The following is a 56561-nucleotide window of genomic DNA, read 5'->3' on the forward strand; positions in this document are numbered from 1 at the left end:
CCGCGATGCGCGGGTCCGTCCCTTCGATCAGGTCGCGCACCGTACCTACGACGAGGTCGGTGGCCACGTAGCGGGCGACGGTGGAGACGGCGTCCTCGACAGAGAACACCACCCCCACGAGAGCAGCCTCGAACTCTTCGTCATCCTCGGCGACATCCGCCATAGCGAGGAAGACGTTGGCCCCGGGAACACCGGTGCCGCCGGTGATGTCGACGAACTGGATCTCGAGGTCCTCCGACACCGGCACGAACAACGTGCCGTCGTTGACCCGGGACTCTATCCCCTCCGCGTCAAGTGCTTCAGCGATGTCCACATAGAAACCCACGAGGGGAACCTCCTACGGTCCACTCCGACCGGGTCGCCCCGGGCACGTCGCCCGGGCACGCCATCGGAACCGACCACCATGCTAGCCGAGAGCCGGGGGCGGCCGGGAGTGCCGGGGTTACCTCAGATGACCCCGCGGTGACACCAGGTTTTCCTGTGATTTTCAGGGACGCCCCTCCGACATCGTGGTACAGGACACATGTAGTAGTGTGGTGGGTCGAGATTGACGACATCATGAAATGAGGCGAGGACCTGCTGTGAACAGCACCAATTTCGGTTCCAACGAATGGCTGGTCGACCAGATGTACCAGCAGTTCAGGGAGGACCCGCAGTCCGTGGACAAGGAATGGCGGGACTTCCTCTCCGAGTATTCCGGGAGGTTCTCCGGGAAACCCTCCGGAAGCCTCCCCGAGGGCCGGACCGGGGACTCTGACACCCCCTCGGCGCCCGCCACCACCGACACAGTTACCACCTCCTCCGCACCGTCCGGGAAGACTACCCGGACCGAACACGCCGCACCGGTCAGCAGGCCGCACCCCGCCGACCGTGCACCCGAGGCTCCCGCGCCGGCACCGCACCGGGTCCATGCAGCCGCAGCCGTGGCGACCAATGTCGCGCCCTCCGCCAACCCGATCCCGGAACGTGTCGCTCCCCCTGCCCCCGACCTCACCGTCGAACAGCCCACCCCGGGCGAGGCCGCCCTGAAGGGCGCCCAGCGGGCCATCGCCAAGAACATGGACGCCTCTCTCGACATCCCCACGGCCACCACCGTGAGGGACATGCCCGCGAAGCTGATGTTCGAGAACCGTTCCCTGATCAACAGCCACCTGCGCTCCCAGGGCCGTGGAAAGATCAGCTTCACCCACATCCTGGGGTGGGCCATGGTCAACGCGGTCAAGGCCCATCCGACGATGAACAACAACTACCAGGTCATTGACGGCAAGCCCTCGGTGGTCACCCCGGAGCACATCAACCTCGGGCTGGCGATCGACCTGGTGGCGAAGAACGGCAACAGGAATCTCGTCGTCGCCGCCATCCGCGGCTGTGAGGCCCTCACGTTCGAGCAGTTCGTCGACGCCTACGAGGACATCGTCCTCAGAGCCCGCAAGGGCAAGCTGACCATGGACGACTTCTCCGGCGTCACCATCCAGCTCACCAACCCCGGCGGGATCGGAACCAGGCATTCGGTGCCCCGGCTCACCCACGGTCAGGGCGCGATCATCGGTGTCGGAGCCATGGACTACCCCGCCGAATTCGCGGGAGCCTCCGAGGACCGTCTCGCGGATCTGGGCGTCGGCAAGCTCGTGACGATCACCTCCACCTACGATCACCGCATCATCCAGGGTGCCGAGTCCGGCGAGTTCCTGAGGGACATGAGCCGACTGCTCATCAACGACGAGTTCTGGGACGATATCTTCGCCTCCCTGCGTATCCCCTACTCCCCCGTGCGGTGGAGCCAGGACGTCCCCAATACGGGAGTCGACAAGTCGACCCGCGTGATGCAGCTGATCGAGGCCTACCGGTCGCGGGGTCACCTGCTGGCCGACATCAACCCGCTGCACTGGACCCAGCCCGGACTTCCTGTGCCCGACCACTCGGACCTGGAGATCGAGAGTCACGGTCTGACCCTGTGGGACTACGACCGCCAGTTCCACGTCGGCGGCTTCGCCGGCCGGGAGACCATGACCCTGCGTGAGGTTCTCAGTACCCTCCGCAACGCCTACACCCGGAAGGTCGGCTCGGAGTACACGCACATCCTCGACAAGGACGAGCGTCTGTGGCTCCAGGAGCACATCGAGGCGGGTCAGCAGAAGCTGTCCACCCCCGAGCAGAAGTATCTGCTGCAGAAGCTGAACTCCGCGGAGGCTTTCGAGAACTTCCTGCAGACAAAGTACATCGGACAGAAGCGGTTCTCCCTCGAGGGCGCCGAGTCACTGATCCCGCTGCTGGACGCCGCAGCCGACCAGGCAGCTGAAGAAGGTCTCGAGGAGATCGTCATCGGCATGCCCCACCGGGGACGCCTGAATGTGCTGGCGAACATCGTCGGCAAGCCCTACTCCACGATCTTCAGCGAGTTCGAGGGGAACATCGAGCCCGCCGCCGCCGGTGGTTCCGGTGACGTGAAGTACCACCTCGGTACCGAGGGCGTGTACACGCAGATGTTCGGCGAGAACGACATCAAGGTCACCCTTACGGCGAACCCGTCGCACCTCGAAGCCGTCAACCCTGTCATGGAGGGGCTCGCCAGGGCCCACCAGGATCTCTCCCCGCGAGCTTCCGAGCACCCGGTGATGCCGATCCTCATGCACGGTGACGCCGCCTTCACCGGGCTCGGTATCGTGCAGGAGACCATCAACATGGCACAGCTGCGCGGCTACTCTGTCGGCGGCACCGTGCATGTCGTGGTCAACAACCAGATCGGTTTCACCACCACCCCGGACCGTGGCCGGTCCACCCACTACGCCACAGACATCGCCAAGGGATTCGACTGCCCGGTCTTCCACGTCAACGGCGATGATCCCGAGGCCGTCGTCTGGGTCGCCCGCCTCGCCGTAGAGTACCGGCGTCGTTTCGGCAAGGACGTCTTCATCGACCTGGTCTGCTACCGTCGCCGCGGCCATAATGAGGCCGACGATCCGTCGATGACCCAGCCGGAGCTGTACAGCATCATCGAGAACCGCCCCACTGTCAGGTCCCTGTACCACGACACTCTCGTCGGCAGGGGCGACATCACCGCCGAGGACGCCAAACGGGCCGCAGACGACTTCCACGGCCAGCTGGAGTCTGTGTTCAACCAGGTCAAGGAGGGTGCCAAAGACACCGTCCCCGCCGCCCAGACCGGCATCGCCGGAGGCCAGGCACTGTCGACGGGGCTGGACACCTCGGTCACCCCGGACGTCATCGCCGAGATCGGTGACAGTTTCACTGTCGACGCCCCGGAGGGTTTCCACGTCCACCAGCGGGTCCGTCCGGTCGTCAAGCGACGTCACCAGATGTCCCGCGAGGGAAATATCGACTGGGCCTTCGCCGAACTGCTCGCCTTCGGCTCTCTCGCGCGCGAGGGCAGGCTCGTCCGCCTCGCCGGTGAGGACACCCAGCGCGGCACCTTCACCCAGCGTCACGCGATCCTCTTCGACTCCGAGACCAACCGGCCCTTCAGTCCCCTGGAGATGGTGGCCCGCAAGGCCGGCAACGGCGGTTCGTTCCGGGCGTTCAACTCACCGCTGACCGAGTACGCGGGCATGGGCTTCGAGTACGGCTACTCTGTCGGCAACCTGGACGCCGTCGTCGCCTGGGAGGCGCAGTTCGGCGATTTTGCCGACGGCGGGCAGACCATCATCGACGAGTACATCTCCTCCGGTGAAGCGAAGTGGGGTCAGCTGTCCAGCGTGATCCTGCTCCTGCCCCACGGCTACGAGGGACAGGGCCCCGACCACTCTTCAGCACGTATCGAGCGGTACCTCCAGATGGCTGCGGAGGGGTCGATGACCGTCGCCCAGCCGTCGACGCCGGCAAACTACTTCCACCTGCTGCGCCGGCATGCGCTGGGCACCATGCGGCGTCCCCTGGTCGTGTTCACCCCGAAGTCCATGCTGCGCAACAAGGCTGCGGTCTCCCCGCTGGAGGATTTCACCGAGGTCACCAAGTTCCGCTCCGTGATTGACGACCCCCGCTTCGCCGACCGGTCCGTGGACCGCTCGGGTGTCAGGACGGTCCTCATGTGCAGCGGTAAGATCTACTACGACCTCGAGAAGAAGCGGGCCGAACTCGGCCGCGACGATGTCGCAGTGGTCAGGGTCGAGATGCTCCACCCGATCCCGCACAACCGCATCAGGGAGACCGTCGTGGAGGGCTACCCGGGTGCCGAGGTGCGGTGGGTGCAGGACGAGCCCGCCAACCAGGGCCCGTGGCCTTTCCTGGCCCTCAACCTGCCGGAAAGGCTGCCCGGATTCACGATGAAGCGGGTCTCCCGCCGTGCCCAGTCCTCCACCGCCACAGGTGTGACGAAGGTCCACCACCTTGAGCAGGAGGCACTGCTCAAGGAGGCGTTCGAAGACTGACCGGTGCGGGCGGACGACCGCCGCCACCGGCTCCGGGCCCCGGACCACCTGTCACGGCAGGTGGTCCGGGGCCCTGTATTTCCCCCGCCCTGATCACCGGAAGATCGCTCCACCCGCACCGTCCCCGGGGTCGCCCGGTCGGGGCGCCCTGTCAGAACGTCCGGTCAGAACGTCCGGTCAGAACCAGACGACAAGGATGAGAACCACCAGCGCGATCCAGGGAATCAGGCCCCACCACCTGTTGCGGTCGCTGAGCAGTGCCCCCGCCGTAGCAGCAGCTCCCGCGACCGCATGGGGGATCCACAGGCCGTTCCCCGCCACGAGAAGGATGACGGCAAGTCCCCACAGGCCGCCGGCTATCAGTCGGGTCATACCTCTGGATCACCGTCCCTTTCCACGCTGTGTGCGTGCGCACGTGTACCGTCCCGCCAAGGATAGCCCGCCCAGGGCAGACGGCCGCGTTCCAGGGCGGGTCTCCACCCCGCGTACCGGTGGTTCTGGTTGACTGTTGACCATGCCCAGTCCCGAGTCCGGCCGACGTCCCTACACCCCGTTGTCCCCTCTCCGGCAGCTTCCCTCCACCGAACATCCCGGATCCGGGCGTCCTTCCCCTCCGGTGACTGCCCGGTGCACCGTGTACCGTCGTCCCGGACCGGATGTCGCCCACGGCGCGGTGGTGCCCGGAGAGCGCACGGAGATCGACCCTGACGGTGACGCCACCGGTCTTCTGGCCGAGCTCCATGACTCTCTCGGCGACGGGGACTTCTGCTGGATAGATGTCTCAGAGCCGGATGCGGTGTTCATGCACCGGCTCGCCGAGGTCTTCGGTATCCACGAGCTGATCGTCGAGGACGCCGTGTCCGCACATCAACGACCGAAGTTCGAACACTACGGTAACCAGATCCTCTTCGTGCTCCGGCCGGTGAACTACATCTCCGGGGGAACCGACCCTGATCCGACCCCGGATGTGACCACCGGTGAAATCCAGACGATCCTGGGCTCCGACTTCGTCATCACCGTCTGCCACGGCGAGACCCCTGACCCCACTGTGCGGATAGAGAAGAATCTCCGGCGCCTGTTCCTTCCGCAGACCGTGCTCTACTCCCTGGCAGATGACGTGGTCGACCACTATCTCGCCGTCAGCGACGAGCTGGAGGACGATGTCAGTGCCATGGAGACGACAGTCTTCGCACCCGGCAACGGGTTCGACATCCAGGAGGTGTACCTGCAGATGAGGGAGGTCCTGGAGGTGCGCCACGCCATCGACCCCCTGACCGTCGCCCTGCGGCTCCTCATGGACGACCAGCACGTCATCGTCGAGGAGAGCCGCGCTTACCTGCGGGACGTGCTGGACCACCAGATTCTCGCTGCGGACCGCATAGGCAACCATGCCGAGAGGCTGGGCTCCCTCGTCGACGCGGCTGCGGCGATGATCTCCCTGCAGCAGAACACTGACATGCGCCGGATCTCCGCGTGGGCCGCAGTGGCGGTGGTGCCGACCCTCATCGCCGGGATTTACGGGATGAATTTCGAGATCATGCCTGAACTTACCTGGCCTTTCGGTTACCCCCTCGTGATCTGCGTCATGATCTCCATCTGTACCGGTCTGATCGCCCTCTTCCGTCACAACCGTTGGCTGTGACCGGTGACGGGGTGCAGGCACCGTATCGCGTATTGTCTGGGGCATGAGTGCCTCGCGAGTTTTCGCCGGCCGTCTGGCCGGGATGATGCTGCTCGGAGCCGACGGCGAGTCCGTGGGCAGGGTCCGGGACGTCGTGGTGAGTATCAGGTCCAACCGGGCCCGGGCGCTGGGGCTGGTCGTCGAGGTCGCGGGTAAGCGGAGGATATTCCTGCCGATGCTCCGGATAGCCTCGATCGATCCCACAGAAGTCACGATGAACACCAGCTCAGTGAGTCTCAGGCCTTTCAAGTCCCGGTCCGGGGAGCTCACGGTGATGGACGACCTCATCGGTGCGAAGGTGCACATCGACGATCCCGAGCATGAGCACCTGGCTGGACGGGCCGTCGAGATCGCGGACGTCGAACTGGAACTAACCCGCACCCGCGAATGGGATGTCAGCCGTTTCGCGGTGATAGTCCGGGGTCGCCTCGGCAGGAGGTCCGCACCCGCGGTCGTCCCACTCACCCATGTGCACGGTCTCTCCGCCTCCGGTGCCGGCCCCCAGGATGCGGACGCCGAACTGATCGCGGAGTTCAAGGAGATGCGCAACGCCGATGTCGCGCAGGTCCTCCACGAGCTTCCCCTGGACCGTCGCGCCCGGGTCGCCGGGGAACTGTCGGATGAACGCCTCGCGGATGTGCTGGCGGAGCTTCCGGACGACGAACAGACCGAGATCCTCGACACCTTCGCCATCGAACGTGCGGCGGACATTCTCGAGGAGATGGACCCGGACGACGCCGCCGACCTGCTCGGTGAACTGCCGGACGACAAGGCCGACGTCCTGCTCGAGCTGATGGACCCTGAGGAGTCGGAACCGGTGCGCCGGCTGATGAGCTTCTCCCCGGACACGGTCGGTGCCCTGATGACCTCCGAACCGTTGATCCTCACCCCCCAGGCGACCGTGGCCGAGGCGTTGGCCCACGCCCGCAACCCGGAGGTTCCGCAGTCCCTGAGCAACCTCGTCTTCGTGGTCAGGCCGCCCCAGGCAACTCCCACAGGACGATATCTCGGATGCGTCCACCTGCAGAAACTCCTGAGGGAACCGCCGTCCGCGCTCATCGGCGGTATCCTCGACCTGGATCTGCCCGCCCTGCGCGCCGATGATTCGGTGGAGACTGCCGCCCGTTACTTCGCGACCTACAATCTTGTCTGTGGACCGGTTCTCGACGACAACCAGCACCTCCTCGGCGCTGTCGCCGTCGACGACCTTCTCGACGACCTTCTTCCCGAAGACTGGCGGGACGAGGACTGGCGGGACCACCGCTCACCGGCCTGACTTCATTCCTCCCCGGGGACCCGCAGGAACACCTGCCGCGGTGCCCCCACCACGTCTGTCTGACCACACGCACGACTACCGCACGAAGGAGGCACCGTGCCGGACAACTACGCACGCACCGACCTGGACACCCCGACCACTTCGCGTCACCGGAGGTTCTTCTCCTTCGACGGGGACGCCATCGGCGTCGGGGCGGAGAGGATCGCACGCTTCCTCGGCACCGGGAAGTACCTTCTCTGGCAGACCGTCTTCGTCATCGTGTGGGTGGCCCTGAACATCGGGGGCATGTGGTGGAACTGGGACCCCTACCCGTTCATTCTCCTCAACCTCGCCTTCTCCACACAGGCCGCCTACTCCGCCCCGCTGATCCTGCTGGCCCAGAACCGGCAGGACGACCGCGACCGCGTATCCCTCAACGAGGACCGTCGACGGGCCGCGGAGACCAAGGCGGACACCGAGTTCCTCGCCCGGGAACTCGCCGGCCTGCGTATCGCCGTCGGTGAGAACGTCACCAGGGACTATCTGCGGCATGAGCTCGACGACCTCACCGACCTCCTGCGCAGGATCGAGGACAAGCTGGAGGACCAGCGGCATGACTCCGACTCCCCGAAGGATCCCGGTGAGCCTTCCGCCCAGGGCGATCCGGCTGACCGCTGAGTCCTGCGCCTCCGGCTACCTGCCGCCTGCCGGCGGCTCCTACCACGGCGACACTCCGCTGGCGTAATATTCTGTCCTGATGTCTACTGTCACTGAATCCGCCGTCCGTACCGCACTCGAAGCGGTCGAGGACCCCGAGCTCAACCGCCCCATCACCGATCTCGGCATGGTGAAATCCGTGGAGGTTGACGGAGATGCGGTCGCGGTCGAGATCTATCTGACCATCGCAGGGTGCCCCATGAAGAGCACCCTGACCGACAGGACCCGTGCGGCGGCAGAGGGGGTCGAAGGGGTCCGTAAGGTCACGGTGACCACCGACGTCATGTCGGACGAGCAGCGTCGCGAGCTCCGCCTGAAGGTCCGTGGCGCGACCTCTGAACCGGTCATACCTTTCGCACAGCCCGATTCGACCACCCGGGTTTTTGCCGTTGCATCCGGCAAGGGTGGCGTGGGCAAGTCATCGGTGACAGTGAACCTGGCCACCTCACTGGCCTCACGGGGCCTCAATGTCGGTATCGTCGACGCGGACATCTACGGCCATTCCGTACCCCGGCTCATGGGCTCTTCCGCCCACCCCAGCCAGGTCGACGACATGATCATCCCGCCGCAGTCTTTCGGGGTGAAGCTGATTTCGATCGGTCATTTCCTCGACGGCAATTCCCCGGTGATCTGGCGGGGACCGATGCTCCACCGGGCGATCCAGCAGTTCCTCTCCGACGTGTTCTGGGGGGACCTGGATGTCCTGCTTCTTGATCTGCCTCCGGGTACCGGCGACGTGGCCATCTCTGTCGCCCAGCTGGTCCCGGACGCCGAGCTTCTCATCGTCACGACGCCCCAGGCGGCGGCGGCGGAGGTCGCGGAGCGCGCAGGTTCGATCGCCCAGCAGACCCGGCAGCGTATCGGCGGGGTGATCGAGAACATGAGCTGGCTGGAACTGCCCGACGGGACGAAGATGGATGTCTTCGGTTCCGGAGGTGGTCAGATCGTCGCGGACCATCTCTCGGAGATCACCGGTTCCCCGGTCCCGCTGATGGGCCGGATCCCGTTGGATCCGGACCTGCGCGTCGGGGGCGACGTGGGAAACCCGATCGTGGTGTCACAGCCCGGGTCTCCGGCTGCGACCGCACTCGCGGGTATCGCCGACCGGCTGGTGACCCGGAAGCAGTCGTTGGCGGGCCGACCCCTCAACCTGGGCGTCACACGCCGCTGAGAGCTTCTCCCGCCTGTTCTGCCGCTTCCGACGGTCGGTCAGAGGATATCTGCGTCGTCGACACGGCTCCAGTCGCCGACCGCCCGTTCACCTGACGGGGCTGTCGCGGCGGAGGTGTCCGGCGCGGCGTCTGTCCGGGCCGGGTCACCGGGCGTCCTGCTTACTTCTGTTCCTGCCGACGCACCGGAGGTTGCTGCGGCTGCCGCTGTCCCGGTCGCAGTTCCGGTGTGCTCCCCTGCGGATTCTGTTCCCCTGTCGGCGCTCTCCTCCGCCTGCGGGTGGCCCGTCCGACCGCGGGTGGCGGAGAATGCCCCGGTGACGCCGCGTGCCGTGTCCTGCATCTCCCGCAGGAACTCCGGATCGTCGTCCAGCAGCGCCTTGCTCACCAGACCGCGGGCACCCATCCGCCGGACGTCGTTGAGCTGGGACAGGGGTTTGCGGAGGTCCTCGAAGTCCTCCTTGAACTCGGAGTCGATCTGTTCTCTCGCCGTGGACACCGCGTTCCGGGCGGCGAGGACGATGGCTTTGACGTCGTTGATGATCCGGGGCAGTCGCTCCGGTCCGACGACGATGATCCCGACGATGATCAGGACGAGGACCTCGCCCCAACCGACACTGGAGAACAACGGGTTCCACCTGACTTCCGGGCTGCAGTTACGTGACCCCGGTGATTCTACCGCCGTCCCCGTCCGGTGTGCGACACACGCAGAGCCCGCCGGACCGTGGTGGAGAGCCGGTCGCCGAAAGTCTCCGGACGCCGGCACCCGTCCACCCCCACAGTCGACTCTCCCGGCGGCTCGTCCGGGGAGTCCCCGCAGGACGCCGGAATGCCCGTCAACCTGGCCAGCAGTGATCCCGGGGCGTGCACCTCCTGGAGGGCGCCCGCACGACGCATCCGGTCAGCGGCCTGACGTTGGGCGCGGACCTCGGAACGGCATTCACCGCAGTGGACCAGATGTGCCTTGGCACGGTCCTCCGCCACCCGGCTGAGTTCCCCGTCCACCAGCGCAGCGACGGCCTCGGTACTTAGATGACCGACGTCACGCCCGTGCCACATAGCTCAACTCCCCTGCAGAACGGTCGAGAGCCGCCCTGAGCTGTGCCCTCGCCCGGTGGATCCGGGAGCGGACGGTACCCATCTTCAGGCCGAGAGTGTCCGCGATCTCCTCGTAGCTCAGGTCCAGACCGTCACAGAGGACGACAGCGACACGGAACTCGGGGCTGAGATCGTCGAGCGCGCGTCGAAGTGCAGGATCGAGATTGTTGAACTCGTAGGCACGTTCGGGGCCCGGCTGGTCACCGGCGACTCTCTCATAGTCCTCCGGGAGCGATTCCATGCGCACCGTCGACCGGTGCCTGACCATGTCGAGGAAGAGGTTGGTGGTGATGCGGTGCAGCCACCCTTCGAAGGTTCCCGGGCGATAGCTCTTCAACGACCGGAACACCCGCATGAACGTGTCCTGGGTGAGATCCTCGGCGTCCTGCCTGTTTCCGCTGAGCCCGTAGGCGAGACGGTAGACGTCGTCGGCGTGCTCGGCGACGAGCTCAGCCCAGCTGGGCATCTCCGACTCTCCCCTGTCGAACCCGCCGGTACCCCCGACAGGAGGTTCATCAGCGGTACGGTCGGAGGACTGAACGGAACTCATGGCCACCATCCTGCATTCCCGGGATTGTCGTAGGGTCACTGTCAGCTGGACGCCACCTGTGAAATTCACTTCGTACGAAGAATCTACCGTACCCGCGGAGGCCATGTCACCCCCGCCGGCCGGCCCATCCCCTAAGCTGGTCACCGTGAATGTCAACACCGGTTCAGCCCTCGACGCCGTCCGTTCCTACATCAACGGTACGGCCCGTTCCGACGACGCTCTCACCGAGGCGCGTACGGCCGCCTCAGAGTTCGGCCTGCTGTACCCGGATGCCGCGACCGGGGAGTTCCTCACCTTCCTCGCCGCGCGTCCCGTCGCCGGTGCTCAGCCCGGCGCCGTGGTGATGTCCCCGGCATGCGGTGTCATCGGCCTGCACCTCTTCGCCGGATTCCCGGAAGGTACCGGGCATGTCACCTGCATCGACCCTGAAGTGGAGCACCAGAAGCTGGCGAAGCAGGCGTTCACCTCCGCAGGACGGCGTCCCACCTCATTCCGCTTCGTCCCCTCCTCCCCGCTCGACGGCATCGTCCGGCTGGCGACAGACTCCTATGACCTCATCATCGCCGACGTCGACCCGGAACTGTTGACCACCGCGGTGGATTCGTCACTGCCGGCACTGCGGCAGGGTGGCGTCCTCGTGCTGCTGGACGCCCTCCTCGACGGTGCACCGGGGGATCCGGCGCGCACCGACCGACAGGCAGAGGCGGCCCGGGCCGTCGAGGCCCACCTGGCAGGACTACGGGACACGGGAACCGTCGAGACCGCCCGTCTCCCCCTCGGCGCGGGCATGACGGTGGTGACCCGCCGCTGAGCCCGGTGTATCGTTCGACCGGTGCAATCCATCATCGACCTCTACCACAGCGTCACCGACGTCGAACACATCGTCTCCGCCTTCGGTCTGGTCGGCATAGCCCTGGTTCTCTTCGCCGAGACCGGACTGCTCATCGGGTTCTTCCTGCCCGGTGACTCGCTGCTCTTCGTCGCGGGACTGTTCACCGGCGGTGACGACCCGGTCTTCCCCGTCTGGAAGTTGCTGCTCGTCGCGGTGATCTTCGCCGTCCTCGGTGACCAGCTGGGATACCAGATCGGACGGTGGACCGGCCCGTCGATCCTGCGTTCCCGGGCGGCGCGGATCATCGGGGAGGAGCGCATCGACAAGGCACACGAGTTCTTCAGGTCACGTGGACCCCACGCGGTGATCCTCGCCCGGTTCGTCCCCGTCATCCGCACGATCGTCCCCGTGCTCGCAGGCATCAGCGGCATGGAACGCCGCCGGTTCATCCCCTACAACATCATCGGCGGTGTCGCCTGGGCCTGTCTGATCCCGGTCGCGGGTCACTTCCTCGGCGGAATCGACGTCATCAGGCAGCACGTGGACCTCATCATCGTGGGTCTGGTGGCTCTCTCCGTCATCCCCCTGGCCCTGGAGTGGTGGCGGGGACGCCGGGGACGCCACGGAAACCGCGGAAACCACGAGATCCACAGCACCTCCCGCTCCGTGCCGGCGGTCGCCGACGGTCCGGTGCCCCCGCCGGCTGCCTGAGCACTGGTATACAGGAGAGAGTGAACCGCTTTCGACCTGAACTCCACGTGACCGCGGAAACCGGCGTCCTCGAGGCACCGGCAGGAGCGGTCCGGCAGGGTACCTCCCTGCACGTCTTCCACCAGTTCCGCCCCACCCCCTCCTCGGGTGCCCGGTGGGCCCACCAGGTGGCCGCCGATCTGCCCTACGGCTGGGACGTCTGCGATGACGTCCTGGCCCCGACCGACGGGGAAATCGACTGTCTGGCAGGGTCCTCTGTGCCGGTAGGTGACGGGACGGTGGAGCTCTTCTTCGTCACGACAGCACCCGTGGGGGACGCCGACCGGGACGCACAGCTCGGTTCCTCCCTCGCCCACGACCGACGCGGGTCCCGCAGTTTCACCGTCCAGCGCGCCCGGATCCGCGACCTGGACGACATCTCCGACGAGATCTCCGACGATCCCAGCGTGGTCCGCCGGGAGGTCGAGCGCCTCGGGCCGGTCTCCGTCGACGATTCACGGCACCGGGTCACTGCGCTGGTGACGCCGAGCGTCATCCGTCGTGACGACATCTGGCTCATGGTAGCGCTCGACCTCACCGACGACCGTTCGGCGTCGATCGTGGTCCTCACTTCGCCTGACCGGCAGAACTGGACCGTCGAGGGTGCCCTGGAGATCGACGGGGACGCCGGGCTGCCCGACGGTCGCCCCTTCGCCCCCCGGATCGTCACGATGGAGGACGACACCGACGGACGGCGACGCGACGTACTGTTCATCACATACCCGGACGGAGAGGACCGGGGAGAGGAGGACCGGGGAGAGGTCGCCGGTTACATCGTCGGCCGGCTCGACGGCAGCAGATTCACCGTGGAGACCGGGTTCCAGGTCTTCGACCACGGACATGACTTCACCCGCCCCAGGGTGGTCCAGGGTCCGCGTCCGTTGATTCTGGGGCTGGTCGGGACATTCCCCGGCACGGGGAAGGGGACGTGGGCCAACTGCCTGTCACTGCCACGGTTCCTGACACTCACCGGCGGCCACATCTACCAGGACATTGTGGGGGTACCGTCCGCGGTACGCTCCTACACCGACAGGGCCGCCGTGTTCACGGCCCAGCTCGACGCGACCCGTGGTGCTGTGACGGTGAGTCTTCTCGACGAGGCGGACAGGGTCATGGCAACGGTGCGGCACTCCGGTGACAGGGTGGAGTTCTCCCGCACCATGGACGACGGTTCGGAGGATGTCCGGACCGCGGTGCTCACCGACGGCGACTCCGACACCCTGACCGTCCTCATCGACGGTCCGGTGTGCGAGGTTTTCGCTGACGGAGGCCTGGTGTCCTTCACCAGCGCAGTGTCCGGCAGCTCCGCTTTCTCGGGGTTCCGGGTGGACACCACCGCCGGGGCCCGTGTGCTGTCGGCGATGGAGTCGCTGGGCCGTCGACTTCAGCGGCGGCTGGCGAAGCTGGACAGTGCCGAGGAGCAGGAGAGGCTCATCGCCGAGGCTGCGCTCGCTGACCGGGACCTCGCCGCCGGTACCGGGCCGATCGTGCCCTGACCTGGTAAAACGTCAGGACCCGTTGAATCCGAGAGTCCGGGGGTCACGTCCCAGCCGGGTGACTGTCGCCCGCGCCGTGACCTCCATGACCGGTGGAAGGTCCGCGATCCGCTCCGCCAGCACCTTGGGGTGGATGTGCCTGGCCGAGGGGCTCATCCCGATCTGTGCTGCGATGGACGCCTGGTCGAGGCGCATCACGAATTCGATGCTCTCGGGGTCACCCACCGGGACGAGGTAGCCGGACGCCTGACTGATCATCCTGTCCACCTTTCCCGCCTCGACGTCGATGATTCCCAGCGGGGCGCGCAACTCGGCGAGATGTCCCGCCTCCGGGGTGAGAACAACGACCTGTCCTTCAGGGGTCAGGACCCTGGAGAACTCCGCCGCATTGCGCGGGGCGAAGATGACCGTGAGCACGTCGATGCACCCGTCGCGCAACGGCAGCCGGGACCAGGCGTCGGCGACAACCGCACCGACCCTGCGGTGACAGGAGGCGAGCCTCTTCGCCGCCGGCACGGAGACGTCCACACCGATCCCCCGTGAACCCGGCACCGAATCCAGTGTGTGCGCCAGGTAATACCCGGTCCCCGCCCCGATCTCCACGATCGCCGGTCGGTCGTCCTCGGTCACGTGTGCGTCGTCGAGGACGTCGTTGACGGTGTCGGAGACCGCCTCGACGAACGGGGCGAAGTGGCCGCCCGAGAGGAAGGATTCCCGGGCGGTGATCATGTCGGCGTCGTCACCGGTGTAACGCAGGCCGGCGCCCCCTGCCAGCGTGACATAGCCCTGGCGGGCAACATCATAGCTGTGACCGGATTCGGACACCAGGGTCCTCCACGACCCGTCCCCCGCCCTCAGCGGAGTTCCGTCGACAGGGTCGGCGAGCAGGTCGATGACATCGGACAGCACGGTGGTCGGTACTCCTCGGTAGGTGACAGCGGGACTGCACCCGGGACGGCAGGACCGTCCTCAGGCTGTCCCCGGGAAAAGGGACGGTGGTGCGGCCGGACGTCCCCGGCTGACCCCACCCTATCTACGGAACCACTCTACAAGGCTTCGGGCGGCGAAACCGGTGGCGACACGGCCACCGGAACCTCTCCCGTCCGGTGCTGAGGAGGGTCCGCCGATGTCCAGGGACGTGAACTCCGAGTCTCCGGTGAACCTGTCGAAGTACAGGGCGGCGGCCGGGGCAGCCGGACCGGCAGGCTCGGCGGTGAGGTCGGTCGACTCAGCGTCGACGGCGTCCTCCAGGTAGGAGGGCATCGGCATGGGCCACCACCGCTCCCCCACTTTCGCGCCACGCAACGTCATCCGACGCGCCCGGTCCGCGTCCCTGGTGAACAGCGCCCCTGTCCCTGTGCCCAGGGCGGTCTCCGCTGCCGCGGTCCACGCCCCCACGGCGATGATCTGTGCCGGACGGTAACGGTGGGAACCGTGGGCCAGTGCATCCGCCGCAGCGATCCGACGGGCCAGCCGTGTCCGGGCGTCCTCGTCACCGGAGGCGTTGACACTGGTGGTCAGGCCTCCGCAGTGCTCCACGATCTCCGCCGGCCGACCGGACGGGACGGGCTGCGGCGCCACCGGCAGTCCGGTGACCGGGACCAGTCCCACGATCTTACGGGGCGAACGCAGGTCGGCCAGCGCACGCAGTGCCGCCGGCACCACCGCACCCCCGACCAGCACGGCGTCCGGGCGCATGTCGGTCAGTTCCCCTTCTGCGGCGGCGGGGTCCCAGGTGAACTCCACCAGCCCGGCGTACCGGACGGGGTCCCCGCAGATCGAGAGAAGTCCCCGGAAGCCCTTGCGTTCCAGCCAGTTGATGCCCCGGACCCTGGTTCTCAGACCGGGAATACCCGCGGTGATGTCCTTGGCGGTCTGCCTCCACCACTCGACCGACACCGCACCGTCCGGCAGACTGTCGAGGTCACGCGCCAGGGCGGTGGCGCCACCGAGCGCGGCCCCGAGCGCAAGTTCCCGGGGCGCGGCGTCCGCCACCTGGTCCGGGACGCCGGTCAGGTCGATGTGGATGTCCCGGACCGTCGGGGCCGGAGACCTGTGGCGCACGGTAGGGACCCGGCCGGCAGTGACGAGGCCCTGTGCCAGGTTTCTGAGGTGACGTCGGGTGGTGGACGCCGGGACCCGGACCTGCACCAGATGCCGCTTCGCCTTCACCGGGTGGACCTCCACCATCGCCGTGATCTCGCGGATCAGCAGCTGCCCGGCTGTCCTCCAGCCGTCATCGCTGAGGCGGGAGTCCTCACCCGGCGCGAGGAAGTCCGACAGCGGGGAGGGCGCCGAGGGGACGCCGACGGTCCTGACCCCGTCCCCGTCCGCCCGTACCACCGACAGGGCAGGTGACCCCGTCGGCAGCACCTGTACCCGGCAGTCGACAACCTCCGAACCCGAGGCGGTGGCTCCGCAGGGGATCTCCGGGATCCCCCGGGGCAGGGACGGCAGCATTCTCAGGACGCCGTCCATCAGGCCCGGTCCTCTCTGTCTTCCCCGACCGCCCTGTCTTCCCCGACCGCCCTGTCCGTCTCTCCCGCAGCAATCCAGGCCTCAACCTCGGAGATGTCGTACCCCCGGCGCACCACACTGAATCGGGGGGTGCCTTCCCGGTGGCCGGCCACCGGCTCGGGCCTTCCGAAGGTCACCTGGACGAGTGCCACGAGAACCAGGCCCACGAACAGGGCGACGATGACGGTGATGAGCAGGTACACGGGCCGGATTCTACCCTACCTGTCCCTTTTCCGAGGTCCGGGTCCCGCTGTCCCCGCTCCGGGCGGCGACGACCCTTTCCACTGCCTCGGCGGGGTCGTCGGTGACGGTGATCAGGTCAGGATCCCCCGGGCTCACCAGGCCGTCGGCGACCAGCCGGGAACGGATCCAGTCCAGCAGACCGCCCCAGTACCCGGTACCGACCAGAATCACCGGGAACTGACGGACCTTCCCGGTCTGCACGAGCACCAGTGCCTCGAAGAGTTCGTCGAGGGTGCCGAATCCACCCGGCAGGCAGATGAAGGCTTGTGCGTACTTGACGAACATCGTCTTCCGGACGAAGAAGTACCGGAAGTTCAGCCCCAGGTTCACCCAGTCGTTCAGCCCCTGCTCATGGGGAAGCTCGATGCCGAGGCCGACGGAGAGGCCGCCCGCCTCCGCGCATCCCCGGTTCGCGGCCTCCATCAGTCCCGGTCCTCCCCCGGTGATCACCGCATATCCGGCCTCGTGGAGCAGCCGTCCGGTCTCACCCCCGAGGCGGTACCAGGGGTGGTCCTCGGTGATCCGGGCGGAGCCCCAGACAGTCACGGCCCGCGGAATCTCGGCGAGGGCCCCGAATCCCTCGACGAACTCCGACTGGATCCGCATCACCCGCCACGGGTCGGTGTGCAGCCAGTCGGCGTTCGGCTGTTCGTCGAGGAGACGCTGGTCGGTGGTGGAGGACGGAGCGATACGGCGTCCCTCCCCTCTCCGGAGGACAGGTCCCTGGTAGGTGAACGGAGTGTCATTGGGTCGTATAGGTGCCACTGTCAGGCCTTTCCTGTGAGATAGCGGAGAAGCTGGTCGCTGACGTCCCGGATCATCTCTACCGGGCAGTGCTCTGCCGGGGTGTGGCACAGGCCGGGGTCCCCGGGGCCGAAGTTCACCGCAGGGATGCCCAGGGCGGCGAAACGTGCCACGTCTGTCCAGCCGTACTTCGCCCGGACCCGGCCGCCGGTCGCCGCGACGAGGGCGGCAGCCGCCGGACGGTGGAGCCCCGGGAGCGCCCCCGGGGACAGGTCGTCGACCTCCAGGCTGAAGCCCGGTGCCGGGGCGTCCGGGGTGCCCACGCCCAGGACCTCGAGGGTGTGCCCGAGGGCCTCTTCTCCGGACCGGTCGGGTGCGAAACGGAAGTTCACGAACATCCATGCCTCGTCGGGGACCGTGTTCGTCGCCACACCGGACTCGAGCCTGACGATGTTGAGCCCTTCGCGGTAGACGCAGCCGTCGATGTCGACCTCCCGGGGCGTGTACGCGGCCACCCTGGAGATCACCGGTGACAGCCGGTGCGCCGCGTTCTCGCCGAGCCAGGAGCGGGCGGAGTGTGCTCTGACGCCGTGGGCGGTGACCCTGATCCGCAGTGTGCCCTGGCACCCCGCCTCGACCATCCCCCCGGAGGGTTCTCCGAGAAGGGCGACATCCCCTTCCAACCATTCCGGGTGTGCCTCGGAGAGCCGGCGGAGACCGTTGTAGCGCGAGGCCACCTCCTCACAGTCGTAGAGGACCAGTGTCATGTCGTGGGCGAGATCGGCGGAGTTCGCCAGGGTGACGAAGGCGTGGAGGTAGACGGCGTCCCCGGACTTCATGTCGACAGAGCCCAGACCGTGGATACTGTCCGCACCGTCGGCGTCCGGTCCCCGACGGGAGGGCAGGTTGTCCGCCGGGGGGACGGTGTCCGTGTGACCTGCCAGCACCACGCGGGTCGGCAGGCCCCGGTGGGTCCTGGCGACCAGGGTGTCACCGTGCCTGTCGACGGTGACACCGGGCAGCGAGAGGCCGGTGAGCGCCGATTCCAGCGCATCGGCGAGCTGTTTCTCCTCGTGGGAGACGCTGGGGATGTCGACGAGCGCGGAGGTGAGCTCCACGGGGCCGACGCTGAGATCGAGTTCTGCAGTCATTGTGGCGCCCATTCTAGGTGCGGTATGTCCCGGGTGAGGGAAGGCACGTGTGGGACAATCTGATTTCATGAGCACTTCACCTGACGTTTCCGCCACCCCGGAAGACGGCCCGCAGGCCCGTTCCGGGTCCGAACTGGGCCACGGTCTGAGAACCCGGCACCTGACGATGATGGGACTCGGCTCCGCGATCGGTGCCGGTCTGTTCCTCGGCACAGGGGTCGGGATCAAGGCCGCCGGACCCGCCGTCCTCATCTCCTACGTCATCGCCGGCATCATCGTCGTGTTCGTCATGCGAATGCTCGGTGAGCTTGCTGCGGCCCGGCCCGCGTCCGGGACGTTCGCCACCTACGCCCGCCAGGCGTTCGGCGGCTGGGCAGGGTTCTCGCTGGGGTGGCTGTACTGGTTCATGCTCATCATGGTGATGGGTGCGGAGATCACGGGCGCCGGGGCGATCATGGGAAACTGGTTCGGGGTCGAGGGCTGGGTGCCCGGCCTCGTCTGTGTGGTGCTCTTCACCGTGGTCAACCTCTTCGCCGTCCGTGGGTTCGGTGAGTTCGAGTACTGGTTCTCCTTCGTCAAGGTCGCGGTGATCATCTTCTTCCTCATCGTCGGAGTGCTCCTCATATTCGGGTGGCTGCCCGGCCATGCCGCTGTCGGAGCCGACAACTTCACCCCATTCGCCCCCGAGGGCCTGCCGGGGATTTCCGCGGGGCTGCTGGCCGTCGCCTTCGCATTCGGAGGAATTGAGATCGTCACCATAGCCGCCGCCGAATCCGACCGGCCCGCCCAGGCGATCACCGCCGCTGTCCGCGCGGTCGTCTGGCGCATCATGGTCTTCTACCTGGGTTCTGTGCTGGTGATCACCGCACTGCTCGACCGGTCGACCCTTGACGAGGCCGAAGGTGCCGCGGACTCCCCGTTCACCCGGGTTCTGGCGATGGCCGACGTGCCCGGGATCGTCGGCATCATGGAGGTGGTCATCGTCCTGGCCCTGCTCTCGGCGTTCAACGCCCAGATCTACGCCACCTCACGCCTGATGTACTCCTTCGCACAGCAGGGCAATGCTCCGGCGGTCTTCCGCCGGGTGTCGGGGCAGAAGGTGCCTGTCGCCGCTGTCGCCTGTTCCCTCGTCTTCGCCTTCATCTCGGTGGGTCTGCAGGTCTGGGGTCCGGCGGACCTCATCAACATCCTGTTCAATGCGGTCGGCGGTGCACTGCTGGTCATCTGGGTGATGATCGTCCTGTCGGAGCTGCGTCTGCGACCGGTGCTGGAGAAGGAGGGGTCCCTGAAGCTGCGCATGTGGTTCTGGCCGGTTCTGCCGGTCGTCACGCTGGTCGGGCTCCTCGGCCTGACGGTCCTGATGCTCTTCGACGAGACCGCGCGCCAGCAGGTCATCGCCGTGGCCGTGGCCTTCGGCCTGCTCTGTCTCCTGGGGGTGTACGTCTCCGCACGCCACGGCCGGTCCGAGGACGACTCCCTGCCCGACCGGGTCTGAGCACCGGCGGTCCGGCCGCACTGACTACACTGTGGTGCCATGACCACAGCTCACGGAACCGGTATCGCCACCATCACCGACGACCAGACCGTCCTCGACGTCTGGTACCCCGAGTTCGGGCTCGGGGACGCCCCCGCCGCCCCCCTCGACCTGTCGCACCTGGAGGGCGGGGACCCTGACCGTGGAGTCCGCCGTACCGTGGTCCACACGGTCATCGCCGACCTGGACGCTCCGCCGTCCGACGTCGAGGACGCCTACCTGCGTCTCCACCTGATCTCGGGCCGGGTTCTGCGCCCCCACGGCTGCAGTCTCGACGGTATCTTCGGCACCCTGAACAATGTCGTGTGGACGAACTTCGGCCCCTGCGCTGTCGAGGGTTTCGAGGCCACCCGGGCGAAGCTGTCCGCGCGCGGACGGGTCACCGTGTACTCCGTCGACAAGTTCCCGCGCATGGTCGACTACGTCGTCCCCACCGGTGTGCGCATCGGTGACGCCGACCGTGTCCGGCTCGGAGCCCACCTCGCCGAGGGTACGACTGTCATGCACGAAGGTTTCGTGAACTTCAACGCCGGAACCCTGGGCTCCTCCATGGTGGAGGGGCGGATCTCGGGCGGGGTCGTCGTCGACGACGGTTCCGATGTCGGAGGCGGCGCGTCGATCATGGGGACGCTGTCCGGGGGCGGTAAGCAGGTCATCTCGATCGGGAAGCGGTGCCTGCTGGGGGCGAACTCGGGTGTCGGTATCTCGCTCGGCGACGACTGTGTCGTCGAGGCGGGACTGTACATCACGTTCGGCACCAAGGTGACCTTCAACGGCGAGATCGTCAAGGCGTCCTCGCTCTCGGGGGCGTCAAACCTGCTTTTCCGCCGCAATTCGGTGACCGGTGCGGTGGAGGCCGTCGCCCGGAAGACCGGTTCCGTGGAGCTCAACGAGGCCCTGCACAAGAACTGAGGCCGGACGGGGCCCTCTGGCCCGCCTCTCCGGCCCCGCCCCTCTCACCCTGCCAGGGTGCGGAGCCGTGCGGCGGCCTCGGCGATGCTGCTGTCGTCGGCGGTGAGGCCGATCCTGACATGTTGTTCGCCGGTTGGACCGTAGAAGTCACCGGGGGCGACGAGGATTCCCAGTGCCGCCAGCCGGTCCACGGTCTCGCGGCAGGGTCTGCCCTCGGTGGCCCAGAGGTACAGTCCCCCTTCTGAGTTGTCGATCCTCATGCCGGCGTCCCGCACCGCCGCAGCCAGGATCTCCCTGCGCCGGCGGTAACGCTCCTTCTGGAGGAGCTCCTGCCCGTCGTCCTTGAGCGCGGCGACGGTCGCTGCCTGGATCGGGCCGGGCATCATCAGCCCGGCGTTCCTTCGCACGGCGAGCGCCTCTGCGATGAGGTCGGTGTCCCCGACCAGGAAACCGGAACGGTAGGACGCCATGTTCGATGTCTTCGACAGTGAGTGCACGGCGACCAGTCCGGTGAAATCCCCGTCACAGACGCGCGGGTCAAGGACGGAGACCGGGGCGTCCTCCGGGTCGGTGTTCCAGCCGAGGCCGAGGTAGCACTCGTCCGAGACGACGATGACGCCACGTTCCCTGGCGAATTCGACGACCTTGCGCAGGTGTCCCACGCCCAGCACTCTGCCGTGCGGGTTGGCCGGCGAATTGATGAAGATCATCGCGGGGGACTCGGGTCCGATCCGCAGCAGTGAGTCACTGCGCAGTACGCGGGCGCCGGCGAGCTTCGCCCCGACCTCGTAGGTGGGGTAGGCGAGCTCCGGGATGACGACCGTCTGCCCTGGGGTGACGCCCAGGACCAGCGGCATCCAGGCGATGGCCTCTTTGGTGCCGATGACGGGGAGGACCTGCTCCGGCTGCACACCGGTCACACCGAAGCGTCGGGCGAGTGCCTCGACGACGGCGTCCCTCAGCTCCGGGGTTCCCGTCGTCTGCGGGTACCCGGGTTCCGCGGCGTTGAGTGACAGGGCCAGCTGGATCGACGGGGCGACCTCGTCGACCGGGGTACCCACCGAAAGGTTGACGATGCCGCCCGGGTACGCCGTCGCGGTCGCTTTCGCCTCCCGGAGGGAGTCCCAGGGAAAGTCCGGGAGTTGCGCCGAGAGGGTGCGGCGTGCAGGGCGGACGTGTTCGGGCACAGGTTCGGGCACAGGTTCAACCATTGTCGGGGGGATTCCTTCCGGTCCTGCTAGTCCTGGTTCTGCGGTGGCAGCGAGCTGACACCTTCGGGGTCGAAGTCCTGGGGGCCGAGCTTCGAGGCTCCGCCCGGGTCTCCCAGGTCGTCGAAGAAGGCGGTGTTGTAGTCGATGTAGTCCTCCCACTCGTCGGGGAGGTCATCCTCGTAGAAGATCGCCTCGGTCGGGCACACCGGCTCGCAGGCACCGCAGTCCACACACTCGTCAGGGTGGATGTACAGTGATCGCTTACCCTCGTAGATGCAGTCGACCGGGCATTCCTCCACACACGCCCGGTCCATCACATCGACGCAGGGCTGCGCGATTACGTAGGTCATGGATAGTCACTTTCTGAGTTTCGTCACGTTCGTGTCAGACAGGTCGTCAGTACTGCTGACAGCACAGCTAATCTTGTCACTTCAGCCGGAGTAATGCCCAACCACCGCCGGCCAGTCCGAGCGGCAGCAGAAGCAGTGTGGTCAGGGAGGCACCGAGGAGAGTGTCACCGCCGGTGCCCGGTAACGCGGGCCAGAAGACGAGGACGAGGTACCCCGCCAGCCAGGTCCACAGGGGAGCCGCCGCAACTGACCGGTTGTCGGTCCACAGCAGTGCGGTTTTCGTCAGCACCACGAGGAACCAGGGTGTGGCCACCAGTGGCCAGGGGAAAGGTACCTGGACGCCGCCCACCGTGATGCGTGAGCCGAGGTACAGCGTTGCGAGGAGAACGGCAGCCGCCGCACCAACGCACAGCCAGATGATCCCGGCAACCCGTTCACGTCGGGTCGTGTCCCGGCGCACCTGACTGCGCTCCGGATCGCCCCAGTGGGGTTCAGCGGTACTGCGCATCGACTACCTCCCTTCAGCAAACAGACAGTCTAGTCTGTCCAGTGCCGCCGGTGAAAGGCCGCTCCCGCTGTCCCTGCTCTCACCGAGGGTGAAACTCTCCGTCGTGAGCAGCGGCTGCACGATCCGGTTGGACAGGCAGAACAGGACCGGGGCCCCGTCCGGGGACGTCCGCGCCTCGTCGATGACGTCTGAGGTACCCCCGTCGGCGACCCACAGCTGGGTCGCGTGGGCGGCCATGGCCCGACGTTTGGCGTCCACGTCCACGTCACTGCCGTACACCCGGGCGTCCACCCGGTCCGTCGTCACGCCGGCGAGCTCCCCGACCTCCGGCCACCTCCAGCCGGCCGGGGGCTCCCCGACCGCGCGCAGGGCCTCCAGTCCGGCATCCACCCGCTCCGATTCGGTGACGCACCACCACACCCTGGCGGGAACCCACCCGCCACCCGACGCCGACTGTGCGACGGCGGCATGGGTGATCTCATGCGCCCGCACATGGTCGGGATGACCGTAGCCACCGTCAGGTCCGTAGGTCACCACCACATGGGGCCTCTTGTCGCCGATGATCCCGGTAAGGGCGGTCACCGCCTCCTGCCCGGAGCGGACGAAGGCCCGCGGATCCCGGGCAGAGGGACTGCCCGCCATGCCGGAGTCACGCCACCTGGCCACACCTCCGAGGAACAACGGCCGGGACCCGTCCGTCACCGGGTCCAGGTTGACCCCGAGGACCGTCAGTGCGCGCTGCAGTTCCGCGATCCGGTAGCCGCCGAGCAGTCCGGAACGGTCGGCGACCAGAGCCTGGTACCGGTCTCCGATGACCTCACCCTCCTCGCCGAGGGTGCAGGTCACCACAGTCACCTCCGCACCACGGCGAGCCCAGTGTGCCAGGGACAGTCCGGTCCACAGTGACTCGTCGTCGGGGTGGGCGTGAACCGCGAGGATGCGCAGTCCGGAAAGGTCGTCGGTGGTCGGTCCCGTCACGGGGTCTCCTGTTCATGGGTCTGCTCATTCTTCCCGGGAGCCTGAGAGGAACTCCCGGTGGACGCTCCTGTGGAGCCGGGGGCACCGGTACGTCTCCAGACTCCGGCACCGACGAACGGGCCGGTCTCCCTGTCCAGTGCCCAGTCGGCCAGGCGGGGGGAAGGTCCCACCAGGTCACGGCCCACGGCGATGACCTGACTGTCCTCCATCAGCGGCACGTCGATGTGCTGTCTGCCGACCAGTTCCCGGACCCTGCCGAGAGTCGCCTGGACCGTCCCGTCCGTGACATCGTCACCGGTGTAGAGGACGGCGTCCTCGGCGACAGCGGCGAATCCGGCGTCGACGGCCGCCGAGCACAGTCCCGAGATGTTCTCCGAGCGCCCGGAGGGTTCATCCGGGGCCGCGTCCTCCCCCTGTGGTGCCCCCTGTGGTGCTGTGGTCGTTGCCGCCGTACCGGGGCCCGCCGAGGGGTCAGCAGGCTCGACGGACTCCGGCTGCCCGGGGCGGGACGTCAGATCGGCCGCATCTGTCGGCTCCCCCGGGGTCGACGTGGCCGGGGTCGACGTGGCCGGGGTCGCCGTCACCGGAGGCAGGGACGAGGTCGGCTGTGACACCGCCCGGTCCGCGGTGTCACAGCCGTACCGGCTGCGCAGGGAGGTCAGGGAGGTCGGCGGCTCCTGCCAGGCGACCACCGCATCGACCTCCCCTGACGGAAGGAAGGCGCCGTAGAGCTCAGACGAAGGCCTGGTGACGACCGTAGCGTCGATACCCGCCGCAGTGAGCTGGTCGACGACCCGCCGGGCGGCCTCGACCGCGGTGTCGTCGGTACTGTCCGCCCCGATGCGCAGAGGGGAAAGACCACTGTCCGGGGTGGGGACGGGGGCCATGGCAGATGAGGGACGTGTCCTACGGCTCTCCCCCGCTGTTCCGTCTGCGGTGTCGACTGTCGTGCCGCCCGAGGTACCGCCTGAACCCTCACCGGCGGGCAGCGGGTCCGGCGCCGTGGCCCCGGGGTCACCGCTGACAATCCTGGCGACGGAGTCCGCGTCCACGGCGTCGGCGATCACCGCACGGTTGGCGGCCGAGGAGGTCCGTGGCGAGGTGGTGTTGAAGGTCAGGGTGAGCTCGGCGGGCCGTGTCATGGTCCGGACCTGGACGCCCGGGACCGTCGACAACGACTCCCCGGTGACGCCCTGCCTGCCCGTCACCAGCATCTGCAGCTGACCGTTGCGCAGCATCTGCGCCCCGGTCCTGGTGTCGGGTACCTCGGAGAGCACGAGCTTGTCGGTACGGGCCGGGGACTGCCCCCAGAATCGTTCATTGCGTTCCAGTTCGATGACACCTCGGGTCGTGTCGACGGCGCGAACCCGGAACACTCCGCCGGACGCCGCGGGCACGCCCTCCATCATCGTGGAGAAGTCACGGTCCTCGGAACGGTAGATGTGTGACGGGAGCAGGTCGGAGAACAGTTCCCTCCAGTCCGGGTCGGGCCGTGTGAAGGTGACGTCGACGGTACGCCCTCCGGCAGTGACGTCTATCCTCTCGACGGCAGCATAGTCCGCCGGTGCCGCCACTCCCGGGGCCGTGGTCATCTGCTGGCGGAGGTACTCGAAGTCCGAGCCGGTGACCGGTGTTCCGTCGGACCACTGTGCGGCGGCGGAGATCTCGTACCGGACCGCGGTAGGTGCCGCCGGTTCGCCCTCGGTGACGGTGACGGAGGTCAACAGGTCGGTGTTGAGTTCCGATCTGTGCTCCTCCCCCGGCAACGCGGTGAAGGCACTCGGCAGGGTCAGTGCCGCGACGACGCTGGTCGCTGTAGACCGGGAACCCACGAGGTGGGGGTTGAGGTCGGTGGGAACGTCGTCGACTCCGACGGTGACGGTCCTGAGCTCCTCGGCCCGGTCGTCGTCGGCGTCCGCCGGTGCGGTGGTGGTGGTCTGCCGGGGCTCCTGAACTGTCGGGGCGTCCCCGGGTCTGGCCTGGCAGCCCGTGAGCGTGAGGGACGCCGCCAGGACGGCAGCCCCCACGACCACAGGCCGTCGGCGGGAACAGTACTGCTCTTCCACTACCGGCGGCTCCTCCCGGTCACACCCCGCGGTCGGGGCTGACCTGTCGTTCTCAGTTCCTGTCGCGCTGCTTCGCCCGGGCTGCGGCACGACCGCGCTCGGTGGCGCCGAGAATGACCTTACGCACCCTGATGGCATCAGGGGTGACCTCGACGCACTCGTCCTGACCACAGAACTCCATCGCCTCGTCCAGGGAGAGGTTCCTGGCCTTGGCCAGGGTCACGGTGGCGTCCGCGGTGGCGGAACGCATGTTCGTGAGCTTCTTCTCCTTGGTGATGTTGATGTCCATGTCCTCGTCACGGTTGTTCTGGCCGACGACCATACCTTCGTAGGTCTCGGTACCGGGTTCGACGAAGAAGCTGCCGCGGTCCGCCAGCTGGGTCAGCGCGTAGGCGGTGATCTGGCCGGAGCGGTCCGCGACCAGCGAACCGTTCGGGCGGTCCTTGATCTCTCCCGCCCAGTTGTCGTACCCGGCGGAGTAGCTGTTGGCGATGCCTGTTCCGCGGGTCTCGGTCATGAAGATGGTGCGGAAACCGATGAGACCGCGGGCGGGCACGAGGAAGTTCATGCGGATCCAGCCGTTGCCGCTGTTGTCCATGCCCTCCATGCGGCCCTTGCGGGCGGCCATGAGCTGGGTGACTGCCCCGAGATGCTCCTCGGGGACGTCGATGACCATGTGCTCCCACGGCTCCTGGAGCTTGCCGTCGACGGTCCGGGTGACCACCTGCGGCTTGCCGACGGTCAGTTCGAATCCCTCGCGACGCATCGTCTCGACGAGGATGGACAGCGCCATCTCGCCACGTCCCTGGACCTCCCAGGCGTCCGGCCTCTCGGTCGGGAGCACCTTGATGGAGACGTTGCCGATGAGTTCCTGGTCGAGACGGTTCTTGACGACCCGGGCGGTGAGCTGGTTGCCGGATCGGCCGGCCATCGGCGAGGTGTTCACACCGATGGTCATGGAGATCGCGGGCTCGTCCACGGTGATCCGGGGAAGTGCGACCGGGTGCTCCGGGTCGGCGAGGGTGTCACCGATCATGACGTCCTCGATGCCGGAGATCGCGGCGATGTCACCGGCGATGACCTCGTCGGTGGGAACCCGGTCGACGCCCACCGTGCGGAGCAGTTCGGAGATCCGGACGTTCTTGATGTGCTCCTCGCCGTTCTCGTCGTAGTGGATCCAGGCGACCTGCTGTCCCTTGTGGAGGGAACCGGCGAAGACCCGGACCAGGCCGATACGGCCGAGGAAGTTGGAGGAGTCCAGGTTGGTGACGTGCGCCTGGAGCGGGGCGTCGTGCTCGGCGGAGGGTTCCGGGAGAACCTCGTAGATCACGTCGAAGAGGGCCTGGAGATCCTCGGCGTCCGGGACGTTGCCGTTGCCCGGGTTGGTGGTGGACGCCTTGCCCGCGCGTCCGGAGGTGTAGATCACCGGGAGGTCGAGGAGGGTCTCGGCGGCGTCGGCGGCCTCGGGGTCGTCGAGCGCGGAGGCCAGTTCCAGCAGGAGGTCCTGGGCTTCGGAGACGACCTCGTCGATACGGGCGTCCGGTCGGTCGGTCTTGTTCACGCAGATGATCACGGGCATCTTCGCTTCGAGTGCCTTACCGAGGACGAAGCGGGTCTGCGGCAGCGGGCCTTCGGAGGCGTCGATGAGAAGGACGACGCCGTCGACCATGGACAGGGCACGCTCGACTTCGCCACCGAAATCGGCGTGTCCGGGGGTGTCGATGACGTTGATGATCAGGTCTGCACCGTCTTTACCTGCGCCTGCCCGCCTGATGGCGGTGTTCTTGGCGAGGATGGTGATGCCTTTCTCCTTTTCGAGGTCACCGGAGTCCATGACGCGGTCCTCGACCTCGGCGTGGGGGTCGAAGACGCCCGACTGGCGCAACATCGCGTCAACGAGAGTGGTCTTGCCGTGGTCGACGTGGGCGACGATGGCGACATTGCGGAATTCAGTCAGTGACACAGATCCAGGTCTTCCTTATAGAGCGGGGAGAAAAGCGTACGGGCATGTCGGCGGCACGGAGTGGACGCCGATATGCGGACGGGGGTACAGAGTACCCTCTTGCGCCGGTATTCTTCTCATCAGACAAAGTGGAGCACAGCGGACGTGGCCTGTGTTACCGTTGTTGACAATGTGACTCCTGAGGTTTACGAAAGGCCCCCCGTGAGCTCCCTCCGCCGTTCCCGCCCGCACCGTCGCTCCGCCGCCGCCCTCCTCGCCGCCGTGACCGCCCTCGCGGTCCCCACGGCAACGATCGCCGCCCCCACCGCCGGGGCACAGGCCCTGGTCGACAACCTCGGACGCCCCTCCCCCGAAGTGCTCGACCTGGTCGAGAACTTCGCCGCCCAACCCGGAATGCCGGCAGAGGTCGGGGACACCCTCCGACGCCTCGTCAGTTTCTTCCGCGGCGACGGGGAACCCGGCGTGGAGGTCCCCGAGAACGGGCCGGCCTTCACCCAGTTCGGCTGGCCCACCGTGGCCACCGAATGCATCGGCGGCACGGAGAACGCCGTCGGCACCGCCATCGCCGTCCCCGGCCCCGCCCCGATCCCGCTCCCCGGAGTACCGGCCGGTCAGGCGGCCTTCGTCTTCACCGCCCTGGGCACCGGTCCGGCCGTGGCCAGCGACACCACGTCCATGCAGGTGCACTGGCTCAACGTCAACAGCGGCCGCATGGGCCAGACCCCCCTGCTGCCCGGCACCATGAACCCCGGTGGCCCCGGCACCGTCAACGGCCTGGCGGACACCGGCCCCGGCACCGTCATCGCCGTCCTCAGCGGCGGCATCACCACCGCCGAGGAGAACGGCCACGCGGACTGCCGTTTCGCCCCGACGGTCGGTCTGACCAGCGTCGCCTGACCTTTCGCGGCGGACCTCCGGATCCGTCCCGGCCGTGGTAGAACCGTCACCATGACGACGGCCCACTCTCCGAAGGTCGAGACCTTCGACACGGACAAAGGGATCAACACCGACCCGAAAGGGTTCGACCGCGCCGTCGACCGGTGGGCGACCCTGCCGCCCGAAGCCTCATACGGCACCTCCGCCGGCCCGCCGCGGGGCCTGTACATGGCCCGACCCGCCGACCACCCCCGCTTCGGCTACCTCGAGAGCTGGCTGCTGCCCGCGCTGGATCTTCGGGTCAGCAGGTTCCACTTCCGCAACGGGTCCGGGCACGGCCCCTACCCGGGCCAGGAACTCTACATCGACATCGCACTGACCGAGACCCCTCTCCCCGGCGGCCGGGTGTGGCGCACCACCGACCTGTACATCGACGTGGTGACCTACGCCGGCGGCAGATGGGAGATCCTCGACCTGGAGGAGCTGGGGGACGCCCTGGTCGCCGGACACCTGTCCCCCGAGCAGACCTGCCGCGCGCTCACAGCAGCGCAGAAGGTGGTCACCGGCATCGTCACCACAGGCTCGGCCGAAGAGTTCCTCAGCAGACAGGGATACAACCTCCACTGGGCGGATCCGGCGGACGTGGTTCCCGCCCCTCCGGAGCAACGGCACGACGGCACTCCGGACAGAAACCCCCTCTGACCTCTATGCGAGGATCTGGCGTCCCATGACCATGCGGCAGATCTGGTTGGTTCCCTCGTAGATCTGGGTGATCTTTGCGTCCCTCATCATCCGCTCCACCGGGAAGTCACGGGTGTATCCGTAGCCGCCGAGCAGCTGGATGGCGTCGAGGGTGACCTCCATGGCGATGTCGGAGGCGAATGCCTTCGACCCCGCGGCCATCAGTCCGAGCTTCTCCCCGTTCTCCGCGACCCCCCTCTCGGCGTTCGACGCCGCGGTGTAGATCATCAGCCGTGCAGCATCGATCTTCATCTTCATGTCCGCGAGGGTGAACTGCGTGTTCTGGAACGCGGCGACGGGCCTGCCGAACTGCCTTCGCTCCTTGACATACCCGACCGCCACCTCGAACGCCCCCTGGGCGATGCCGAGCGCCTGCGCGCCGATGGTCGGGCGGGTGTGGTCGAGCGTCTGGAGGGCTGTCTTGAATCCGGTGCCTTCCTCGCCGATCATCCGGTCACCGGGGATCCGGCAGTCCTCGAAGTACAGTTCGGCGGTGGGCGACCCCTTGATCCCCAGCTTGTGCTCGAGGGCACCGACCCGGAAGCCCGGGTCGTCCCTGTGCACCATGAACGCCGAGATCCCGTGGGAACCGGCGTCCGGGTCGGTCACCGCCATCACGGTGTACCAGGTGGAACGGGAACCGTTGGTGATGAAGCACTTGGACCCGTTGATGACCCAGTCATCCCCGTCCCGGACTGCCCTGGTCTTCATGGCTCCGGCGTCGGACCCTGCCTCACGTTCGGTGAGCGCGTAGGACGCCATGGCGCCGGCCGCGATGTCGGGAAGAACCTTCGCCTTGAGTTCCTGGGAACCCTGCAGGATCAGTCCCATGGTCCCCAGCTTGTTCACCGCGGGAATCAGGGAAGACGACCCACAGACACGCGCCACCTCCTCGATGACGATGACTGCGGCGAGAGAGTCCGCACCCTGACCTCCGAACTCCTCGGGAATGTGCACCGCATTGAATCCGGAGCTGTTCAGCGCCTCCAGGGCTTCCTCGGGGAACCTCTCGTTCTCGTCGACGTCTGCGGCGTGCGGTGCAATCTGTTCCTCGGCGATCTGCCGGATCGCGGAGCGAAGCTCCCGGTACTCGTCGGGCAGCTGGAAGAGATCGAAGTCGGGGTTGAGGGCCATGGATGCTCCTGTTCGGCGGGACTCTTGACGGGATACGGCGGGCCGCCGGCGGGCCTCTGACTGCGCCGCTCTCGGGTTCCGCCTACCGGAACTCATGCTAGTACTCCAACTGACGTGTCGGGCCCGATCCGGGGAACCGGACGTCGGCACGGGGCGGAGACGGTAGGCTCACGTGGCATGGGAACACGAACTCCAGGCAGGACCCGACGTACCGCAGCCACGATCACCGCCGCTCTGGCACTCGTCACTCTCGGTGCCTGCGGTTCGTCGACGGGTGACGGCTCGACGGCGACCTCAGCCGCGACCGGCGTCACCGGTGCTGACACCACCCCGACGGGCACCATCACCGGCCCTGGCACCACCGCCACCGCGAATGACACCGGTGACGGCGCGCAGGGCGGTGACGCCGGTCAACGGTGCGGCACCGACGACCTCACCGTGGAAGCGGGGCCCGGTGACGGTGCAGCGGGAAGTGTCTACCGTCCCCTGGAGTTCACGAATGTCTCGGACAGCCCGTGCATCCTCTCCGGGTATCCGGGGGTGAGCCTCGTCTCCGGTGACGCGCAGGTGGGGCAGGCGGCCGAGCGCGAATCCGCCGCCGGCGACCTGCCTGTGGTGACCCTCGCCCCCGGTGACTCCGCCTCCGCCGACCTGAAGATCACCGCTCCCGGGGTCTACGGCGACCGTTGCACCGAAACTCCCGCAGAGGCGCTGAAGGTCTATCCGCCGGAGCAGACCGTCTCAGTGACCGTCGCCGCGGAAGGCCTGACCGGCTGCACCGGGGAGGACGCCCCGGCCACACTCAGCATCTCGCCGATCAGGTGACGCTGCCGGACCCTGCCCCGGAACCCCGGAAAAGCCTGCCCGCCCACCTCCCCCTCCGATGCCCGATAGGCTGGACTGTATGAGTGAGATCGTGATCATCGGCGGCCACGGCCGCGTCGCCCTGCTGACCATCCCCCTGCTCGTCGCCGACGGCAACTCCGTCACCGCGGTCGTCCGGGACCCGGACCAGGTCGCCGATGTCGAGGACGCCGGTGCCTCCGCCGTCGTCGCGGACATCGAGACGATGAGCACAGACAGTATCGTCGACCTCCTGGAGCCTTTCGACACTGTCGTCTGGTCCGCCGGTGCCGGCGGCGGGGATCCGGAGAGGACCCGCAACGTCGACGAGAATGCCGCCGTCCGGACCATCAACGCCGCGGAGGAGTCCCACACCGACCGTTTCATCATGGTGTCGTGGTGCGGGTCCTACCTGGACCACGGCATCCCCGAGGATGATCCTTTCCACGTGTACGCCGACGCCAAGGCCCGGGCGGACTCCCATCTGAGAAGGTCGTCGCTGGACTGGACGATTCTCGGGCCCTCGACGCTCACCGACGGTGAGGAGACGGGGATCTCGGTCATCCCGGAGGACCGGGGCCGCACCGACGGGACCACCGTCCCCCGTGCCGCCGTGGCCGCGCTCATCGCCGCCGCGGTCGACTGCCCACGGAGTGCGGGACACACTGTGCGTTTCAACGCCGGTGACTCTGACCCTGAGGACGTCCTCCACGACCTCAACCTCAACCTCTCCAGTGCGCTGGACTCCCACGGTTCCGGCTTCGAGTGACCCGACCCGCAGGGCTAGCATGGGTGCGATGACAGACTCCACCTTCACTGCCGGCGATGTTGCCCTCGTCTTCGAGGGCGGCGGGGCCCGCAACAGTTTCACAGCTGCCACAGTGCATGAGCTGATGGTCAACGACGTGCACTTCGGCTGGGTCGGCGGGGTGTCCGCCGGATCCTCCCACACCGTGAACTTCCTGGGCCACGACCCCGAACGTGCACGGGAGAGTTTCGTCGAGTTCACGGCGTCCCCCGCCTCCGGCGGAGTGGGCTCCTTCATCCGCGGGGACGGCTACTTCGACGCCGAGTACATCTACGAGACCGCCGGGCTGCCGGGCAACGACCTTCCCTACAACTTCGAGGCCTTCCTCTCTGACCCCACACCGTTCAGCATCGAGGCGACCAATGCCCTGACCGGTGAACCGACGAGGTGGGGGCGACAGGACATCACCGACCTGGACTCGTTGCTCAAGCGGGTCCGGGCGTCCTCGACACTGCCGGTCATCATGAACACGCCGGAAGTCGACGGAACGCCCTATGTCGACGGTGCCCTCAGCGGTTCCGGGGGAATCCCCGTCGACGCCGCCGAGGCCGACGGTTTCGAACGCTACCTCGTGCTGTGCACGAGGCCCCGTGACTATGTGCGCCCGCCGGTGAAGCATCCCGGTGCGGTGCGCCGGATCCTGCGTCGTCACCCCGCCGTCGCCGATGCGGTCATCGCACGCCCGGCACGCTACAACGCCACCAGACGGCACCTTTTCGACCTGGAGAGACAGGGCAGGGCCCTGCTCTTCTTCCCGGAGGAGATGCGGATCTCCAACACCGAGCGCAACCTCGACCGTCTCAAGGCGACCTACTACGACGGTCTGGTGCAGACACAACGGGACTGGGACCGGATCATGGACTTCCTCACCGCCTGACCACCGTGCCCGACCACGGGCGTGCTCCGGATACACTGGGACGGTCCCGGGCCGGCGTACATGTCACGGTGCCTGCCCCTCCCCGACCGCAGAGGACCTTTCCATGGCAGGTGGGCTTTTCGCACTACTCGACGACGTTGCACTGATAGCCAGAAAGGCGGCCGTGGCCACGCGTGATGTCGCCGGTTCCGCGGCGTCCACATCCTCCAAGGCCGCGGCAGTTGTCGTCGATGATGCCGCTGTCGCCCCCGGATTCGTCGAGGGGGTCACCCCGGCCAGGGAGCTTCCCATCGTCTGGAAGATCACGAAAGGGTCCCTGGTCAACAAGATCGTCATCGTCCTGCCGGTCGCGCTCCTGCTGAGCTGGCTGGCCCCCTGGGCTCTGACACCGGTGCTGATGGTCGGCGGCACCTACCTGTGCTTCGAAGGTGCGGAGAAGATCTGGCACGCGGTCGCCGCGCGCAGGGGCGGCCGTTCCACCGGTGACACCCCTGTGGCGGACAAGGGCCCGGATGACGAGAAGTCCCTGGTGAAGGCCGCTGTTCTCACAGATCTGATTCTTTCCGCGGAGATCATGGTCATCTCTCTCAACGAGGTGACCGACAAGCCTTTCCTGGAACGTGCGGTCATTCTTGTCGTCGTCGCACTCATGATCACTGTCGGCGTCTACGGGGTGGTGGGGATGCTCGTCAAGATGGATGATGTCGGGCTGCGTCTGGCGTCCGGCGGACCCGACCGCCCGGGCGCGGTGCGGTGGCTCGGCAGGACGATGGTCTCGGCGATGCCGAAGGTCCTGGCCGCGCTGTCGGTGGTGGGCACGGCCGCGATGCTGTGGGTCGGCGGCCACATCCTGCTCAAAGGTACGGACGACCTCGGTTGGCACGGCCCGTTCTCCGTGGTGCACCACATTGAGGACGCCGCGGAGCCTGCAGGCGCTGCCGTGCAGTGGCTGATCGAGACCGGGTGCTCCGCCGTGACCGGTTTCCTCGTCGGTTCGGTGGTGATGGTGGTGGTGACGTCCGTGGGCAGGGTGGTCCGTCACCGCTCCGGTCACGCCGGGTGACCGCCCTGCTCTCAGACCAGGCGTGAGCGTCGGCGACGGTATCGGTGGGTTTCCGGGAGGAACAGCCGTCCGGGTACCTTCTCCAGTTCCCCCGGTTCAGGCTGCATCGCGGTCTCCACGAGAATCGGCAGGTGGTCCGAGCCGTCCTGGGGCAGTGAAGTGACGGTGGATGCCGTATATCCCTGCGACAGCGCCAGGTCGTAACTTCCGCGGAGCACCCCGTAACGCCGGTAGGTGTCCGTGTCACTGCGGGACACCGCATAGCCGTAGGTTCCGACGTAGCGTGCGAGTCCCGCCTGGAACACCGGGTAGTTGAAGTCCCCCACAACCACCGACGGCAGGCCCGGGCCCAGGTCCCTGAGGGCACCGAAGGCGGTTCTGATCTGCTGTCGTCGCAGCGCATTGCTCGCGGTCAACGGCGCCGCGTGGAAGGACGAGATCAGGACTTCACCTCCGAGGACGGAATCATGGGCTCTCACGGTCGCCATGCGCTCCTCCCCCGGTTTCATGACAAGGTCATGGAGGGACTTCTCGAGGGGCACGGTGAGCAGGGAGCGCGGGTCGAATCTGCTCGTCCTCAGATAGACGGCGAGTCCCAGACGGCTTCCGGTGGTGGCCTGGACGAGTTCCAGGTCCCCGATCCGTGACGGCAGGGTGTCTGTGTCCGCCTCCTGGAGGCAGAGTGCGTCGGGGTCGTGAAGCTCCGCCAGTGGTGCGAGTTCGCCCACGGCGTTGTTGTGGTAGAGGTTGTAGCTGATCAGCTTCATCGACATCCACCGTAGTCCACGGGGACGCAGGGGGCCCGACGAAACTGACACGGATGCGGTACCGGCAGGGGAATGACGGGGCATGTCCGCGCGTTACAACTGTCGTGAACATCGACATCTGGTCCGACGTGGCCTGCCCCTGGTGCTACATCGGTAAGCGGCGCTTCGACCGCGCCCTGGCATCATTCCCGCACCGTGACGACATCACTGTGACGTGGCATTCCTATCAGCTTGACCCGACCCTGCCCGCGCATGACCCGCGCTCGGAGGCGGAGTATCTTTCAGCGGTGAAAGGTATGCCCGTCGACCGGGTCCGTGAGATGTTCGGGCATGTCAGCACGCAGGCGGCCGGTGAAGGACTGCACTATGACTTCGACACGCTGGTCGTCGCCAACTCCATGCGCGCCCACCAGCTGATCCAGCTCGCCAGAGAGACCGACGAGAAGAACTCAGTGAAGGGCACAGAAGAGGGCCCAGAAGAGGGCCCAGAAGAGGGCACGGAGAAGGACGCCCGGAGCAGGGAGGCCTCCACCGTCGAGCGACTGGAGGAGGCGCTCTTCGCAGCGCATTTCGAGCAGGGGAAGAACATCGGCGACACCGGTACCCTGGTCGCACTGGCGGTGGAGTCCGGGCTCGATGAGGATGAGGTACGTCAGGAGCTGGAGTCCGGGTCCCGGATTCCTGCGGTACAGGCCGATGTGTCCCGGGCGGCGTCCCTCGGGCTGAACTCCGTGCCCACTTTCGTCCTCGACATGAAGTACGCGGTGCCCGGCGCCCAGCCTACCGAGGTCTTCACCAGGGCCCTGGAGCAGGCCTGGGAGGAGTCCCACCCGCAGAAGCCGTCGTTCGTCAGCGTCAACGGCGCCGGTGACGCGGAAGCCTGCGGCCCGTCCGGCTGCTGACGGGGCTGCTCGGGTACCGGCGGACACCCCTCCGGTACCGGAACCTCACCGTCCTGTTCCTCACCGACCGGTGGGGAGCAGGACGGTCCGTCGTCAGGATCCACGGGAGCCCAGGGGCGGAAGGTGCGGCGCAGAGAGTGCGTGACGGTCCCTTTTCTGTCTCATTCAGTAGTCCGCGCTCAGTGGCCTGTACTCTCCTCCGACGGCCGGCCGGGGTTGTCACGACAGTCTTCACCGGGGTCACACCGGTGTCGACACATTCTCCGAGGGCGAGGTGAGGATCTCCGCACCGTCTGCGGTGATCAGGACGGTGTGCTCACAGTGCGCGGTACGACATCCTGTCGCACTCCGGAGGGTCCAGCCGTCCGGGTCGGTGATGAGCCGGTCGGTGTCGACCATCGCCCAGGGTTCCAGGGCGAGCATGAGTCCGGGCCGGAGCCGGTATCCCCGACCGGGGCGACCTGCATTGGCCACGTGCGGGTCCTGGTGCATCGTCGTGCCGATACCGTGCCCTCCGAACTCGAGGTTGACCGGGTATCCCGCAGCGGTCAGCACGCTGCCGATTTCATGGGACAGGTCCCCGATCCTGGCGCCGGGTCGGGCCGCCGCCACCGCTGCCGCGAGAGCACGACCGGTGGTGTCGATCAGTCGCCGGTCCTCCGCGGTTCCGGAACCGCCGACGATGAAGCTGACCGCGGCGTCCGCGCTGACGCCGTCGAGGGTGAGGGCAAGGTCCAGGGAGAGAAGGTCTCCCTCGGCGAGCCGGTACGGGTGGGGCATGCCGTGGAGCACCGCGTCATTCACGGACGTGCAGATCCAGTGGCCGAAAGGACCGCGTCCGAATGAGGGCGCGTAGTCGACGTAGCAGGATTCCGCGCCGGCGGCGAGGATCATCTCGCGGGCCCACCGGTCGATCTCCAGCAGGTCGGTGCCCGGCCGGGTCCGGTCCCGGACGGTGTGCAGGATGTCGCCGACGAGCGTGCCAGCCACACGGGCACGCTCGATCTGGGAAGTACTGAGAATCTCAATCATTACGATAACTATACCGTCCATATTATACCGGTGCTAGAGTCGGGGCATGGTCCGACTCCCGCTGACCCCCGAAGAGATCGAACGTGGACGACGGCTCGGCGCACTCTTACGTGAGGCCCGGGGCGACCGATCCATCCTCGACGTCGCCCTCAGAGCGCAGGTCTCCCCGGAGACCCTGCGCAAGATCGAGACCGGACGGATCGCCACCCCCGCCTTCCCCACCATCGCAGCCGTATCCGATGAACTCGGCATATCCCCCGACGCCCTCTGGCACGCGGTGAACCCGGCCCCCGCCGACACCGTGACCGGGCCCGCCAGAGCCAGCTGAACCGGAACGACCGTAGTCTCACGACAGGCCCGGTTCACCCACCCCGCACGTTCTCACGGCCGGTGCAGCAGCTCCGTCACCGGGTCCCAGAGTTCCGGACGCGTCCCGTCCGCCGGGAGAGTGTCCGGGACATCAGGCCCCGGACCGGAACTACCCCCCGATCCCCCACCCGACCTCCCGGCGGATCTCCCACCCGACCCGCGACCGGTGACCAGGTCGGCATAGGCCGCATCGTAGGCCGGCGGAGGCTGCACCCGGGGCGTCCTGACCCTGGACCGTGCCGCTTTCCCCACAACCCGGGAAAGCTCCCTCTGCGCGTCCGCGCGCAACCACGCCGGCCCGTCGGCCGCCCGCTCCAGATCCTCCACGGCTCGCCGCGGGTCACAGACATGGTCGGCGACGACCAGTCCGCGAACAAAGTGAATGATGCCCCTGTCCCCCGGACGTCGGATCCACAGGTGCAGGGCCATGTCGCAGCAGTGCACCGCCGTCTTCGGCCGGCGGTGCAGAAGAGCAGAACACGCGTCCATGAGCCAGGCCTCCGGAAGGACGGCGCCTCCGTCACCGCGCCAGCTCATCGCCGCCCTGTAGAGGCCGTGCCAGTCCCCGTCCTCCAGGAGCACCCCACACCTTTCCCGCCACCACGATTCCGGCCGGTGGCTGGCCCGGGAAGAAACCATGGTCCAGATCCTACGGCAGGCCGCACCACCGGGCCCCGGACCCCGGCCGGCCTGTACCACCGACACTCCCGGCACCTGCGACACCGTCTTCACCGGGAGGAGAGTCAGTCCGGCGCCAGGGGGCCGATCACGTCAAAGGTGGCCACCAGAAAGTCCCGGTTACGGTCACACGTCCGCAACGACAGGTCAACGGCGCCACCGAACAACGGTTTTCCTGCACCGAGCAGTACCGGCGCGATCGAAACCTGGACCTCGTCAAGCATCCCGGCGGAGGCGAAGGACGCCGCCAGATCACCGCCACCCGTGATCCACACGTCCCGGTCCCCGGCCGCTTTCCCGATCAGTTCCCGGAACTCCGAGGGATCGCCGGAAAGGAACTCCACCAGCCCGTTCACAGGCTTCAGCGAACGATGCGTGAAGACGAATGTCGGAATCTGCGGCAACCAGTGCGGCTCATGGTCGAGTACCCACAGGTAGGTGGTCGCACCCATCACCTGAGCGCCGACCTCTTCCATGAATGCACCGGCATTCCCGGGACCGGTCTCGTCGATGTCTTTCGTGAACAGCCACTCCAGGGAATCATTCTCATCAGCCAGAAAGCCGTCCAGGGTGGTGGCGGTGTAGAAACGGTAGCGGGTGACGACGGTCAAGTCGGCCTCCAGTGTCTCGTCGTCTCGTCGGTGCCCCGGAATCCTATCGGTACCCCGGACGGTACATACGTGTCCGCGTTGTTCCGCGCCCGCAGACTCCAGTACACCATGCACAGATACCACCCGCCCGGCGAACCTGAGCTGTGGGCACGGAACGGAGCCGGGGCCGGGCAGGGCCAGCTGGTCACCCCTCAACGTTGCAGGAATGTCGGGCGTGGCACGTGGGGTGTGCGTGACCGGGATTGCCGGCGGACACTTGTCCGAGCGGAGGTGTCGTGGTCACACGGACCGCAATGTTTGCGGTCACTGTGTACGGTCTCGCATTCCGCGTCGGTTGTGACCGTTCTCAGTCAACGGTCGACGCAGGTGACGTACTGACTATGCCGGATCCGATAAGTGTCTTTGCCGACCAACGATCTGATCACGCGATCAGCACACAACGGAAACCCTCATAAACGCTAGACGTTGAACCGGAACTCCACCACGTCCCCGTCCTGCATCACATAGTCCTTGCCCTCCTGGCGCACCTTGCCGTGGTTGCGTGCTTCGGCAACAGAGCCGTACCGGTCGAGGTCCTCGAAGCTGACGATCTCAGCCTTGATGAATCCACGCTCGAAATCGGAGTGGATCACACCGGCCGCCTGCGGGGCGGTCGCACCCTGGGGAATAGTCCAGGCCCTGGTCTCTTTCGGACCGGCCGTCAGGTAGGTCTGCAGCCCCAGAGTCTCGAACCCCGCCTTCGCGAGGGTCTCCAGGCCCGGTTCATCCTGACCGACCGAGGCGAGCAGTTCAGCTGCCTCGTCTTCCTCGAGCTCCAGAAGCTCCGCCTCGGTCGCGGCGTCCAGGAACACAGCCTCAGCCGGTGCCACCAGGTCACGAAGTTCCTGTTTCTTCGCCTCGTCGGTGAGCACCCCCTCATCGGAGTTGAAGACGTAGAGGAAAGGCTTGGCGGACATGAGGTGCAGATCGTGGACCGGAGCCAGGTCGATCTCACCCTTCTTCGCCGCAGACGACAGGGTGCGTCCGTCCTCCAGGATCTTCTGCGCCGCTTCAGCCACGGCGGCTTCCTCTGCCTTGTCCTTGTCTTTCCTGCCTTCCTTCTGCAGCCGTGGCAGGGCCTTCTCGATGGTCTGCAGGTCGGCAAGGATCAGTTCGGTCTCTATGACGGCGATGTCCGCCTCCGGGTCGACCCTCCCGTCAACGTGGATGACGTTGTCGTCGGAGAATGCCCGCACCACCTCGCAGACGGCGTCCGCTTCGCGGATGTTGGCGAGGAAGGCGTTGCCCATCCCCTCCCCCTCGGAAGCCCCTTTGACGATCCCGGCGATGTCGACGAAAGTGACGGTCGCCGGCAGAATCCGCTCGGAACCGTAGATCTCCGCCAACCGCTTCAGCCGTGGATCGGGAAGCTCCACCATCCCCTCGTTGGGCTCGATGGTGGCGAAGGGGTAGTTCGCCGCGAGCACGTCATTGCGGGTCAGGGCGTTGAACAGGGTGGATTTGCCGACATTGGGCAGACCGACGATACCGAGAGTAAGAGACACGGCGTCCATCCTATCCGGTGGGGCGGACACATCCGTCCTCCGGTGTGCCGACCGGCTGACAGGCCCTGCCGGTATCAGGCACAATGGTCCGGGTGAGCAGCGAACAGAGTGACAACCCGAATTCTGACGGCGAACGGACACCCGACCGTCGCTCCCCGCGTGACACCCCCCAGGGCCGTGACTTCGCGGACTTCCTCATGGGTTCGGCACCCCTGCCCACGGAGTCCGCGGCGCCGCTTCCCGGCGAGCAGGAGAGTCTCCTGGAACAGCCGGCGGACACCGACGGTGTGCCGGACACTCGGATTCTTCCCGACATCCCCGAGGTGACCACCGAGGACGCCAACGGCAACGGTATCCCCGACAACGAGGAGGAGATCCGCGACCGGGCCGAGGTCATCGGCACGTCGATGCGCTGGTTCTCCGGATGGTGTCTGCGTTTCCTCGTCATCGCCGCCGCCGCGACCGTGTTGTGGATCGGTTCTGCCAAACTGTGGGCCGGCATCCTGCCCATCATCCTGTCGATCATCGTGTGCACCGTGCTGTGGCCGGTGGTGAACACCCTGCGCCGCTGGCGTTTCCCCAACGCCCTCGCCGTACTGACGTCGCTGCTGGTGTTCTTCAGCGTCATCGCCGGGGTCATCGCCGCGATCGCCCCGAGCGTCGTCGACCAGACCGGTGCGCTCGTCGACAAGGGCACGGAGGGGGTGGAGAAGATCCAGAACTGGGTGGCGGGCCCCCCGCTCAACCTCCAGAACGACCAGATCGACAATGCGATCGACCAGGCCACCAGCTGGCTGCAGAACCGCACCGACCAGATCACCCAGACAGCGGTCGCGGGTGTGTCCGCTGTGACGTCAGCGGTCGTCACCCTTGTGGTGGTGCTGGTGCTGACGTTCTTCTTCCTCAAGGACGGGGAGAAGTTCCTGCCCATGGTCCGCCGGGTGACCGGCCGTCGTGTGGGATGGCACATCACCGAGGCCCTGACCCGCTGCTGGAACACGCTCGGAGGCTTCATCCGCACCCAGGCCCTGGTCAGCTTCATCGACGCCTTCTTCATCGGCCTGGGACTGCTGATCCTCGGCGTCCCCCTGGCCGGCCCGCTCGCGATCATCACCTTCTTCGGCGGGTTCATCCCGATCGTCGGTGCCTTCAGCGCCGGTGCCCTGTCGGTGCTTGTCGCCCTGGTCGGCAAGGACTTCACCACAGCGTTGATCGTGCTGCTCATCGTCATCGCCGTCCAGCAGCTGGAGGGCAATGTCCTGTCTCCGCTGCTGCAGTCCCGTGCCATGAACCTGCACCCGGTCGTGGTTCTCCTCTCGGTGACTGTCGGTGGTGGCCTGTGGGGCATCATCGGCGCGTTCCTCGCAGTGCCCGTGGCTGCGATGATCGCGGAGATCCTGCGGTACATCGGGGATCTCACGGATCTGTCGACGGGAGAGAAGACCGCCGAGGAGATACATTTCGCCACCGAGTCCGGGGAGAAGGGGGCCGAGCGCAACGTGGACGCCGCCAGACGCTGGCGGGAATGGCGTGACAGCCGGAAGAAGGTCTCCGCCGGGAAGCCCGGGAGGGGCTCCGAGACAGACACGGGAGCAGACACGGGGGCGGAGAACGACACGGAGGACGACCCACGCTAACGGTCGGGGGACACCACGTCACCGGGTGCCGCGGGCCGACGGCACGCACGTGGCCTGCGCGCGGCGTCCACACGGTCCTGTACCATGACTGCCCGTGACCACTGACGCCAACGTCCCGGAAGACATTCCCATGAACCGGTGGGGTTTCATACCGCCCTGGGCACCTCTGCTCGTCATGGTGGCTGTCGTGTTCACCGGCGTGGTTCTCGGCGAAGCAGGTACGGTTTTCGTCGCCCTGTTCTTCTTCTCCTGCGTCGTGTGCACCGCCCTCGTCGAACTGAGGGGACTGTTCCTCACCGTCGTGGCGGTCCCGTTCTACTGGTTCGCCGGCACGGGCCTTGTCGGCTTCTTCACCAACCGCGCGGCATTCTCGGGTTCAGGTCGCAAGACCGCGGTCATCACGGCCCTCTACCCCGCTGTCGAAAACTACCTGTGGCTGGTCGCCACCTTCTTCGTCAGTCTCGTCGTCGCGGTGGTCCGCCAGCGTCTGGACGCCGCAGCGCGGGAGAGGGCCCGCCGGCTCGCAAGGGATCGCCGGCGCCGCGCCGCCCAGGCTGACATGGACAACCGCAGGGTGGTCTCACGGGTCAGGGACATCGAGCGCTCCGCCCCCGGGTCCCGCGAGGAGTCCGGCGGGACCGGTGACGGGATGCGGATGCCAGGGGTTCAGCCGGCATCTAAGTCGGTCTCGAGTCCCCGGCATCTGGCGTCCGAGGAGGTGCCGGGTACCCCCGGCGTCCACGGTTCGCCCGACTTCCCCGGTGCCACCGGCGGAGCCAGGATCCGGACTGCCGAGGAGCTCAGGGCCGCCAGTGAGCGCAGGAGGTCCCGTTCCTCCGCACCCGTCGATCCGGACCGTCCGCTGGATCTGGACTGATCCGGCCTGACTCCGTTCCTGCACTGCCTCTACAATCGCGGTTATGTCAGATTCCTCCGGACAGTCCGGACCCACCAGCCCGGACTCTCCGTGGCCTGTCCACACGGTCAACGAGAAGGTCAAGGGCTGGATCGAGAGGCTGGGCCATCTGTGGGTGGAGGGACAGATCACCCAGCTGAACATGAAGCCGTCGTGGAAACTGTCCTACATCACCCTGCGGGACGTCTCAGTCGAACAGTCCGTTCCGTTGACCTGTTCCACCGCGATGCTCCGCAGTCTTCCGGTGCCGGTGAAGAACGGCGACCGGGTTGTCGTCTACGGGAAGCCGGCCTACTACACCGGGCGCGGGTCCTTCTCCCTGTGGGTCTCGCGGATCCGCCCGGTCGGGGTCGGCGAGATGCTCGCCCGGATCGAGGAACTCAAACGTGCCCTGGCCGCCGAAGGTCTCTTCGATCCCAGGCTGAAGCGTCCCCTGCCGTTCCTGCCGAACAGGATCGGCCTCGTGACCGGCCGGGAGTCGGCCGCCGAACGGGACGTGCTCTCCGTCGCCCGTGACCGGTGGCCTGCCGTCCAGTTCGAGGTGGTGAACACAGCGGTCCAGGGGGCCCAGGCGGTTCCGGAGATTCTCGCGGCGCTGAAGAGGCTCGAGGCGGATCCACGGGTGGACGTCATCATCATCGCCCGCGGCGGGGGATCGGTCGAGGATCTGCTGCCGTTCTCGGAGGAGGCTCTCGCCCGGGCGGTCAGCTCGATGACCACTCCCGTAGTCTCCGCCATCGGGCATGAGCCGGACAACCCGGTGCTCGACAACGTCGCCGACCTGCGGGCGGCCACCCCCACCGACGCCGCCAAGCGGGTGGTCCCGGATGTTGCGGCTGAGCTGGCGCTGGTCGCCGAACTGCGCGACCGTGCCGCCGGTGCGCTGCGGTCCTGGGTCGCCAACGAAAAGAGAGGGCTTGCATCGGTGAGGTCCCGTCCCGTGCTCGCCGACCCGATGCTGCCGATCACCCGGGCCAGGCAGACGGTCGAGGAGGCCCGGTCACGCAATGACAGGGCACTGGAAGTCCTCGTCCGCACCGCCCGTCACCAGGTGGAGTCGCTGAGGGCCCGGGTCAATGCACTGGGCCCCTCACAGACTCTGCGACGGGGCTACGCGGTGGTGCAGGTGATCCCCCGGGACCACACTCCCCCGCAGGTGGTCACGAGTGTCAGCGAGGTGGAGCCGGGTTCACAGCTGCGCATCCGCGTCCTCGACGGTTCGGTCACGGCGGCGGCGATGGGCGTGGAGAAGGCACCCGCCCACGGGCGGGAGGCGGATCCTGCGGACCACCCTGCAGACAGCCCCGCGACGGATCCTGAGGCCCCGTCCACCTCGGCGTCACCGACGACACCATCAGACCAGACCGGCGACGCCACCCCGGCAGAGCCCGCACACGGAAACGGAGAATACGATGAGTGACCAGACCGCCCGGCAGACATTCCGCCCGCTCGAGGAACTCAGCTACGAGGAAGCCCGCGACGAGCTCGTCGAGGTCGTCAAGATCCTGGAACTCGGTCAGATGAGCCTGGACGAGTCACTGCACTACTGGGAACGTGGAGAATCTCTGGCCGCCTACTGTGAGCGCTACCTCGACGGCGCATCGAAGCGGGTGGAGGACGCCCTGGCGAAGCGAGGACAGGAACAGTAGTCCGGCACCGCCCGCAGAGCCGTGGGAGGGTACTCCCCGACCACGCGCCGGTACCGTTCCCGGCGTCCGGCCGCTCCTGCCGGTCCGCACGGCCCGGAACGACCCTCAGGACTCCGGATCCGCCGACGCCGTGGACGGCGACGCACTCCCGGGAACGCCCGGCGTAGCTGACGCTGCAGCGGGCTCCAACGGCTGCGCCTTCGTCGCCGCTTCCGCCATGGTCCGGTACTCGTCTGTCGTGGCCGTCCCCGAGACCAGTAGCCGGACGTCTCCGAGGTCGGCGGCCCAGATTTTCTTCACGTCGTCACCGGTCCAGATCTGCCAGGTGACGTCGCGTCCCGTCGACGAGGACGCTGCGGGAACGACGAAGGTGTCCGTGATCTCACGGTGCTCCCCGTCTTCGTCGTTGACGGCGTCCTCCAGACCGGTCACGGTCTGGGTGAGTGACAGGTAGGCTTCGCCGTCGATCACCCATCCGGCCTCGGAGGAGGGCTGGTTGTCGACCATGGTGCGGCGGCCGGAGTTCGGTTCCCAGTTCTCCGGCAGCTCCGGAAGTCGGACAGGTATGTCCAGTCCCCTGGCGTCGGTCCCGAGGATCGTGGCGATGTCGACCTTCTGTACCGCTCCGGATCGTTCCGCAGGTCCCGGGTTGAAACTGCACAGACCGGTGAAACCCACGGAGAAGAACATCACCACCAGCAGGACGCCCAGCGAGATGACAAGGTCGCGGGTGCTGGTGAACAGGCGGGGTTTCTCGATCTTCACGGCGTCGATTATGTCACGGTGGTGCCCGGATCCCCTCCCCCGGACCTGACCCCCTCCTCCCGGATCATTCCGGACGTGGAACAATGGAGGTGTTGTCCAGTACGCCAGTTCCACTGGTTCTCGCTCATCAACGCACACATCAAGAAAGTTGGTAGCCATGACGGCTCAGCCCACTGTCCCCGTAGAAATTCCTCTCAAGGCACCTGACCGCAACCTCGCAATGGAGCTCGTCCGGGTCACCGAGGCGGCCGCGCTCGCCTCCGGCAAGTGGGTGGGCCGGGGCATGAAGAACGAGGGTGACGGCGCCGCGGTGGACGCGATGCGGTCGATGATCAACACAGTGCAGATGGACGGCGTGGTCGTCATCGGCGAGGGCGAGAAGGACGAGGCGCCCATGCTCTTCAACGGCGAGCACGTCGGGACCGGCGAAGGTGCCGCCGTCGACATCGCAGTCGACCCGGTCGACGGCACCACCCTGATGTCCCAGGGCCGCCCCAACGCGATCTCGGTCCTCGCCGCCGCCGAGCGTGGCGCCATGTACGATCCCTCGGCCGTCTTCTACATGAAGAAGATCGCCACCGGCCCGGAGGCGGCCGGCGTCATCGACATCACCGCCCCGGTCGAGTTCAACGTCAGGGCCGTGGCGAAGGCCAAGGGCGTCGATCCGACGGATGTGACCGTCGTGGTCCTGGACCGTCCCCGTCACGATGAGCTGATCGCCGAGATCCGGGCCGCGGGCGCGAAGGTCCGGCTCATCGGTGACGGTGATGTCGCCGGTGCCGTGCACGCGGCCATGGAGACCAGTTCGGTCGACCTGATGATGGGTACCGGCGGCACCCCGGAGGGCATCATCACCGCCTGTGCAATGAAGTGCATGGGTGGCGAGATCCAGGGCATCCTCGCCCCCAAGGACGACGCCGAACGCCGCAAGGCCCTCGATGCCGGACTCGAACTCGACACTGTGCTGACCACCGCTGATCTGGTGCGTTCGGACAACTGCTACTTCGTCGCCACCGGCGTGACCAACGGTGACCTGCTGCACGGTGTGACCTACCGGAAGACCGGTGCCACGACCACGTCGCTGGTCATGCGTTCGCGCTCCGGCACGATCCGTCGTATCGAGGCAGTCCACCAGCTGCAGAAGCTGCAGGACTACTCCGTCCAGGACTACATCTAGCCGCATCTCCGGTCACCTGACCGGTCCGGCGGCCGGTGACGTCACCCGGGACCTGTCCGGGAAGGGTGACCTCACCCCTGTTGCGGGGGTGGCTGCTGCACCCGCGGTCGTCGTGGGACACAATGGTCCCCGTCACATCATCGAGTAAAGGACATGACAGGACACATGAGCGAGCAGGAATACCGTATCGAGCACGACACGATGGGTGAGGTCAAGGTCCCCGTCAACGCCCTGTGGCGTGCACAGACACAGCGTGCCGTCGAGAACTTCCCGATCTCCGGGCGTCCCCTGGAGTCCGCCCAGATCCGCGCGATGGGCCTGCTGAAGGCCGCCTGTGCGCAGGTCAACAAGGAGTCCGGTGCCCTGGACGCCACCAAGGCTGACGCCATCATCGCCGCGGCGAAGGACATCGCCGCCGGCCTCTACGACGACGAGTTCCCCATCGACGTCTTCCAGACCGGTTCCGGAACCTCCTCGAACATGAACACCAACGAGGTCATCGCCTCGCTGGCCAAGCGCAACGGCGTCGAGATCCACCCCAACGACGACGTCAACATGGGCCAGTCCTCCAATGACACCTTCCCCACCGCCACCCATGTCGCGGCGACCGAGGCGGCCGTCACCGACCTCATTCCGGCGCTGACCCGGCTCAGGGAGTCCCTCTCGACGAAGGCCTCGGAGTGGGAGACGATCGTCAAGTCCGGCCGCACCCACCTCATGGACGCCGTTCCCGTCACCCTCGGCCAGGAGTTCGGCGGCTACGCCCGACAGATCGAGCTGGGTATCCAGCGTATCGAGGCGACCCTGCCCCGCCTGGGAGAGCTGGCCATCGGCGGCACCGCCACCGGTACCGGTCTGAACACCTCCGCTGATTTCGGCGCGAAGGTCACCGAGGAGCTCAAGAAGCTCACCGGTGTCGAGCAGCTGCGCGAAGCGGAGAACCACTTCGAGGCACAGGCTGCCCGGGACGCACTGGTGGAGTTCTCCGGTGCCATGCGGACCGTCGCAGTCTCCCTGAACAAGATCGCCAATGACATCCGTCTGATGGGCTCGGGTCCGTTGACGGGCCTCGCCGAGATCCACCTCCCCGACCTTCAGCCGGGTTCCTCGATCATGCCCGGCAAGGTCAACCCGGTCCTGTGCGAGACCGCGACCCAGGTTGCCGCGCAGGTCATCGGCAATGACGCCGCTGTCGCCTTCGGCGGGGCGAGCGGGCAGTTCGAGCTGAACGTCTACATCCCGATGATGGCCCGCAATGTGCTGGAGTCCAGCCGACTACTGTCGAACACGGCGCGCGTCTTCGCCGAGCGTCTCGTCGACGGTATCGAGCCGGCCGTGGAGCGCATGCGCACCCTGGCCGAGTCATCACCGTCGATCGTGACCCCGCTGAACTCCGCGATCGGTTACGAAGCGGCCGCGAAGGTCGCGAAGACCGCGCTGAAGGAAGGTAAGACGATCCGTCAGACGGTCATCGACCTCGGTTTCGTCCCGGACAAGCTGTCCGAGGAGGAGCTCGACAGGCGTCTTGACGTGCTCGCCATGGCGAACACCGACCGCGACTAGTCCCGGCCCGTACCTGTCACCTCACCCGGCACCGCTCCCCTGCGGTGCCGGGTTTCGTTACTGTGGGATCCACCACAGCCCCGCGTGCCCTCAGATCCTCACGGAAGGTGATTCCTTTGTCCACTTCATCCGGTTCCAGGCTCCTCGTCATCGGTGTAGGCGGCCTGGGCAGGTGCATGGTCAATGAGGCGCTCGAGCGCGGACAAGATGTCTCGGTGCTTGTACGGGACCGGTCGCGGCTGGAGGAGCAGGTGGGTTCCGGCACGGTGGCGAAGCTGGCCGAGGTCACCGTCGGTGACGCCACCGACCCGGTCGTCCTCGACTCCGCACTGGTCGGCATCGATGTCGTCCTGTCCGGCCGGGGCGCCGACCCCTCGGTCGCGCGCGAACTGGCCGCAGCGGTGGTCCGCCATCCGGTCCGGAAGATCTGCTGGCCCGCCGGATCCACCAATGTCCTGGCCGAGGACGGCGAGACCCCCAACTACCGGGAGCTCCTCCCGACGTGGCCGGTCGCCGAACAGGTGTACCGCACCCACCAGGAGTGTATCGACCTGCTTGAGGAGTCCGGGGTGACCTGCGTGTTCTTCTGCCCCGGAAAGATGGGGTCGGCCGGTCACAGGAGTCCCGGGGTCGCGCAGACTGTCCGGGTGAACAGGGACGCCGGTCGTTTCGTCTCCTACGAGGACGCCGCCTGGGTGATGCTCGAGGCCGCGCTCACCGACCGCTACGACAATCTCAGGGTCAGCGCATCCACACCCGGGTCTGACCGGTCACCGCGGCAGTGACGGGTGGACCCGGGTGCAGCGGTCACGGCAGGTTGCTCCGCCTGTACGGTGAGACGCATGACGATCACCGCAGCTGCTGACGGATCCGCCCTCGGTAACCCTGGTCCGGCGGGGTGGGCCTGGTACATAGACGACCGCACCTGGCATGCGGGGGGCTGGCCGCGCGGGACCAACAACATGGGGGAGCTGATGGCGGTCCTCGACCTGCTGGAGTCCACGGCGTCCGACCCCCGTACCGCGGACGAGGAGCTGCTGGTCCTGTGTGATTCGCAGTACGTCATCAACTCGGTGACGAAGTGGATGCCGGGGTGGAAACGACGGGGCTGGAAGAAACGTGACGGGCGTCCTGTGCTCAATGTGGAGCTCATGCAGGCGATCGACGCCGCGCTCAAGGGCAGGCGGGTCCGGTTCGAGTGGGTCAAGGGTCACGCGGGTCATCCGTTGAATGAGGCTGCTGACCGCCGGGCGAACGCCGCGGCCACGGCGTTCCGGGACGGCGTGGTTCCCGACGAGGGACCCGGCCTGGGGGGCTACCCGACGCCGGGTGCACGGTCAGCGGGGAAGGCGCGCCCGGTACGGTCGGCGGGGCCGACGGAGTCGGCCGGGTCCCCTGTCCCGCGGTCGGACAGCCGGGGGCCTCAGGAGAGGGAGCGGGAGGACGCCCCGGATCCGACGACCGTCGCGGTCCAAGAGCTCGCACTGCTGTCCGATGTCGTCAGGTCCGACCCGGATCTGGCGGAACAGCTTCTCTCTCCTGATCTCGGCTGGACCGACTCCTCCGGAAAGGTCCTGGACCGGGAGGCTTTCCTCGGGTCACTGGCACCTCTGGCGGGGTTCGATGCGGTCGATGACCTGTGTGAGGCAGATATCGTCGCCACCCCACTCAGTCAGAATGTGATTCTCACCACATACGAGACCGATGGTCCACGCGGGCGCGCCCGGTGTTCCTCCGTCTGGGTCAACGACGGTGAACGGTGGACACTGCGACATCACCAGGCAACTCCCGTTCTCGAGTAGGCGACTCCTCTACCAGTTACCGACAGTCACCACAAGGCTCCCCACCCGGATGCGGGGAGCAGTCCCCGACTTTTGCATTGCGTGCAAGAATGCACCGGGTGTAGAACTACGTCTCGTGACTGACAGAGACAACGACTGCCCGGGGCTGCGCGAGCGTAAGCGCCGGGAGACACGGCTGCGCATCGAGGACTGCGGCACAGAGCTCATCCTCGAGCGTGGTTTTGACCAGGTCACACTGGAGGAGATCTGCGACAGAGCCGGTGTAAGCCGCCGCACCTTCTTCAACTACTTCGACTCCAAGGACCAGGTCGCCTCCGGCACCGGACTACCCGCACTGCGTCCGGAAGACCTGAAGTCCTTCGCCACCGCCGATTCAGGGAATGTCGTCCGGGACATCCTGAGGTTTCTCGGCGAACGTATCGACAGTGACCCGGACACGTCCCTGACTCTCTCCCCTGACCGGGAGACGAGCCTGCGCATCAAAGCCAGGAGAAGGATCATCATCTCCCGGACCCCCCATCTCATGTTGGCGGGAATGCGCAGATTCGACGAACTCGCCGGAGCGGTCCTCGAGGCGATTACGGCCAATCTCACCGAGTTCCCGGAACGACGCCGTGCCCCGCACCTGGATGCACACGAGGAGGCGACTCTCCTCACCGCATTCATCCGCCAGTGCCTCATCACCGCTCCACTGATCCACCGGAACGAGGAGAGTTCCCGCACGGAGAGTCTGCACCGCGCGGGACGGGACCTCATCCAGCTGGCCGCGGCCTACGCCGACGGCTGGGACTGACAGGCCGGGCACCGGAATGCCCGGAAGTTACACGAGAAGAGAAGACAGGCATCCTCATATGACAGAAACCGCAACCGGCCGGGTGGCCCACCAGACGCCACCTGCCGCCGCCACGCCCCGGAACAACATTCCGCTGGTGTTCAGCGCACTCATGCTGGGCATGCTGCTGGTCTCGCTGGGCCAGACCATTTTCTCCACCGCCCTGCCGACTGTCGTCGGCGAGCTCGGCGGCACCGACCAGATGAGCTGGGTGATCACGGCGTTCCTGCTGGCCCAGACCATCGGTCTCCCGATCTACGGGAAACTGGGCGACCAGATCGGGCGCAAGCCACTTTTCCTGTTCGCCCTGTCGACATACATGGTCGGCTCCTTCGTCGGGGCCCTGGCCCCGAACATCTGGGTGATCATCGTCGCCCGTGCGATCCAGGGAGTCGGTGGCGGCGGCATGATGGTCCTTTCCCAGGCCATCATCGCCGACGTCGTCCCCGCCCGACAGCGGGGCAAGTACATGGGCGCGATGGGTGCGGTGTTCGGACTGTCCTCCGTTCTCGGCCCCCTTCTCGGCGGACTCTTCACTGACGGCCCCGGGTGGCGTTGGGCCCTGTGGTTCAACATCCCGGTCGCACTCGTCGCCATCGCGATCTCCGTCTTCGCGCTCCACGTGCCCCGTCGTGGTGGCGGAGCGAAGCTCGACATCTGGGGCACCCTGTTCATGGCGGGATTCTCCACCTGCCTCATCCTCTTCATCACCTGGGGCGGCAAAGACCACCCGTGGGGCTCGCCGACGATCATCGGACTCATTGTCGCGACCGTCATCTGCGCGGTGCTCTTCGTCGTCGCGGAGAACAGGGCCGTCGCACCCCTCATCCCCCTGGAGCTGTTCCGCAGCCGGAACTTCGTGCTGTGCACCATGGCAGGTCTCATCATCGGCGTGGTGATGCTCGGAACGCTGGCCTACATGCCGACGTACATCCAGATGGTCCACGGGATGTCGCCGACCAGGGCCGGTCTGATGATGATCCCGATGATCGCCGGTCTGCTGCCGACGTCCATCATCGTGGGCTTCATCGTCAGCAACACCGGCCGGTACAAGTGGTACCCCGTGGTCGGTCTGTTCATCACCGCCGCCGGGCTGTTCCTCCTCGGCAACCTGGAGACCCATGACGGGCTCGTCCACCTCGGGCTGACCCTGTTCGTCTTCGGACTGGGTCTCGGATTCGCCATGCAGATCCTGGTGCTGATGGTGCAGAACTCCTTCCCAGTGTCCATGGTGGGCACCGCCACGGCCTCCAACAACTTCTTCCGTCAGATCGGGATGTCCATCGGTTCAGCGGTGGTGGGTTCGGTGTTCACCTCACGGCTGCAGGACGATCTCGGAGAGCGGGTCCCCGGTGCCCTCGCCTCTCTCGGAGACAGGGCCGGCGAGTTCACCGCGATGTTCTCCGGCGGTTCCCACAGTCTGACCCCGGAACTCGTCAAGCATCTCCCCGGCGCCCTGCATGAGGCGGTGATCACCAGTTACAACGACGCCCTGGTCCCGATCTTCACCGTCCTGATCCCCTTCGCGGTGATCGCGGGAGTGATCCTCGTCTTCACCCGTGAGGAGAAGCTCAAGGAGACCATCGAGTAGTGCCGGACTGACCCGACACCTGCCACCGACCACCGCACCAGGGACAGCGACGGGGACGCCGGGAACCGGGACGGATCCCGGCCCGGTTCCGGCGGGAAGGGTGGAGACACATGAACCGGGCGGGCAGGCAACAGTGGTTGCCTGCCCGCCCGGTTCTCCTGTCACTGTCGGATTCTGTCTGGCCGGAGCCACATTGAAAGGGCCGCTCGACCGTGCCGTGGGGCCGTTCGGGGTCCGGGAGCGTACGCCCCCGCGGTCAGCTGGCTGTGGTCCCGGCGTCCCCGGCGTCCCCGGCGTCCTCCGTGTCCCCGGCCCCGATGACCCGCTCACGGTACTCCGGGTGTGCCGGACCGCCTTCCAGCACCTTCTCGAAGCTGACGATGTCCCGCCAGCGTCCCTTCATCGGCCCGTAGTTCATGCGGGCCATCGTGTGGGCGGTCCCGATCTCCTGGAAACCGCGTGACCGGTGAAGCTTCATCGACCCCTCGTTCTCCGGGAAGACCACGGAGTGGATGGACCAGCAGCCGGCCTCCGTCGACTTGTCGATGAGATGGTCCAGCAGGGCACCTGCGACTCCCCTGCCGGTGGCCCGGGGTGACACGTAGATCGAATCCTCGACAACACCGCTGAACACGGTCCGGTGTGAGTACCAGGAGCCGGTGACCCAGCCGAGGATCTCACCGTCTTCATCTGCGACGAACATGAGGTTGGGTCGGCGGTGAGCTGTGAAATCCTCCCAACTCACGGTCTCTCCCTCATAGGTCGCGTGGCCGGTGTCCATCCCGGCCTGCTGGATGGCAGCAACCTGGGGGTAGTCGTCCTCCCGCATGGGGCGGATGGTGAAAGTCATGGAGCTGATTTTAGGTGTACCGGCGCCGCCGTGCACACGATCGCACCTCAGCCGCGTTCCAGCAGATCTGTGACAAGTTCAGCGATGGCGGACCGTTCGGAGCGGGTGAGGGTCACGTGCGCGAAAAGGGGGTGGCCCTTGAGCTTCTCGATCACGGCCCGGATTCCGTCGTGTCGTCCCACCCGGAGATTGTCGCGCTGTGCAACATCATGGGTGAGCACGACCCGGGAATTTCGTCCCATACGGGACAGGACGGTGAGAAGGACATTGCGTTCCAGGGACTGTGCCTCGTCGACGATGACGAAACTGTCGTGCAGGCTGCGTCCCCGGATGTGTGTCAGCGGGAGGACCTCCAGCAGTTCCCGGTCCATCACCTCGTCGATGACGTTCTCGCTGACCAGTCCTTCGAGCGTGTCGAAGACTGCCTGTGCCCAGGGGGTCATCTTGTCGTCGGCGTCCCCGGGCAGGAAGCCCAGGTCCTGGCCACCCACCGCATAGACCGGGCGGAAGACCACGATCCTGCGGTGCAGACCGCGTTCCATCACGCTTTCGAGTCCGGCACACAGCGCCAACGCGGACTTGCCGGTACCCGCCGACCCCCCGAGTGAGACGATCCCCACTTCTTCGTCGAGCAGGAGGTCGAGCGCGACCCGCTGGCGTGCGCTGCGGCCACGAAGACCGAAGGCCTCCAGGTCGGTGGGCACTGCGCGGAGCACCCCTCCCGGGGCGACGCGGGCGAGGGCGGACTGGGTTCCGGCAGTCAGCCTGACACCGCAGTGCACCGGCAGGTCCGGCAGCTGCTCACCGCGCTCCCCCGTCCTGGCGTCGATGATTCCCGCCCCGTCGACTGCCCCGGAGGCGAACAGTTCGTCGATGACATCAGGTCGCCCCTCGGCGCCGGCCATGCCGTCATAGCCGCTGAAGACGACGTCCTGGGCCCGGTACTCGTCGGCGTCGAGCCCGACCGAACCCGCCTTGACCCGCAGCGGGACGTCCTTGGTGACGAGGGTGACGGGATCCCCGTCCCTGCTGAGGTTGAGGGCGCAGGTCAGGATGCGCCGGTCGTTGTCTGCACCGTCGGACGCCGCGCCCGGGCTCAGGCGGAGTCCCGCCGGCAGCACGGATTCGTCGGAGTGGTTCAGTTCGACACGCAGGGTGCCGCCCTCCGGGGTGACGGTGATGTCCCGGTCGAGGCGTCCTTCAGTCCGGCGGAGATCTTCGAGGAGGTTGAGGGCCTGCCGGGCGAACCAGCCGAGTTCGGGGTGGTGGCGCTTCGCCTCGAGTTCGCTGACGACGACAACGGGAAGGACGACGCGGTGCTCGGCGAACTTCAGGAGGGCCCACGGGTCGGACAGCAGGACGGAGGTGTCGATGACGTAGGTGCGCAGACGGACGCAGGCCGCACCGTCGGTGCGGCCTGCGGTTGTGGTTGCGGTGGTGGTGTCGGTCATGTCTCCGACGCTACGGAACCGGAATGTTACTCACACGGATGTGAGATGAACACCGTGTGAAATCAATGCTGTACCGCCCTCACCTCGAGCTCGAGGCCCGCCGGCCCCGGCACGTCCCCACGAACTGCTGCACCACCTCGTCGTCACGGTCACGTCTCCACACCAGTGCGACCTGGGTGCCGGGCCCCCCGGACAGTGTCCGGTGGGCCACTCCCCTGCGGTTCAGGGAGCGCAGCAGCGGGCGGGGTGCGACCACATGACCGACGTTGGCCGCCACGACGTCGAGGTTCTCCCGGACGACGGAGGGGACCACCCCCCGGTAGAGAAGTACTTCACCGGTGAGATCGTCCGGGTCCACCGGTTCACCGTCCCCGAGGGCGGTGACGGGGTGGTCCGCAGGTACCGCGACGCCCGCAGTTTCCTCGTACAGGAGGACACGGTGCAGACCGTGGGCGTCCATTTCGGCGTTCCCGATCTCCTTCAGTCCTGCCAGGTCCCCGGCACCGACCCCCCCGTCCCAGTGCACTCCCGGTATCCGGACGATTCCGATGTCGGCGGTACCGGCGAGCACATGGCGCAGCGGATCATCAGCCTGCGCTCCTGCAGCTCTCCACCCCGGCACCCGGGAGTCGAAGCGTCCGAACCATTTACCGGGGACGACACCGGGTGCGAAAACGACCCTGAGATAGTGCATCCGGTCATCCTACAGACCGGAGAAACCAACCGGGCCGACGAACCGGGCCGGCCGTCCCCTGTCCGTCCCTGTCCGTCCCTGTCCGTCCCTGTCCGGGAACGGCCCGCCGCCCCTATACACTGGACGACCATGACCGATGCGAACCGCATGAAGCCGCAGACCGCGGCGAAGAAGCTCAACATCTACCTTCCCGCCGCTCCCGAGCACTTCCGGGAGACCCCGCTGACCCATGACGAGTTCGTGGCGCTCCAGGCCGATCCTCCGGAGTGGCTCCGTCAGCTCCGGCGCGAGGGTCCGTTCCCCCGTGCGGAGGTGGCACGCAAACTCGGGGTGACGATCACCGCACTCAAGGCCGGTGACGCCGACCGGCCGTACACGGCGGAGGAGATCCGCGCCCTGCTCGACGACCAGCCTGAATGGTTGCGCAGTGCCAGGGCTGCACTGGCGGCACGCCGCGCCGCCGACGGAGTCCGAGGGGGCGACGGAGTTCGAGGGGACGCCGATGTTCGAGGCGACGGGGACAGCGGCGCCGATGGGAACAGCACGGGGAACGGCGGAGAGGACGCCTGAGAGCACGGCCTGAGGACCCGGCGGAGACCGCCGGCGGGGACGGTCCATGCCGTGCCCTCCACACATGACGGAACCCCTCCTCCCCGGGTGACGAGCCGGGGAGTCGGGGTTCCTGTTCGGAAGGACCGTGTCGCGGGTGACGAGTCCGCGTGGCCGTAACTTCCGTTTCGCTGCGCCAGACAGGTGAACTGCAGCCCAGGGAGCGCGTTGGAGGTGCCGCAGTCCCGTTACCTGTGCCCGGTGAGAAGAGGAAGCCGGACAGTCGGTTCCGAGGCTGAAAACCCTGGATTCCACCTGCTGTTGCAACTGATCCACAACTGCAGTGCGCCGTAGGTGACTAGCCTTCGACACGCCCATGAGGTTAGCGACCCCTAACGCGACGTGTCAACAATTCAACAACACCTGTGTTGCGTAAATAACCTCAAAGCCGCGTGACCTGCGAGTTTTTTCGCTCACGGCGTCCCCCTTCATCTTACCCCCGCACTCCACCCCCGATCCGCCCGCGAAATATTGCACTACGACCTCCGGGTGCAGATAGTATGATTTTGTAATCATCGAAGAGACGTAGGTCACATGGTTTCCCTCAGTGAGGTTTACCCCACCGTCTCACCGGTCCACTCCCACGAGGAAAGGCTGTCATGAAGAACTTCCTGGCCCGCACCATTTTCGACGAAGAACACGACATGTTCCGCGACACCTGCCGCGAGTT

General features: G+C 66.9%; 56 protein-coding genes (2 of these 56 cut by a window edge). 30 read left to right on the top strand and 26 right to left on the bottom strand.

Translation table 11 applies throughout. The features are described 5' to 3' along the window. Nucleotides 1-325, bottom strand: the 5' end (the start) of a protein-coding gene (locus E0E18_RS03980) for a hypothetical protein (protein WP_066583169.1). The gene continues 482 nt to the left of window position 1, outside the view; 325 of the gene's 807 nt are visible here — the first part of the coding sequence; the start codon lies at nucleotides 323-325; its stop codon lies beyond the left edge, outside the window. Nucleotides 326-581: 256 nt separating this feature from the next. On the opposite strand from E0E18_RS03980, the gene E0E18_RS03985 reads away from it, so the two are divergent. Then, on the top strand, nucleotides 582-4385 hold the full coding sequence (locus E0E18_RS03985; RefSeq protein WP_066583170.1) for a multifunctional oxoglutarate decarboxylase/oxoglutarate dehydrogenase thiamine pyrophosphate-binding subunit/dihydrolipoyllysine-residue succinyltransferase subunit: 3804 nt from the start codon (nucleotides 582-584) through the stop codon (nucleotides 4383-4385). A 177-nt stretch (nucleotides 4386-4562) separates the two neighbouring features. Here E0E18_RS03985 and E0E18_RS03990 read toward each other — a convergent pair whose 3' ends face one another. Then, on the bottom strand, nucleotides 4563-4757 hold the full coding sequence (locus tag E0E18_RS03990) for a hypothetical protein (protein WP_066583172.1): 195 nt from the start codon (nucleotides 4755-4757) through the stop codon (nucleotides 4563-4565). A 142-nt stretch (nucleotides 4758-4899) separates the two neighbouring features. Here E0E18_RS03990 and E0E18_RS03995 point away from each other — a divergent pair, with 142 nt between their 5' ends. The 4 genes from E0E18_RS03995 to E0E18_RS04010 all read left to right on the top strand — a co-directional run bounded on the left by E0E18_RS03995 (nucleotide 4900) and on the right by E0E18_RS04010 (nucleotide 9209). Next, nucleotides 4900-6027 (top strand): magnesium and cobalt transport protein CorA, encoded by a 1128-nt coding sequence (locus E0E18_RS03995; protein ID WP_130839391.1) that lies wholly within the window; start codon nucleotides 4900-4902, stop codon nucleotides 6025-6027. Between the two features lie 43 nt (nucleotides 6028-6070). Then, nucleotides 6071-7342, top strand: a complete 1272-nt coding sequence (locus tag E0E18_RS04000) for a magnesium transporter MgtE N-terminal domain-containing protein (protein WP_066583175.1) — start codon at nucleotides 6071-6073, stop codon at nucleotides 7340-7342. A gap of 96 nt (nucleotides 7343-7438) precedes the next feature. Continuing rightward, a complete protein-coding gene (locus E0E18_RS04005; RefSeq protein WP_066583176.1) occupies nucleotides 7439-7999 on the top strand; it encodes a DUF1003 domain-containing protein in 561 nt (186 codons plus the stop codon). Nucleotides 8000-8078: 79 nt separating this feature from the next. Next, entirely contained in the window at nucleotides 8079-9209 is a 1131-nt protein-coding gene (locus E0E18_RS04010; protein WP_130839392.1) for an Mrp/NBP35 family ATP-binding protein, read from the top strand. A 38-nt stretch (nucleotides 9210-9247) separates the two neighbouring features. On the opposite strand, the gene tatB is transcribed toward E0E18_RS04010, so the two are convergent. From tatB to sigE, 3 genes are read right to left on the bottom strand one after another with little or no spacing between them, the layout of a single operon-like run. Next, nucleotides 9248-9835 carry a Sec-independent protein translocase protein TatB gene (tatB, locus tag E0E18_RS14375; RefSeq protein WP_130839393.1) on the bottom strand — a complete coding sequence of 196 codons (588 nt, stop codon included), beginning with the start codon at nucleotides 9833-9835 and terminating at the stop codon, nucleotides 9248-9250. Nucleotides 9836-9882: 47 nt separating this feature from the next. Then, complete coding sequence (locus E0E18_RS04020) at nucleotides 9883-10266, bottom strand: anti-sigma factor family protein (RefSeq protein WP_110481231.1); 384 nt, start codon at nucleotides 10264-10266, stop codon at nucleotides 9883-9885. Next, on the bottom strand, nucleotides 10250-10864 hold the full coding sequence (gene sigE / locus E0E18_RS04025; RefSeq protein ID WP_066583192.1) for an RNA polymerase sigma factor SigE: 615 nt from the start codon (nucleotides 10862-10864) through the stop codon (nucleotides 10250-10252). The genes E0E18_RS04020 and sigE overlap by 17 nt, the downstream gene beginning before the upstream one ends. Before the next feature lie 136 nt (nucleotides 10865-11000). On the opposite strand from sigE, the gene E0E18_RS04030 reads away from it, so the two are divergent. The 3 genes from E0E18_RS04030 to E0E18_RS04040 are packed head-to-tail and all read left to right on the top strand — an operon-like array spanning nucleotide 11001 to nucleotide 13933. Then, entirely contained in the window at nucleotides 11001-11666 is a 666-nt protein-coding gene (locus tag E0E18_RS04030; protein ID WP_078057194.1) for an O-methyltransferase, read from the top strand. A 21-nt stretch (nucleotides 11667-11687) separates the two neighbouring features. Continuing rightward, nucleotides 11688-12398 (top strand): DedA family protein, encoded by a 711-nt coding sequence (locus E0E18_RS04035; protein ID WP_078057025.1) that lies wholly within the window; start codon nucleotides 11688-11690, stop codon nucleotides 12396-12398. 20 nt (nucleotides 12399-12418) lie between these two features. After that, complete coding sequence (locus E0E18_RS04040; protein ID WP_237559622.1) at nucleotides 12419-13933, top strand: glycoside hydrolase family 32 protein; 1515 nt, start codon at nucleotides 12419-12421, stop codon at nucleotides 13931-13933. Between the two features lie 12 nt (nucleotides 13934-13945). Here the strand turns inward: E0E18_RS04040 and E0E18_RS04045 are convergent, their stop codons facing one another. The 5 genes from E0E18_RS04045 to dapE form a co-directional block, all read right to left on the bottom strand. Next, nucleotides 13946-14842, bottom strand: a complete 897-nt coding sequence (locus tag E0E18_RS04045; protein WP_066583200.1) for a methyltransferase domain-containing protein — start codon at nucleotides 14840-14842, stop codon at nucleotides 13946-13948. A gap of 120 nt (nucleotides 14843-14962) precedes the next feature. Further along, a complete protein-coding gene (locus tag E0E18_RS04050; RefSeq protein WP_130839394.1) occupies nucleotides 14963-16411 on the bottom strand; it encodes a M17 family metallopeptidase in 1449 nt (482 codons plus the stop codon). Beyond that, nucleotides 16411-16653 carry a hypothetical protein gene (locus E0E18_RS04055; RefSeq protein WP_066583204.1) on the bottom strand — a complete coding sequence of 81 codons (243 nt, stop codon included), beginning with the start codon at nucleotides 16651-16653 and terminating at the stop codon, nucleotides 16411-16413. Before E0E18_RS04055 ends, E0E18_RS04050 begins: the two co-directional genes overlap by 1 nt. A 10-nt stretch (nucleotides 16654-16663) precedes the next feature. Beyond that, nucleotides 16664-17458: an LOG family protein gene (locus tag E0E18_RS04060; protein ID WP_130839395.1), complete on the bottom strand. Its 795-nt coding sequence runs from the start codon at nucleotides 17456-17458 to the stop codon at nucleotides 16664-16666. A 2-nt stretch (nucleotides 17459-17460) separates the two neighbouring features. After that, nucleotides 17461-18588: a succinyl-diaminopimelate desuccinylase gene (gene dapE / locus E0E18_RS04065; RefSeq protein ID WP_227871211.1), complete on the bottom strand. Its 1128-nt coding sequence runs from the start codon at nucleotides 18586-18588 to the stop codon at nucleotides 17461-17463. Between the two features lie 67 nt (nucleotides 18589-18655). Between dapE and E0E18_RS04070 the strand changes: the two genes are divergently transcribed. Together E0E18_RS04070 and dapD are read left to right on the top strand one after the other, a co-directional pair. Further along, nucleotides 18656-20083, top strand: coding sequence for an amino acid permease (locus E0E18_RS04070; RefSeq protein WP_130839396.1), 1428 nt, complete (start codon nucleotides 18656-18658; stop codon nucleotides 20081-20083). Between the two features lie 39 nt (nucleotides 20084-20122). Next, complete coding sequence (dapD, locus tag E0E18_RS04075; RefSeq protein WP_066583216.1) at nucleotides 20123-21034, top strand: 2,3,4,5-tetrahydropyridine-2,6-dicarboxylate N-succinyltransferase; 912 nt, start codon at nucleotides 20123-20125, stop codon at nucleotides 21032-21034. A gap of 44 nt (nucleotides 21035-21078) precedes the next feature. Here dapD and dapC read toward each other — a convergent pair whose 3' ends face one another. From dapC to typA, 6 genes are all read right to left on the bottom strand, one after another. Further along, nucleotides 21079-22245 (bottom strand): succinyldiaminopimelate transaminase, encoded by a 1167-nt coding sequence (dapC, locus tag E0E18_RS04080; RefSeq protein ID WP_130839397.1) that lies wholly within the window; start codon nucleotides 22243-22245, stop codon nucleotides 21079-21081. A gap of 26 nt (nucleotides 22246-22271) precedes the next feature. Then, the gene (gene fdxA, locus E0E18_RS04085) at nucleotides 22272-22595 is read right to left on the bottom strand and encodes a ferredoxin (protein WP_066583219.1); all 324 of its coding nucleotides are present in this window, start codon (nucleotides 22593-22595) and stop codon (nucleotides 22272-22274) included. 76 nt (nucleotides 22596-22671) lie between these two features. Then, nucleotides 22672-23103: a hypothetical protein gene (locus E0E18_RS04090; RefSeq protein ID WP_066583220.1), complete on the bottom strand. Its 432-nt coding sequence runs from the start codon at nucleotides 23101-23103 to the stop codon at nucleotides 22672-22674. Between the two features lie 3 nt (nucleotides 23104-23106). Beyond that, the gene (gene mshB / locus E0E18_RS04095) at nucleotides 23107-24081 is read right to left on the bottom strand and encodes an N-acetyl-1-D-myo-inositol-2-amino-2-deoxy-alpha-D-glucopyranoside deacetylase (protein WP_110481223.1); all 975 of its coding nucleotides are present in this window, start codon (nucleotides 24079-24081) and stop codon (nucleotides 23107-23109) included. Then, entirely contained in the window at nucleotides 24078-26147 is a 2070-nt protein-coding gene (locus E0E18_RS04100; protein ID WP_237559623.1) for an ABC transporter substrate-binding protein, read from the bottom strand. Before E0E18_RS04100 ends, mshB begins: the two co-directional genes overlap by 4 nt. Before the next feature lie 52 nt (nucleotides 26148-26199). Continuing rightward, on the bottom strand, nucleotides 26200-28110 hold the full coding sequence (gene typA, locus E0E18_RS04105; protein ID WP_066583227.1) for a translational GTPase TypA: 1911 nt from the start codon (nucleotides 28108-28110) through the stop codon (nucleotides 26200-26202). Nucleotides 28111-28311: 201 nt separating this feature from the next. Between typA and E0E18_RS04110 the strand changes: the two genes are divergently transcribed. Both E0E18_RS04110 and E0E18_RS04115 read left to right on the top strand, forming a co-directional pair. Beyond that, a complete protein-coding gene (locus E0E18_RS04110; protein WP_130839399.1) occupies nucleotides 28312-29007 on the top strand; it encodes an Rv1157c family protein in 696 nt (231 codons plus the stop codon). 51 nt (nucleotides 29008-29058) lie between these two features. Further along, complete coding sequence (locus E0E18_RS04115) at nucleotides 29059-29688, top strand: DUF402 domain-containing protein (RefSeq protein ID WP_110481220.1); 630 nt, start codon at nucleotides 29059-29061, stop codon at nucleotides 29686-29688. A gap of 3 nt (nucleotides 29689-29691) precedes the next feature. On the opposite strand, the gene E0E18_RS04120 is transcribed toward E0E18_RS04115, so the two are convergent. Continuing rightward, the gene (locus E0E18_RS04120) at nucleotides 29692-30861 is read right to left on the bottom strand and encodes an acyl-CoA dehydrogenase family protein (protein WP_130839400.1); all 1170 of its coding nucleotides are present in this window, start codon (nucleotides 30859-30861) and stop codon (nucleotides 29692-29694) included. A 177-nt stretch (nucleotides 30862-31038) separates the two neighbouring features. Between E0E18_RS04120 and E0E18_RS04125 the strand changes: the two genes are divergently transcribed. The 4 genes from E0E18_RS04125 to E0E18_RS04140 all read left to right on the top strand — a co-directional run bounded on the left by E0E18_RS04125 (nucleotide 31039) and on the right by E0E18_RS04140 (nucleotide 34452). Beyond that, the gene (locus E0E18_RS04125; protein WP_130839401.1) at nucleotides 31039-31686 is read left to right on the top strand and encodes a DUF4232 domain-containing protein; all 648 of its coding nucleotides are present in this window, start codon (nucleotides 31039-31041) and stop codon (nucleotides 31684-31686) included. A gap of 79 nt (nucleotides 31687-31765) precedes the next feature. Next, nucleotides 31766-32473, top strand: a complete 708-nt coding sequence (locus E0E18_RS04130; protein WP_110481217.1) for an SDR family oxidoreductase — start codon at nucleotides 31766-31768, stop codon at nucleotides 32471-32473. Nucleotides 32474-32501: 28 nt separating this feature from the next. Next, nucleotides 32502-33389: a patatin-like phospholipase family protein gene (locus tag E0E18_RS04135; protein WP_066585772.1), complete on the top strand. Its 888-nt coding sequence runs from the start codon at nucleotides 32502-32504 to the stop codon at nucleotides 33387-33389. 103 nt (nucleotides 33390-33492) lie between these two features. Beyond that, nucleotides 33493-34452, top strand: coding sequence for a DUF808 domain-containing protein (locus tag E0E18_RS04140; RefSeq protein ID WP_110481216.1), 960 nt, complete (start codon nucleotides 33493-33495; stop codon nucleotides 34450-34452). Between the two features lie 11 nt (nucleotides 34453-34463). Here E0E18_RS04140 and E0E18_RS04145 read toward each other — a convergent pair whose 3' ends face one another. Beyond that, nucleotides 34464-35219 carry an endonuclease/exonuclease/phosphatase family protein gene (locus tag E0E18_RS04145; protein ID WP_110481215.1) on the bottom strand — a complete coding sequence of 252 codons (756 nt, stop codon included), beginning with the start codon at nucleotides 35217-35219 and terminating at the stop codon, nucleotides 34464-34466. A 104-nt stretch (nucleotides 35220-35323) separates the two neighbouring features. Here E0E18_RS04145 and E0E18_RS04150 point away from each other — a divergent pair, with 104 nt between their 5' ends. Then, on the top strand, nucleotides 35324-36121 hold the full coding sequence (locus tag E0E18_RS04150; protein WP_130839402.1) for a DsbA family oxidoreductase: 798 nt from the start codon (nucleotides 35324-35326) through the stop codon (nucleotides 36119-36121). 240 nt (nucleotides 36122-36361) lie between these two features. Here E0E18_RS04150 and map read toward each other — a convergent pair whose 3' ends face one another. Further along, nucleotides 36362-37153, bottom strand: a complete 792-nt coding sequence (map, locus tag E0E18_RS04155; protein ID WP_130839403.1) for a type I methionyl aminopeptidase — start codon at nucleotides 37151-37153, stop codon at nucleotides 36362-36364. Nucleotides 37154-37199: 46 nt separating this feature from the next. Between map and E0E18_RS04160 the strand changes: the two genes are divergently transcribed. Beyond that, a complete protein-coding gene (locus tag E0E18_RS04160) occupies nucleotides 37200-37481 on the top strand; it encodes a helix-turn-helix domain-containing protein (RefSeq protein ID WP_130839404.1) in 282 nt (93 codons plus the stop codon). Nucleotides 37482-37534: 53 nt separating this feature from the next. Here the strand turns inward: E0E18_RS04160 and E0E18_RS04165 are convergent, their stop codons facing one another. The 3 genes from E0E18_RS04165 to ychF all read right to left on the bottom strand — a co-directional run bounded on the left by E0E18_RS04165 (nucleotide 37535) and on the right by ychF (nucleotide 40355). Beyond that, nucleotides 37535-38161 (bottom strand): hypothetical protein, encoded by a 627-nt coding sequence (locus E0E18_RS04165; RefSeq protein ID WP_130839405.1) that lies wholly within the window; start codon nucleotides 38159-38161, stop codon nucleotides 37535-37537. Nucleotides 38162-38265: 104 nt separating this feature from the next. After that, nucleotides 38266-38811 (bottom strand): dihydrofolate reductase family protein, encoded by a 546-nt coding sequence (locus E0E18_RS04170; protein WP_130839406.1) that lies wholly within the window; start codon nucleotides 38809-38811, stop codon nucleotides 38266-38268. A gap of 458 nt (nucleotides 38812-39269) precedes the next feature. Continuing rightward, complete coding sequence (gene ychF / locus E0E18_RS04175) at nucleotides 39270-40355, bottom strand: redox-regulated ATPase YchF (RefSeq protein ID WP_130839407.1); 1086 nt, start codon at nucleotides 40353-40355, stop codon at nucleotides 39270-39272. An 83-nt stretch (nucleotides 40356-40438) separates the two neighbouring features. Between ychF and E0E18_RS04180 the strand changes: the two genes are divergently transcribed. The 4 genes from E0E18_RS04180 (at nucleotide 40439) to E0E18_RS04195 (ending at nucleotide 44557) form a co-directional block, all read left to right on the top strand. Then, on the top strand, nucleotides 40439-41992 hold the full coding sequence (locus tag E0E18_RS04180) for an AI-2E family transporter (protein WP_130839408.1): 1554 nt from the start codon (nucleotides 40439-40441) through the stop codon (nucleotides 41990-41992). A 94-nt stretch (nucleotides 41993-42086) separates the two neighbouring features. Continuing rightward, nucleotides 42087-42869 carry a DUF6542 domain-containing protein gene (locus E0E18_RS04185; protein ID WP_237559624.1) on the top strand — a complete coding sequence of 261 codons (783 nt, stop codon included), beginning with the start codon at nucleotides 42087-42089 and terminating at the stop codon, nucleotides 42867-42869. A gap of 43 nt (nucleotides 42870-42912) precedes the next feature. Further along, nucleotides 42913-44328, top strand: coding sequence for an exodeoxyribonuclease VII large subunit (xseA, locus tag E0E18_RS04190; protein ID WP_078057028.1), 1416 nt, complete (start codon nucleotides 42913-42915; stop codon nucleotides 44326-44328). After that, a complete protein-coding gene (locus tag E0E18_RS04195; RefSeq protein ID WP_066583273.1) occupies nucleotides 44321-44557 on the top strand; it encodes an exodeoxyribonuclease VII small subunit in 237 nt (78 codons plus the stop codon). The genes xseA and E0E18_RS04195 overlap by 8 nt, the downstream gene beginning before the upstream one ends. A 105-nt stretch (nucleotides 44558-44662) precedes the next feature. Here E0E18_RS04195 and E0E18_RS04200 read toward each other — a convergent pair whose 3' ends face one another. Then, nucleotides 44663-45322 (bottom strand): DUF4245 domain-containing protein, encoded by a 660-nt coding sequence (locus tag E0E18_RS04200; protein WP_237559625.1) that lies wholly within the window; start codon nucleotides 45320-45322, stop codon nucleotides 44663-44665. A 157-nt stretch (nucleotides 45323-45479) separates the two neighbouring features. On the opposite strand from E0E18_RS04200, the gene glpX reads away from it, so the two are divergent. From glpX to E0E18_RS04230, 6 genes are all read left to right on the top strand, one after another. Beyond that, the gene (gene glpX / locus E0E18_RS04205; RefSeq protein ID WP_066583276.1) at nucleotides 45480-46499 is read left to right on the top strand and encodes a class II fructose-bisphosphatase; all 1020 of its coding nucleotides are present in this window, start codon (nucleotides 45480-45482) and stop codon (nucleotides 46497-46499) included. 165 nt (nucleotides 46500-46664) lie between these two features. After that, nucleotides 46665-48062: a class II fumarate hydratase gene (locus tag E0E18_RS04210; RefSeq protein ID WP_066583281.1), complete on the top strand. Its 1398-nt coding sequence runs from the start codon at nucleotides 46665-46667 to the stop codon at nucleotides 48060-48062. A gap of 116 nt (nucleotides 48063-48178) precedes the next feature. Beyond that, nucleotides 48179-48847, top strand: a complete 669-nt coding sequence (locus E0E18_RS04215; protein ID WP_130839409.1) for an NAD(P)H-binding protein — start codon at nucleotides 48179-48181, stop codon at nucleotides 48845-48847. A 57-nt stretch (nucleotides 48848-48904) separates the two neighbouring features. Further along, nucleotides 48905-49864 carry a ribonuclease HI family protein gene (locus E0E18_RS04220; protein ID WP_130839410.1) on the top strand — a complete coding sequence of 320 codons (960 nt, stop codon included), beginning with the start codon at nucleotides 48905-48907 and terminating at the stop codon, nucleotides 49862-49864. A 115-nt stretch (nucleotides 49865-49979) separates the two neighbouring features. Further along, nucleotides 49980-50657, top strand: coding sequence for a TetR/AcrR family transcriptional regulator (locus E0E18_RS04225; RefSeq protein ID WP_066583294.1), 678 nt, complete (start codon nucleotides 49980-49982; stop codon nucleotides 50655-50657). Nucleotides 50658-50715: 58 nt separating this feature from the next. Further along, the gene (locus tag E0E18_RS04230; RefSeq protein ID WP_110481207.1) at nucleotides 50716-52287 is read left to right on the top strand and encodes an MDR family MFS transporter; all 1572 of its coding nucleotides are present in this window, start codon (nucleotides 50716-50718) and stop codon (nucleotides 52285-52287) included. A gap of 256 nt (nucleotides 52288-52543) precedes the next feature. Here the strand turns inward: E0E18_RS04230 and E0E18_RS04235 are convergent, their stop codons facing one another. The 3 genes from E0E18_RS04235 to E0E18_RS04245 form a co-directional block, all read right to left on the bottom strand. After that, entirely contained in the window at nucleotides 52544-53137 is a 594-nt protein-coding gene (locus tag E0E18_RS04235; RefSeq protein ID WP_066583303.1) for a GNAT family N-acetyltransferase, read from the bottom strand. Nucleotides 53138-53184: 47 nt separating this feature from the next. Further along, nucleotides 53185-54588 carry a PhoH family protein gene (locus E0E18_RS04240; protein ID WP_202616693.1) on the bottom strand — a complete coding sequence of 468 codons (1404 nt, stop codon included), beginning with the start codon at nucleotides 54586-54588 and terminating at the stop codon, nucleotides 53185-53187. Between the two features lie 79 nt (nucleotides 54589-54667). Further along, on the bottom strand, nucleotides 54668-55282 hold the full coding sequence (locus E0E18_RS04245; RefSeq protein WP_130839411.1) for a type 2 periplasmic-binding domain-containing protein: 615 nt from the start codon (nucleotides 55280-55282) through the stop codon (nucleotides 54668-54670). Between the two features lie 129 nt (nucleotides 55283-55411). On the opposite strand from E0E18_RS04245, the gene E0E18_RS04250 reads away from it, so the two are divergent. Further along, nucleotides 55412-55852, top strand: coding sequence for a DUF5997 family protein (locus tag E0E18_RS04250; protein WP_222705258.1), 441 nt, complete (start codon nucleotides 55412-55414; stop codon nucleotides 55850-55852). Between the two features lie 638 nt (nucleotides 55853-56490). Next, a protein-coding gene (locus tag E0E18_RS04255; protein ID WP_130839412.1) for an acyl-CoA dehydrogenase family protein crosses the window boundary here: on the top strand, nucleotides 56491-56561 show its 5' end (the start). The gene runs 1105 nt beyond the window's last position; only the first 71 of its 1176 coding nucleotides appear in the window; the start codon lies at nucleotides 56491-56493; the stop codon falls past the right edge of the window.

The sequence above is a fragment of the Corynebacterium neomassiliense genome, assembly GCF_900626215.1.
GTDB lineage: Bacteria > Actinomycetota > Actinomycetes > Mycobacteriales > Mycobacteriaceae > Corynebacterium > Corynebacterium neomassiliense.

What these genes read in the sequence shown, in the direction of transcription:
- E0E18_RS04020 (WP_110481231.1), bottom strand. Translation starts at nt 10,266, where the DNA reads ATGTGGCACGGGCGTGACGTCGGTCATCTAAGTACCGAGGCCGTCGCT.
- E0E18_RS04160 (WP_130839404.1), top strand. Translation starts at nt 37,200, where the DNA reads ATGGTCCGACTCCCGCTGACCCCCGAAGAGATCGAACGTGGACGACGG.
- E0E18_RS04115 (WP_110481220.1), top strand. Translation starts at nt 29,059, where the DNA reads ATGACGACGGCCCACTCTCCGAAGGTCGAGACCTTCGACACGGACAAA.
- E0E18_RS04140 (WP_110481216.1), top strand. Translation starts at nt 33,493, where the DNA reads ATGGCAGGTGGGCTTTTCGCACTACTCGACGACGTTGCACTGATAGCC.
- E0E18_RS04135 (WP_066585772.1), top strand. Translation starts at nt 32,502, where the DNA reads ATGACAGACTCCACCTTCACTGCCGGCGATGTTGCCCTCGTCTTCGAG.
- dapD (WP_066583216.1), top strand. Translation starts at nt 20,123, where the DNA reads ATGACCACAGCTCACGGAACCGGTATCGCCACCATCACCGACGACCAG.
- dapE (WP_227871211.1), bottom strand. Translation starts at nt 18,588, where the DNA reads ATGACTGCAGAACTCGATCTCAGCGTCGGCCCCGTGGAGCTCACCTCC.
- glpX (WP_066583276.1), top strand. Translation starts at nt 45,480, where the DNA reads ATGACGGCTCAGCCCACTGTCCCCGTAGAAATTCCTCTCAAGGCACCT.
- E0E18_RS04090 (WP_066583220.1), bottom strand. Translation starts at nt 23,103, where the DNA reads ATGCGCAGTACCGCTGAACCCCACTGGGGCGATCCGGAGCGCAGTCAG.
- E0E18_RS04250 (WP_222705258.1), top strand. Translation starts at nt 55,412, where the DNA reads ATGACCGATGCGAACCGCATGAAGCCGCAGACCGCGGCGAAGAAGCTC.
- E0E18_RS04120 (WP_130839400.1), bottom strand. Translation starts at nt 30,861, where the DNA reads ATGGCCCTCAACCCCGACTTCGATCTCTTCCAGCTGCCCGACGAGTAC.
- E0E18_RS04210 (WP_066583281.1), top strand. Translation starts at nt 46,665, where the DNA reads ATGAGCGAGCAGGAATACCGTATCGAGCACGACACGATGGGTGAGGTC.
- E0E18_RS04145 (WP_110481215.1), bottom strand. Translation starts at nt 35,219, where the DNA reads ATGAAGCTGATCAGCTACAACCTCTACCACAACAACGCCGTGGGCGAA.
- E0E18_RS04010 (WP_130839392.1), top strand. Translation starts at nt 8,079, where the DNA reads ATGTCTACTGTCACTGAATCCGCCGTCCGTACCGCACTCGAAGCGGTC.
- dapC (WP_130839397.1), bottom strand. Translation starts at nt 22,245, where the DNA reads ATGGTTGAACCTGTGCCCGAACCTGTGCCCGAACACGTCCGCCCTGCA.
- E0E18_RS03995 (WP_130839391.1), top strand. Translation starts at nt 4,900, where the DNA reads ATGCCCAGTCCCGAGTCCGGCCGACGTCCCTACACCCCGTTGTCCCCT.
- fdxA (WP_066583219.1), bottom strand. Translation starts at nt 22,595, where the DNA reads ATGACCTACGTAATCGCGCAGCCCTGCGTCGATGTGATGGACCGGGCG.
- E0E18_RS04130 (WP_110481217.1), top strand. Translation starts at nt 31,766, where the DNA reads ATGAGTGAGATCGTGATCATCGGCGGCCACGGCCGCGTCGCCCTGCTG.
- E0E18_RS03990 (WP_066583172.1), bottom strand. Translation starts at nt 4,757, where the DNA reads ATGACCCGACTGATAGCCGGCGGCCTGTGGGGACTTGCCGTCATCCTT.
- E0E18_RS04180 (WP_130839408.1), top strand. Translation starts at nt 40,439, where the DNA reads ATGGTCCGGGTGAGCAGCGAACAGAGTGACAACCCGAATTCTGACGGC.
- E0E18_RS04245 (WP_130839411.1), bottom strand. Translation starts at nt 55,282, where the DNA reads ATGCACTATCTCAGGGTCGTTTTCGCACCCGGTGTCGTCCCCGGTAAA.
- E0E18_RS04050 (WP_130839394.1), bottom strand. Translation starts at nt 16,411, where the DNA reads ATGGACGGCGTCCTGAGAATGCTGCCGTCCCTGCCCCGGGGGATCCCG.
- sigE (WP_066583192.1), bottom strand. Translation starts at nt 10,864, where the DNA reads ATGGTGGCCATGAGTTCCGTTCAGTCCTCCGACCGTACCGCTGATGAA.
- map (WP_130839403.1), bottom strand. Translation starts at nt 37,153, where the DNA reads ATGATTGAGATTCTCAGTACTTCCCAGATCGAGCGTGCCCGTGTGGCT.
- xseA (WP_078057028.1), top strand. Translation starts at nt 42,913, where the DNA reads ATGTCAGATTCCTCCGGACAGTCCGGACCCACCAGCCCGGACTCTCCG.
- E0E18_RS04070 (WP_130839396.1), top strand. Translation starts at nt 18,656, where the DNA reads ATGAGCACTTCACCTGACGTTTCCGCCACCCCGGAAGACGGCCCGCAG.
- E0E18_RS04125 (WP_130839401.1), top strand. Translation starts at nt 31,039, where the DNA reads ATGGGAACACGAACTCCAGGCAGGACCCGACGTACCGCAGCCACGATC.
- E0E18_RS04230 (WP_110481207.1), top strand. Translation starts at nt 50,716, where the DNA reads ATGACAGAAACCGCAACCGGCCGGGTGGCCCACCAGACGCCACCTGCC.
- E0E18_RS04220 (WP_130839410.1), top strand. Translation starts at nt 48,905, where the DNA reads ATGACGATCACCGCAGCTGCTGACGGATCCGCCCTCGGTAACCCTGGT.
- E0E18_RS04240 (WP_202616693.1), bottom strand. Translation starts at nt 54,588, where the DNA reads ATGACCGACACCACCACCGCAACCACAACCGCAGGCCGCACCGACGGT.
- E0E18_RS04235 (WP_066583303.1), bottom strand. Translation starts at nt 53,137, where the DNA reads ATGACTTTCACCATCCGCCCCATGCGGGAGGACGACTACCCCCAGGTT.
- E0E18_RS04195 (WP_066583273.1), top strand. Translation starts at nt 44,321, where the DNA reads ATGAGTGACCAGACCGCCCGGCAGACATTCCGCCCGCTCGAGGAACTC.
- E0E18_RS04165 (WP_130839405.1), bottom strand. Translation starts at nt 38,161, where the DNA reads ATGGTTTCTTCCCGGGCCAGCCACCGGCCGGAATCGTGGTGGCGGGAA.
- E0E18_RS04000 (WP_066583175.1), top strand. Translation starts at nt 6,071, where the DNA reads ATGAGTGCCTCGCGAGTTTTCGCCGGCCGTCTGGCCGGGATGATGCTG.